The sequence below is a fragment of the Pseudoflavonifractor intestinihominis genome (genome assembly GCF_040096055.1).
GTDB lineage: Bacteria > Bacillota > Clostridia > Oscillospirales > Oscillospiraceae > Pseudoflavonifractor > Pseudoflavonifractor intestinihominis.
In genome coordinates this window covers 1-51,276 of the sequence record NZ_JBBMFK010000029.1, presented here as the reverse complement: position 1 = coordinate 51,276, position 51,276 = coordinate 1, and the positions used below count along the sequence as shown (strand labels likewise).

Sequence of the window (51,276 nt, the reverse complement as noted above, 5' to 3'; positions counted from 1 at the left end):
CAGGAAGGCGAAGTTGACGCAGCCGTCGGGGATGACGTCGGGCCGGTCGCCCTTGGCCCGGGGCATGAAGCCGGGAGAGCTCTCCCGGCGCCCGCCGTCTGCCTTTTTCAGGTTTCCGAAAATTTCTCCTTGACTTTCCCATAATGGGAACCTTTATGATTTCCAAATGCGGGGTTCTCCCGCTGAGTCGAAATCAACCGGAAGGAGAAAAGTCATGCAGGCGGAAACAAATCCTCTGGGATATGCGCCGGTGGGAAAACTGCTGGGGACCTTTGCCGTACCCAGCATCATTTCCATGGTGGTCAGTACCCTGTATAACATTGTAGATCAAATTTTTATCGGCCGGGGCGTGGGCTATCTGGGAAACGGCGCTACCAACGTCATACTGCCCCTGACGGTCATTGCGTTGGCTCTGGGACTCATGATCGGCGACGGCGCCACGGCCTATTTCAGCCTCTGCCTGGGACAGGGGGAAAAAGAGAATGCCGCACGGGGCGTGGGGAATGCCATTACCTTGACGGCTGCGGTTGGCGTTCTTTTGACCGTATTGTCTCTGATTTTCCTGAAGCCCCTGTGTGTCCTGTTCGGCGCCACCGACGCCATTATGCAGTATTCCCTGGAATACGGCTTCATCATTGTATTGGGCTTCCCCTTTTATATGTTCAGTATGGGCTTCAATTCCATCCTGCGCGCCGACGGAAGCCCGGTCTTTGCCATGATCGCCACGTTGAGCGGGGCGATTTTAAATACGATTCTGGATCCCATCTTTATCTTTGTATTCCAAATGGGTGTTACAGGCGCCGCCATCGCAACGGTTCTGGGACAGGTGGTTTCCTGCGGGATCACGCTGGTGTATCTGAGAAGATTCCGCTCCATCACCCTGAAAAAGGATTGCTTCAAGCCCCGGCGGGGCCTGTGCAAGAGGATGTGCAGCCTTGGCATCTCCAGTTTCTGCATGCAGCTGGCAGCCACCATTGTGATTACAGTGATGAACAATGTGCTGGTCAAATACGGCGCCGCCTCCCAATATGGTTCCGAGATCCCCATGACGACCCTGGGCATCACCATGAAGGTCAATCAGATCATTACGGGCATCGTCATCGGCATTGCCGTGGGCTCCCAGCCGATCATCGGATACAACTGCGGCGCGGGGAAACTGGATCGCGCCAAGAAAACCTATTTCCTGGCTGCGGGCTGTTCGACCCTTGTCATGGCCGTGGGCACGGTGGTGTTTCAGCTTTTTCCGGAACAGATCATCGGGATTTTCGGCTCGGAATCGGCGCTGTATCAGGAGTTTGCGGTGAAGAGCCTGAAGATTTTCCTGCTGCTGATCCTCTTGAATGGCTTTCAGCTCTGTACGGGGATTTTCTTCCAGGCCATGGGAAAATCTGTCCAGGCCACGCTGATTTCTCTTTCCCGACAGGTCATCTTCCTGCTGCCCGCCCTGCTGATTCTGCCGGCCTTTCTCGGCGTGGAGGGGGCTTTGTGGGCCGGTCCGGTGGGGGATGCCTGCGCCTTTGTGCTGGCCCTGGCCTTCAGCCTGGCGGAATTGAGAAGCATCCATCGAAAAGAAACCCTCTGCGCAGCACCGGAATCGCGGGAAAAGCCGGTATCTATACCAACATAGACTTTAAACGGAGGAAATCCTATGGCACATGTATTTGACCCCATTACGATCCGCCATCTGACTCTGTCCAACCGTCTGGTGATGCCGCCCATGGCCACCGCCAAGGCGGACGAAAACGGCTGTGTGACCGATGCGGTGTGCAGCTATTACTGGGAACGGGCAAAGTACAGCAAAATTGGTCTGATTATCACCGAACACAGCTATATCCACCTGCAGGGGAAGGCACATCCCGGCCAGACCTCCCTGGCCTCCGACGACGTGATTCCCAGCCTGCGCCGTCTCACCGACGGCATCCATCGGGAGGGCGTCAGGGTCTTTGCCCAGCTCAGCCACGCGGGAACAGCGGCGCTGTCCGAGATGACCGGGCAGCCCCCCGTGGGGCCCAGCCCGATCTGCCACCCCAAGCAGCAGAAGGAACTGCCCGCGGAGATGACCCGCCAACAGATCCGGCAGGTGACCGAGTGGTTTGCCCGGGCAGCCCTTCGGGCAAAGGAGGCCGGCTTTGACGGCGTGGAACTCCACTCCGCCCACGGCTACCTCCTCAATCAGTTTTTCTCCCCGCTGGCCAATCAGAGAAGCGATGAATATGGCCCGCAGTCGGTGGAAAACCGCACCCGGATTCACCGGGAGGTCATCCAGGCGGCCCGGCAGGCCGTGGGCGGGGACTTTCCCATTGGCCTGCGGCTGGGCGGCTGCGACTATGAGGCCGGAGGCAGCACCGTGGAGGACTGCGTGGAAGCCTGCCGTATCTTTGAGAAGAGCGGCGTGGATCTTCTTCACCTCACCGGCGGCATGAACGGCTTTGTCCGCCCCGGGCACCGGGAACCGGGGTATTTCCGGGACCTGTCGGTTCCCGTGAAACAGGCCGTCCGCGTCCCCGTCCTTCTGACGGGAGGCGTTACGACCCTGGACCAGGCGGAGACCCTGCTGGGCGAGGACTGCGCCGACCTCATCGGAGTGGGCCGGGCAATCTTCAAAAATGCCCACTGGGCTGATGGAACTTGAGCAGGCTGCCGATCAGTGCCTGTACCAATAGTCTTCCACACCAGTATGGATCTGTCCATTTTCTTCGCAGCACGGCGTATGACCGTTTTGCGGCAGGCATCATGGGTTGGCCGGATGGATGCTGATATTCTGTTTTTGTCAGAAAAAATTCCCTTCTGTGTGCCCAAAAGGGGCGGCAGTATTTCTTACTGCCGCCCTTTATCTGCCCGCCAGTAGTTGGGGCAGCCCGGGTGAATTTCATTATAGCCGTCCAGGCTGTGGGGAAGCGTTACCAGCTGCGGCCACACCTCTGCCTGCTGATCTGCCTTGGCCTGCCAAGCGGACGAGGGACGGAACGGATGAAAAGGCAGCGCCGGAGCTGCGGAAGAAGACGGGGCCCCGGCGCTGTGTACTGTACTGGGGGGAGAAAAAACGGATTTTTTTAAAATTACAGTTGACAACAGAGGGGGGACCTGCTATAATAAACAAGTCGTCACGAGACGACAAAAATATGGGGGTATAGCTCAGCTGGGAGAGCGCTTGAATGGCATTCAAGAGGTCAGCGGTTCGATCCCGCTTATCTCCACCAAAAAAGGCCTGAAATCGTAAGATTTCAGGCCTTTTTTATTTGTTTCAGGACAAACAGGGCGGTGTACCGGCTCCTGCCTGTCCCTTTGAACCGGGGGAAGAGGCCGCACTGTTTTCAGCCATTGTCCTCCTGGCAGTCCAAAGCAAGCATCCAGCGACAGCCATGTCAAAACAGAGTATAGGTGGTCAAGAATTCCGCCACCCGTCACCAAATCGTAAGAAGTCTGTGGTATCCTACTGGTAACACCACATAGGAGGGACTTCTATGGCGATTCTGGTTACCAAAGATTTGTGTAAGACATACGGCAGCGGAGACAATGCCGTCCATGCGCTGAATCACGTCTCGCTGACGGTGGAGGAGGGGGAGTTTGTCTCTATTGTCGGCACCTCCGGCAGCGGAAAGTCCACCCTTTTGAATCTGGTGGGCGGGCTGGACAAGCCTACCTCCGGGGAGGTGTGGGTGCGGGGCCACGACCTGGGGAAACTAAATGACGAGCAGCTCACCATCTTTCGCCGGCGAAACATCGGCTTTGTCTTTCAGAACTTCAATCTCATCCCCATGCTCAATGTGTATGAGAACATCACCTTCACCTTGGAGGCGGACGGTCTGCGGCCTGACAAGGAATTTCTGGATGGAATCATCCACGCCTTGGGGCTGGAGGAGAAGCGCCACGCCATGCCCGACCAGCTCTCCGGCGGACAGCGGCAGCGGGTGGCCATCGCCCGTGCCCTGGCCACCAAGCCGGCCCTGATTCTGGCCGACGAGCCCACCGGAAATCTGGACAGCAAAACCGGGCTGGAGGTGGCCCTGCTGCTCCAGAACTCAGTGCGGAAGTTTGGGCAGACCCTCATCATGATCACCCACAACGAGGAACTGGCCCAGCTGGCCGACCGCATCCTCCACATTGAGGACGGACGCATCCTGGGGAAGGAGGGGGACCATGTTCCGCATTCATAACCGCCGTCTCTTCTGGCGCCTGGCCGGACGAAGCATCAGGGCCAACCTGAGCCGCCATCTGCTCACAGCCCTGGCCGTCTTTCTCTCCACCGTCATGCTCTTCTCCATCTTTACCATCGGCGTCAACTACTTCCGCAATTTGCAGACCATGATGGACCGGCTGGACGGTGTGACCGACGCCCTCCTGTACGCCCCGACCCAGGAGCAGTATGAGCAGATTCAGTCTACCCCCGGGGTGGAGGTAGCAGGTATCCGGATATGGATCGGTCAGGAGACGATTCCAGGTGCGCTTGGCTTCGAGATTCCCTTACAGCACTGGTACTACGACGAGGCGGCCTGGGAGCACCAGATCCTCCCCATGCTCTCCGACGTGGTGGGAACCTACCCCCAGGACATGCTGGAGGTCATGATGTCCATTGATACCCTCAAACGGCTGGGCATTGATGAACCGGAGGTGGGTATGACCATCCACCTGACCCGGGATTACCAACTAACCGGCTGGTTTACCGACTACACATCGGAGGACCGGGTGCTCCGCTCGGAGTCCGGAGCTCGGGAGCTCTATCCGGAGTTATGGGGCTGGGAAAGCTGCCAGCTGGGGGTATGCTGGTCTGAGGAAGGAACCTGGGAGACCTTGCAGCAGATTCCACTCACAGACGCGCAGCACTGGGCTTCCACGCCCCAGCGCTCCGTCGTTTCCCTAGAGCAGGTCCTTGGCCTGCTGGGATTTACAGCGCTGCTCATTCTGGTGGGCAGCTGCCTGTTTGTCAGCAACATTCTGTCCCTCTCCGTCCAGCATGATATCCGGTTTTATGGTATGCTGAAGACCCTGGGGACCAGCCCCCGGCAGCTGCGCACCCTGGTGCGGGCAAAGGCCATACTGGCAGCTCTGGCCGGTCTGGTACCCGGCCTGCTGGCGGCGATGCTGCTCTGCCTGGAGGTGGTGCCCCGGGTGCTGGAGACATTGACCAACGACAATATGTCCGCCATGCCCCGGACGGTGAACTTTTACCCCGTTATCTTTTTGGGCACCATTCTGTTTGTGGCGCTGACGGTGGCCCTGAGCAGCTGGAAGCCGGCCCGTCTGGCGGGAAAAATCTCTCCCATGCAGGCCTTGTCCTACACCGGGCTGCCGGGGGGACGCCGTGGCAAGACGGGGCGGAGAACTGGGCTGCGCTCCATGGCCCTGCACAACGTGTTCCGGCAGAAAAAGCAGGCTGTACGAGTCTTTGCCTCTCTCACCCTGGGGGCGGTGCTCATTCTGGCGGTAAACAGTGTGTTCCACCTGGACATGCCGGAGTATGATACAAGCGGTTATGACATTACCATATACAGCTCCTGGCAGACCAACCCGGAGGAGGATTCCATTTTTGCCCAGACCCTTAACCACTCCGCTATGGAGGCCATTACCCAACTGGACGGAATCCAGGAGATAGAGATCACCCGGGAGTCCAGGCTGTATATCCAGAGCGACCCGAAAGTTCTTTGGCCCTATGCCAAGCAGTGGGCACGGCGGGCAAGTAAAGACGATCCGGCTGCCGTGGAAGAGAGAATGGAAGCATATCAGGCCAGCGCGGGCAAATTTGAGGACACACATGCGGTGACACTGGAGCTTTCTGTCCTGGAGGAGTATAATCAGACTGCGGAGCAGCCGGTAGATTTAAACGCCTTTGCCGCTGGAGATACCCTGCTGGTTTACGACAGCAGCAGAGAAATGGTGGACCAGCCGGAGGATCTTTCCGGCATGGTTGGTCAGACTCTGTCCATTCGCGGTCGGGACGGGCAGGTCCAGTCCTTTACCATCGGCGGAGTAGTAAGTGAGAACATTCCCCTGAAAATTGCTCCGGGCGGTACCGACCATGTGCCGGGGGTGCTGGTCAGCCAGGCTGGCATGGATCGGATCAATCCGGATGCAGATATCCAGTATATCTGCATCAACGCCAAGGAGGGCCAGTTGATGACTTTGGATCAGGCCATCCAAGAGATTCTGGCTGTGGCCCCCGGTCACGTGGAGTATGTCAGCGCCGCCCGGGCTCAGGCCGACTACGCCCACAACCAGCAGACCGTAGCACTGGTGGGCAACGGTGTATGTATTCTGATGGTGCTGATGGGGCTTATGAACTATGTGAATGTGATGGCCACCTCGGTGCAGACCCGCCGCCGGGAGTTGGCCATGATGGAGAGCCTGGGCATGACCCGCCGGCAGCTGCGGGCCGTGGTCATGTGGGAGGGGGGCATCTACGCCGTTTTGTCCTCTGTCCTGTTCCTGGCAGGCTGCGGCATCCTGTGGGCCGCCTTTTCCGATACACACATCGATACAGGGGTCCTGGCCTTCTCCTTTGTGTGGCCGCCCAGACTGGTGGTGGGGCTGGTGCTGGCTCTGTTGGTGCTGTGTCCCTGCATTTCCGCTCTGGCCTATTGGGTATCGTCCCGGGAGCCGGTGATTCAGCGCCTGCGGGAGACCGGCTGACCTGTTTTTTAGGAGGTACCTATGGCCCAGCTTTTGTTGGTAGAAGATGATGTTCTGTTGGGGGAGGGGGTGAAGTCCGCCCTGGAGCAGGACGGACATGCCGTGGCGCTGGCCCACAATGCCGCTCAGGCACAGAAGCTTTGGCAGGCCGTCCGCTTTGACCTGTGTCTGCTGGACATCCGTCTGCCCGACGGCAGCGGCCTGGACCTGTGCGCCGGTTTCCGGCAGACACGGGATACCCCCATCATCTTTCTCACCGCCAACGACGCCGACGAGGACGTGGTCCGGGGGTTCCGGATGGGCGGCGACGACTATGTGACCAAGCCCTTTGCTCCCGAGGTGCTGCGCCAGCGGGTGCTGGCTGTGCTGCGTCGGACCAGAGGAACCGCGCAGATTGTCCGCGACCAGGAGCTGGAGATTGACCTGGAACGGCAGACAGTGAGGCGGCAGGGGGAGCCCATCCGTCTCACCGCCACCGAGTGGAAGCTGCTGGAGCGGATGGTCCGCAGCCGTGGCCGGGTGCTCACCCGGACCATGCTGCTGGAACAGATTTGGGATGTGGAGGGCAGCTTTGTGGATGAAAACACCCTCAGCGTCCACATCCGCCGTCTGCGGCAGAAGCTGGAGCCAGACCCCCACAATCCCCGTTATATCGTCACAGTGTTCGGCTTAGGCTACACCTTTGGGGAGATGCTATGAGACGATACCGACTGCGGGCGGCACTCCTGTGGGCCATCCTGGCTCTAAGCGGGCTGGGACTGCTGATTGCCGCCTTTTCTTTGGAGCCGCATTTCATGCCCTGGGCGGTCACCCTGTTCCTAGCGGTCTGTCTGGCCGTGCAGGTACAGCCTGGCCTACATGACCCGCCGCTATGTCCAGGAGCTGGACGCCTATTTCGAGATCGAGGCGGGCGACCTGAACGGCGACGGCCTGGACGACCTGGCGGTGTATGCCGGCCGGTACAAGGATGTGGACGGCCAGCGGTACGCCCTGGTGGACGTGTTCTACGCCACGGGCAGTGGCACCTGGCAGGAGACGCCCTCTCAGGAGATCGCAGTGGACGCGGGCTATGCCGGCAGCTACAGCAAGATCGACTATAACAGCGACAACAACTGGAAAGAGGAGATCGTCAAGCACCCGGTGGTCACCATCGCCATGGGGGACATTGACCGGAATCTGAAGGACGAGCTGGCGGTGGTCTCCTCCGCCCCGGCCAACAACAACGACGCCGACAGCGTGGCCCACTTCAGCCTGCTGGCCTGTGAGGAGGACGGCGGCCTGAGCCCCGTGGGCGGCATGGACAACGTGGCCCTCAACGACGGGGCGGGCAGCGGCATGATTTCCGCCGGCTGCGCCTTCGGCGAGTTTGCCACAATCGACAACGAGTCGGTCTCCGCCACCACCCTGATCATCGGAGGCTGGAGCGCCGGCAGTTCGGTGATCACCAGGAATGAGGCCTCCGCTGGGTACAGCCAGGGCGCCTATTACTACGTCTACTACGACTACACCACCGGGCAGTATATCCAGTCCGGCTACCGCGCCCAGTCTCTGGGGGACCACACCACTTCCATCTCCCAAGTCTTCAATCTGGAGGGGCAGGAGAACGGCGGCAACGGCGTGCGGGTGTACCCCACCCTGGCCCCCATGGCCGTGGCCTGCGGCGACCTGGACGGCGCCAAGGTGCAGAGCGTCAGCGACCAGGTGCTCTTCGGCACCCAGGTCATGGACTTCAGCCTGGAGACCGGCTTCGGCTCGGAGCTCTTCGCCTTTGACTTCTGCATGACCCAGGTGGACGACAACAACAACAAGGACAAGGAACAGCCCTGAATCGGCGACGTGGTGGTGGGCACCGTGGACTCCGACCCCGGCAGCAAGAACTGGCGGGAGATGTTCCTCTTTGTCACCGGCGTCCACCGCAAGAGCGAGATCAACACCAGCGACGACTACTACTATATGGACCTGGGCGCCGTCTGGCGGAATGAGAACGCCAGCGAGGACAACGCCAAGGCGGGCTACCACGTCCTCTTCGAGGGCATCATGGCCAAGTCCAACGCCCGCAACGACCAGTACGGCACTTTCGTGAGCCTGGATCTGCCCGACGTGGGCAACGACTCGGTGATAATGAAGTTTGTGGAGAAGGGCATCGTCTACACCGACCCCGAGGTCTTTGCGGTGCTCCAGGCCAGCCCCTACTTCTCCGACCTGGAGGAGGTCTACGGCTACATCGGCAACGGCGGCACCTCCTACGGGGAGAGCAGCGGCTCCAGCACCACCGGCGGCGCCTCGGTCTCTGCCTCCTTTGGTGCCTATGCCAGCGCCAAAGTGGAGCTCGGCCCCGCCGTGGAATTTGAGCATTCCCTGGTGGCCACGGCCAGCTATGACTACGGCTACTCCTCCGACAAGGAGACCGCTATCTCTTACAACAACCAGGCGGGCAGCGGAGACAAGGTGGTAGTGTGCACCATCCCCAACGTGCTCTATCTCTATGACGTCTATGCGCCCGGCGAGAACGGCACAGGTACCTGGGAGCAGGTGGTCCTGACCACACCCCTCCAGGCGGTGGTCACCATGCTGGATGTGGACGCCTATGATGAGGTGGCCGCCTCCACTGCTGGGCTGGAGCCCATCCGCGGAAGCGCCGAAACCGGTCACGATATCCTTGTGACGCCCAGCGACAACGGCAGTCTGAAGACCGACCCAGCCAACGCCCAGGAAGGCACCAGCGTGACAGTGACGGCGGAGCCGGAAGCGGGATATGAGCTGATCAGCGTGACGGTCACCGACGGTGACGGCCAGTTGGTGGATGTGACGGAGCAGGAGGACGGCAGCTGCATTTTCGTCATGCCGGCCGGCGAAGTCACTGTGGAAGGGTTCTTTGCCCTGATCAACCCCGCCGACTGTCAGCGAAACGAAGCATGTCCCCTGTATGCGTACAAGGATGCGGATGTCAACGCATGGTACCACGATGCCCTCCACTACTGTGTGGACCGGGGCCTGATAAACGGCATGGGCGGCGGCGTGCTCGCCCCTGACGGGACGACCAGCCGGGCCATGCTCGTCACCATGCTCTACCGGCTGGAGGATGAGACCCAGATCACCGGCGACAACGGCTTTGCGGATGTGCCTGCGGACTGTTGGTACAGTCGGGCGGTGGCCTGGGCCGCTGCCAACGGCATCGTCAAAGGCTATGGCGACAAGACCTTCGGGTCGGAGGACGCCGTCACCCGGGAGCAGGTGGTTTCCATCCTGTATCGCTACGCTGCCTATAAAGGGTACGACCTGGACAGCCGGGGCACACTGAACGGATTCCGTGACGGTGACCAGGTATCCGGCTGGGCTGCGGAGGCGATGCTCTGGGCCCTGGCCAAGGGCGTGGTCAACGGCAAAGGCAACGGGATTCTGGACCCCACCGGCGAGGCCGCCCGTGCGGAAATAGCCCAGATCTTCATGAATTGCTTTTAAAAAGTCAGCGGTTTGATCCCGCTGATCTCCACAAAAAGGACTTGAAACTGCGGTTTCAAGTCCTTTTTGGCGCATAAGGGGAAGAGACGTGTTGCATTCACATTGCAGAAAATTGATATGCTTGATATGCAGAAGCGAGAGAGAATCACTGCAGCCTGAGCCCGGGTGGAGGAGCCGCCGGGGGACAGGGTAGAGGAGGCCGTACCCGTGATGAGGCCCTGCTCCGTGACAAATCGAACCCCTTCGTAGTACCACGTGCCATCCTCTATCACAGAGCATCCCTAAGTTTAAGGGAGAGGAGGAAACGGCTAAAGATTTTTAAAATTTATAGTTGACAGCAGCAGGACGACCTGCTATAATAAACAAGTCGTCACGAGACGACAAAATATGGGGGTATAGCTCAGCTGGGAGAGCGCTTGAATGGCATTCAAGAGGTCAGCGGTTCGATCCCGCTTATCTCCACCAAAAAAGACCTGAAATCGTAAGATTTCAGGTCTTTTTTTGCTTGCCCGGTGAGGCGCAGGGCGCGCCCGTTTCCGGACCGGGGAATGCCGGCGGCCCCTGTTCCGACCCATTGCGGCCTGTGGCGGCGCAAGGAGGGAAGGAGACCTTCCGCGGGGGGATCAGCGCTGCTGAAGAAGGACATATTGCAAATCACCCCCTCCGGATATACCGGAGGGGGTGATTGCAATGGGCTGTTGCAGAACGATCAGCCTTCGATGGTCATGTCGCCGAAGTAGTAGACATAGGTGGCGGAGGAGCAGTCCAGCACGTTGCCCACCCGCTTGTTGTACACGCAGTAGGTGGGGCTGTCATACAGAGGCACCCAGGGGCAGGCCTCGTTCAGATCATTCAGCAGGTCGATCATGGCGGCCTCGCGCTCGGCGTCGTCCTGGATGTAGGGGGCGGTCTGGATCTTCTCGATCAGCTCGTCGGAGATGTTGAAGGGATAGCCGGCGTCGGGGTCGAACATGGTCATCATGTCCTCCACGCTCACCATGTTGGTGGCCATGGCGGTGATGCCCATCTGCATGTTGCCGCCGTACAGGTTGTCGAAGAAGACGTTGGAGTCCACGTAGCTGACGGTGGCATTGATGCCGATGGCGGACAGGTCGGACACAACGCACTGGGCCACGGCCTGAGAGTCGGCGTCAAAGACCTGGATCTCATAGGTCTGGCTCAGGTCCACGGTGGTGTTGGCCAGGCACTCCTTGGCCAGGTCCACGTCATAGCCCACAAAGGGGGCCTTGTCGGCGTAGTCGCCCATGACCTTGGGGGAGAAGTAGTTGGTGCTGGGGGTGCCGTTGCCGTTGTTGCAGATCTGGATGATGGTGTCCCGGTTGATGGCGTGGAACACGGCCTGACGGAAGGCATCGTCGCCCATCTGGACCATGACACCCATGGTAGCCCAGCCGTCAAAGGACACGCAGTTCAGGTTCTCGTCCTGCTGGGCCTGGGTGAAGGAGGCCAGACCCATCTGGGCCACCAGGTCCACCTCGCCGGTCTGCAGGGAGATGAGGGCGGTGGAGTCCTCCACGCCGGCACTGACCTCCACGGTCTTGAACTCGGGGGCGCCGTTCCAGTAGTCGTCACGGGCCTTCAGGGTGACCTTCCGGGAGGCGTCCACGCTCTCCAGAGTGTAGGGGCCGGAGCCCACGGGGGCGGTGGAGCTGTAGTCGGCGGAGGTGTCGTAGGTCTCCTCCTCGATGATGTACAGCAGCTCGGCCAGGATGTTCTGCCACTTGCAGTAGCTGTTGACCAGGTGGAGCACGATGGTGTAGTCATCCACCTTCTCCATGCCGGTGGAGATCAGGGTCATGTTGTACCGCAGGGTGGGGTCCTCAAGAACCGTGTTGTAGGAGAACAGCACGTCGTCGGCGGTGAGGGGGTTGCCGTCGCTGAAGGTCACGTCCTGGCGCAGCTTCATGGTCACGTCCAGGCCGTCCACCTCGTAGGTGTCCACCAGCATGGGGATCACGTTGCCGTCGTTGTCAAAGCGGAACAGGCAGTCGAACAGGGCGTGGTACACGGGCTTGTCGCCGTTGCCGTTGACCAGGGGGTTAAAGGTCTCGGAGGCCACCAGGGTCAGGGCGCGCAGGGTGGTGTCCTGCTCGCCGCCGGTGGAGGTCTCGGTGCCGGTGGTGGCGCTGGGGTTCGAGGACTGCTCACCGGTGGAGCTGCTGCAAGCGCTGAGGAGGCCGAAGCACATCACCAGTGCAAGCAAAAGAGATAGGGCTTTCTTCATTTCATCCAACTCACTTTCTCGCTCTTTGGCGTTATTCCCTCTCCCCGGTAGGGGAGCAGGTTACGAATAGGGGGCAGCACTTACTCTGCCAGAAGGGGGTGGTGGCAGGCGCACAGGTGGCCTCCGCCGTAGTCCTTCATCTCCGGCGGGGTCTGACGGCACTCGTCGGTGGCGAAGGGGCAGCGGGTGCAGAACCGGCAGCCTGCGGGGGGATGGATGGGGGAGGGCATCTCCCCCTGGAGCAGCAGCCGGTCCTCCCGGTGGAATTCCGGGTCAGGCTCCGGCGCGGAGTCGATGAGCATTCTGGTGTAGGGGTGCAGGGGGTGGTCATAGGCCTCCTGGGTGGAGCAGATCTCGCACAGCTGGCCCAGGAACATGACGCACACCCGGCTGGAGATATAGCGCACCACCGCCAGGTCGTGGGAGATAAAGAGGTAGGTCAGGCCGTGTTCCTTCTGAAGCTGCTTGAGCAGGTTCAGGATCTGGGCCTGGATGGACACGTCCAAGGCGGACACGGGCTCGTCGCACACGATGAGCTTGGGGGAGGTGGCCAGGGCGCGGGCGATGCCGATGCGCTGGCGCTGGCCGCCGGAGAACTGGTGGGGGTAGCGGAAATAGGTCTCCGGGGCCAGGCCCACCTGGTCCAGCAGCTCCAGCACCCGGGCCTCGCGCTCTTTCTTCCCTATGCCCATGGCCCGCAGGGGCTCGGCGATGATCTCGCCCACCGTGAAGTGGGGGTCCAGGGAGGAGAAGGGGTCCTGGAAAATGATCTGGAGCTCGGAGCGCTTTTTCCGCAGCTGTCCGCCGCTGAGTTTGCCCAGGTCCTCGCCCTCCAGCAGCACCTTTCCATTGGTGGGCTCGATGAGCCGCAGGATCAGCCGGCCCAGGGTGGATTTTCCGCAGCCGGATTCGCCCACCAGGGCCAGGGTCTCGCCGGCATAGACCTCAAAGCTCACGCCGTCCACGGCCTTGACCTTTCCAGCGTTGGTCTTGAAGTACTTGACCAGATTCTCTACTTTCAGCAGTACGTCGCTCATCTCTCCACCTCCCGGAAGCAGCGCACCAGATGGCCGCCGCCGATGTCCCGCAGCTGGGGCGCCGACTGGCGGCAGCGGTCGGTGGCGTAGGGGCAGCGGTCGCAGAACCGGCAGCCCTTGGGCATGTCCCCGAAGCTGGGCACCGTGCCCTCAATGGTGTACAGCTCGTCCTTCATCTCGCCCCGGACCCGGGGGATGGCCTCCATCAGGCCCTGGGTATAGGGGTGGCGGGCGTTGCGGAACAGCTCGGCCTTGTCCGCGTACTCCACGATCTGGCCCGCGTACATCACGTTGACCTCGTCGCAGATGTCGGCCACCACGCCCAGGTTGTGGGTGATCATCAGGATGGACATGTTCCGGCCGTGCTGGAGCTGCTTCATCAGGGCCAGGATCTGGGCCTCCACCGTCACGTCCAGGGCGGTGGTGGGCTCGTCGGCGATGAGGAACTCCGGGTGGAGCACCATGGCCATGGCGATGCAGATGCGCTGGCGCAGGCCGCCGGAGAGCTGGTGGGGATAGGACTTGTAGCGCCGCTCCGGCTCCGGGATACCCACGTCCCGGAAGCTCTGGAGCACCCGCTCGGTGGCCTCCTTCTTGGAGACCTTCTCGTGGAGCAGTATGGCCTCCCGCACCTGCTTGCCCACGGTGATGGACGGGTTCAGGGCGGTCATGGGCTCCTGGAAGATCATGGTGATGTTGTGGCCCCGGATGGAGCGCATCTGTTTTTCACTCAGGGCGGTGATATCCACGGCCCCGTCGGGGAGCGGGCGTTCCGGCGTCAGGGCGCCCTTCTTTTTTGTGTCCGGGCTCTGGCGCAGCCGCTCCAGGTCGGCCGCATTGCCGGGGTAGTACAGGATGGACCCGGACTGGATGCGGATGGGGTGGTCCAGCAGGCGCATGAGGGAGCGGGCGGTCATGGACTTGCCGCAGCCGGACTCTCCCACCAGGCCCACCGTCTTGCCCCGGGGGATGGTCAGATTCACTCCGTCCACCGGCGCCACCAGCTGCCCGTTTTTCAGGGGCAGCACGGTGTGCAGGTTGTTGACTTGGATCAAAATATCGTTGTTCATGGGCGTGTTCCCCTTCTCTTGTCTGTGGTCCGTCTCAGCGGTTCTTGGGGTCCAGGGCATCGGTCAGCCCGTCGCCCAGCAGGTTGAAGCACAGCGTGGTGAGCACAATGGCCAGACCGGGGAAGATGCCCAGGTAGGGGTAGGCCCGCATCTGCTCCATGGCCTCGTTGAGCATGGCGCCCCACTCGGGCGCGGGGGCCTGGATGCCCATGCCCAGGAAGCTCAGGCTGGAGGCGGCCATGATGCAGCTGGACACGCTCATCAGCACGTCCACCAGGATGGGGCCGAAGCAGTTGGGCAGGATGTGGCGCACGATGATGGCGGCGCTGCCGGTGCCGCTGGCCCGGGCGGCCTCCACGTACTCCTGGTGCACCACGTTGAGGACGATGGACCGGATGATCCGGGCGAAGCCGGGCACCGAGGTGACCACCAGGGCGATGATGATGCCCCGCATGCCCTTGCCCAGCACGGCCACCAGGGTGAGCATCAGCAGGATGGAGGGGATGCACACCAGGGAGTCCATCACCCGCATGACCACCACGTCGTACACGCCGCCGAAGTAGGCGCAGGTGGCGCCGATGAGGATGCCCAGCACCATGGAGATGGCGGTGGTGACGATGCCGAAGAACAGGGAGTAGCGGGCGCCGTAGAGCACCCGGATGAACACGTCGCGGCCGAATTTGTCCGTGCCGAACCAGTGCTCGGCGCTGGGCCACTGGAGGATCTGAGAGGTGTTGATGGCGGTGACCTGGGTCTCGTAGTTGAACAGGAAGCCGGAGACGATGGCCACGACGATCATGGCGATAAGTACCACCAGGGCGGCCATGGAGACGGGGTGGCGGACGAAGTTGTGCCACACGTCTGCCGCCGGACGGGTCTGGCCCGCCAGAGTTGCCAGGCGTTCCTGGCGCTTGCGTCTGCGTTTAGTCATGTCTGCGGTCCTCCTCAGCCCATATTATCCCGGATCTTGGGATTGAGCAGTGCGTTGATCAGGTCCATGGCCAGCATGATGAGCATGTAGAGCAGGGAGAGGAACACAGTGGCGCCCAGCACGACCATAGTCTCTTTCTTGTTGATGGCCTCCAGGATGGCGCTGCCGAAGCCGGGCAGGCCGAAGATCTGCTCGGCGATGACCGCGCCGCCCAGCAGGCCGGCAAAGCTCATACCCAGCTGGGTGATGACCGGCAGCATGGCGTTGCGCAGCACGTGGATGAACACGATGCGGGCCGGCCCCGCGCCCTTGGCCCGGGCGGTGCGGACATAGTCCGAGCTCAGGGCCTCCAGCATGGTCATACGCACCATTCTGGCCACGTAGGCGGAGGAGGGGATGGCCAGGGTGGCCACGGGCATGACGTAGTTCTTCCAGGAGCCCAGGCCGAAGGTGGGCAGCCAGCCCAGCTGATAGGAGAACAGCAGCATGAGCAGCAGGCCCAGCCAGAAGCCGGGGATGGACGCCAGGACCAGGGATATGACGGTGGTGCCGGTGTCCGCGATGGTGCCCTTTTTCACCGCCGCCAGCACGCCCAGCGGGATGCCGATCAGGGCGGCGAAGAAGACGGCCAGCAGGGCCAGCTTCAGGGTGGTGGGGAACTTGGGCATCAGCACCTGGGTCACGGACACGCCGTCGGAGTAGCGCTCGCCGAAGTCCCCGTGGAGGATGTTGAGCATGTACTCGCCGTACCGCACCAGCACGGGCCGGTCGTAGCCCACCTCGTGGTTGTAGGCCGCAATATCCTCCGGGCTGGCGGTGATGCCCAGGGCCACGCTGCCCGGGCTGCCGGCGGAGAAGGACATGATGACAAAGGTCACCAGCGTAATGATGATGATGGAAGGGATCATGAAGAGGATCCGCTTCACGGCAAATTTCAGCATGGATCAGGACTCCTTCAGGTGCTCTTCCAGGAACAGCTGCATTTCGGCGATGGTTCTCCAGAACACCTCGCCCTTACCCCGGTCATGACTGCCTTCCGCCAGTACACGCAGCAGGATGGGGTTCTCGCTCTGGTTTTCCGCCTGCATCCTGGCGGCGAATTTCTTGCCGTGGTAAGGCGGAACGTTGTTGTCCAGCTCCCCGGTCTGGATATAGGTGGGGGGATAGTCCGTCTTACGCACGTTGTGGTAGGGGGAGTAGCTCAGCAGGTACTGGAACATCTCCTTGCTCTCCCTGGGATTGCCGTACTCCGTGATGTACATGGGGCCCCGGTCGTCCTCGGCAAAGTGGATCATATCCGTGTGGGGTACCGAGTCGATGACGCAGCCCCACAGGTCGGGCCGCATGGTCACCAGGGCGGACATGAGCAGGCCGCCGTTGGAGCAGCCGGCGATGCCGATCTTCCCGGCACGGGTCCAGCCGTCCCGGATGATCTGCTCGGCAATGCCGATGAAGTCCTCATAGCAGTGGCGCTTGTTCATGGCCATGCCGGCCTCGTGCCACTTGGGGCCGTACTCGTTGCCGCCCCGCAGGTTGCAGTGGACATAGATGCCGCCGTTTTCCACCCACTTGGGTACGATCACCTGGGTGACCATCTCCTGGTAACTGGGGGGCATGGAGATGTTGTAGCCGCCGTAGGCGTACATGAGCACCGGCGCGCAGCCGTCGGGGCGGGCGTCCCGCTTGCGCACGATGTAGTAGGGGATGGGGGTGCCGTCCCCGGTGGAGGGGGCGAAGTGCTGCTCCACCACCTGGTCGGGGTACTCCGCCCGGGAGCCGGCCACCGCGGTGGTCAGGGCCGAGCCGTCAAAGCGCAGGATGCTGGGGGGGATGAGGAAGGACTCGAACCGGAGGAACACGCCGTCCTTGGCCCGGCCCGCCAGGGACAGGGCGCCGAAGGGGCTGGGCAGCGGCACCTCCTGGCCGGTCTTCAGGGACAGCAGGCGGCTGCTCACGTCCTGGCAGGCCAGGATGTACAGCTCCCCGTTGAGGGAAAAACCGTCGTCCAGGATCCGCTGGCTCTCGGGCAGCACCACCTGGGTCTGGCCGGAGCCGGACACCCGGATCACCGCGCCCCGTTCGGCCTCGGACACCGTAATAAAGTAGTGGGCGCCGTCCAGGGAGTCCAGGTACTTCCACTCCACCGGCTTGTCGGTGAGCACGGCGGCGGCGCCGTCGGCGGTGCGGATGGCCACCCAGCGGGCCAGGGCGTAGTCCTGGCACACCGCGGCCATCACATAGGCGCCGTCCTCCGAGGGGTAGACCTGGCCGAAGATGGCGTAGCTGTCGTCCTCGTAGACCACGGTCTCCGCTCCGGCGGCCGGGTCGTAGCGGTAGAACACCGAGTGGCTCTCCTGGGTCTCGGAGTTGGCCTTGGTGGAGGAGTAGTACAGGCAGCCGTCGCCCTTGGACCAGCACAGGCTGAACACGCCGTGGACCTCGTGGAGGAGGATGCGGCTGTCCATGTCGCACAGGGCCACGCTGGGCCGGGCCGCGCCGGGGTGCTGCACCATCAGGGCCATGATGCTCTCGTTGGCGGGGCAGGGGGAGGCGCTGAAGACCTGCAGGCCGTCCAGCGCGTGGACCTGGGGCAGGCCGCCCACGTCCTCCAGCTTTTCGTTGAACACCCGGACCTTGTAGTCGCCGTCCTCCACCACGGAGGACAGGAAGCCGTTCCGCCAGGGGATCAGCTCCCGGGGCAGCACAGGCAGCTTGTCCGCCTTGAGCTGTTCTATTTTCTCATTGAGGGGACGGGAGGAGAAATAGGCGTCGGTAAAGGCGTTTTCCCGGGCCACAAAGTCCAGCACCTGGGGGTCCTTGGCGTTGCGCAGCCAGGCGTAGGGGTCGGGCAGCCGGGTGCCGAACCAGTCCTCCACACGGTCCACGGTGGGGCGGGCGGGATATTGATACTTCATGATGCGCTGCCCTCCCGGTAGACCGTTTCGCCGTCGATGATGACCTGCTCCAGAATGGCGTCGGTGGCCACGGTGGGCATCTTGCTCCAGATCAGGATGTCCGCGTCCTTGCCCACGGTGAGGGAGCCCACCCGGTCCGACACGCCCACGATCTTGGCGGCGTTGCTGGTGACCATGGCCAGGGCCCGGACCGGGTCCATGCCCCGGCGGACGCACTCGCCCATCTCAAAGAGCAGCATGTTCACGGTGGTGACAGGGCCGTCGGTCATGACGGCCACGCTCACGCCCTCGTCGTCCAGGCCCTTGCAGCACTCATAGTCCAGCTTGCCGCCCTCGCCGGGGAACAGGGGCTCGCAGGTGGGCCCGAAGATGACGCCGTGGATGTGGGGGTCGTTGAGCTCCTCCAGAAAGTCGCTGGCGCCCTGGGCGTGGTCCACGGTCACCAGGATGTCGAACTCCTTGGCGATCTCCAGCAGGGTCATCATGTCGTGCATGTAGCTGTGGACCTTCAGGGGGATCTTCTTCTCCAGCACGGGGATGCCGTGCTCCAGGCCCAGGTCGTAGGGGGGCAGCTTGGCGGGGTCGTCCCCGGCGTCGGCCTTCTTCTGCATGTACTCCTTCACATTGCGCAGGTAGGTGCGCATGATGTTGGCGATGGCCATACGGGTCATGGGGGCCTGGTTCCTGGGGGAGTAGCAGCCCTTGGGGTTGATGCCCATGGCCGCCTTCATGGCCACGGGGCGGCGCACCAGCCGGTCCTTGCCGGCGGACTTGTAGGCCACCACCCAGCCGCACACCACGTTGGCCGAGCCGGGCGCCACGCAGGAGGTGGTGATGCCCTGACGGATGACCGTGTCAAAGATCTCGTCCCGGGGGTTGATGCCGTAGTAGGCGTCCAGCTCGGGGGTGAGGGGGTTGGTGATCTCGTTGAGGTCCTCCTGATTGGGGCCGCTCCCCATGATGCCGCCCACGTGGCTGTGGGCGTCCACAAAGCCGGGGGTGACGCACTTGCCGGCGGCGTCGATGACCTGGGCCCCTTCGGTGGACAGGTTGGGCCCGATCTCGGTGATCTTGCCGTTGTCCACCCGCAGGTCCGCCTGGATTACGCCCTGCCCGTCCATGGTATAGAGGGTACCGTTCTGGATTACATACATTTCATTGCATCCCCTTCCTGATAGATGACCTGGCCGGCCTGATAGGTGCGCACGATATGGGCCTGGTAGCTCTCCAGCGGATTGGCGCTCCAGATGACCACATCCGCCCGCAGGCCCTCCCGGAGGGAGCCGGTGATATCGTCCACCCCCATGAGCTTGGCGGGGACGCTGGTGAGCATGGGCAGCACGGCGGCGCTGTCGTGGAGGACCTTCATCATCTCGATGCCGTTCCAGATCATGTCCTCCCGGGCGCCCAGGCTGTTGGTATAGGTGCCGCTGAAGGCCACGGGCACGCCCTGCTTCCACAGCTTGGCGATGCCGTTCCAGTCCAGGGTCATGGCGTCCTTGTCCAGGGGGTTGGAGGCCACCCGGACGATGACGGGGATCTTGTGCTCCACGATCCAGTCCTCCTCACCGGTGAGGCCGAAGCCGTTGAGTAGCACCAGCTTCACCTTGGGGTAGTTCTGGAGGATGTCCCACACCTGCCGGGCGGAGTTGGCGCTGTCGCAGGACACGAACAGGGGCAGCTCGCCGTCCACCACCTGCTTGAGGGCCAGCAGCTTGTCGTCCTTGGGCTTGTCCGCCTCCTCCTTGTACTCGGCGGCCTTGCGCAGCTGGAGGTCGAAGTTGGCGAAGATCCACATGCGGGTCTGGGGCGCCTGGGGACGGGCGCCGTAGGTGCGCTTCAGGCTGGAGGTGACGGAGGCCATCATGCCGCAGCTCCGCTTCAGGCACATCCGGTAGGGGTTGACGCCGTCCACACAGAACATGGCGATGGTGCCGCCGAACAGGTTGTTGTCCGTGGGGCCCACGCCGCAGCAGGTCAGACCGAAGGCGCCCAGCTGCTGGTAGGTGGCGGCCCGGCCGTTGAAGGCGTAGAAGCCGTCCAGTTCCGGCATGATGGGGTTGCTGCGCTCATCGTTGTCGTTGGAGGACGGGCGGATCTCCGTCATGGACCCGTTCACGCCCCAGATGGAGATGGGCTGCACAAAACCGGGCATGACCTCCATACCGGCGGCGTCAAACACCTCTTCTCCGGGCAGCGGCGCAAGGTCGGCGCCGATGGAGCGGATCATCCCGTCCTCCATGCGCAGATCCTGGTGAGCCACGTTGCCAAGGCCATCGTGGATGCGGCCATTTTTGATCAGCATAGTGTTCCCCTTCCTTTACTGTAATTTACTGTCTCGCGTTAGCACTTAGGTGTATTAGCACTTAGGTGTATTAGCGTGCAAAAGTGATAGGGTATAAAAACCCCTTGGTTGATTGAATGGTTCTATTTTGATGTAAACACGTTTACAACGCAAGAGCAGATTCGACAAAATGTGGTGCAAAATTTTTTCCATTGTGTTATAATCCGCCTGTGTCTATCATTGAAAAAAGGATGATCATTCCTATGAACCCAAAACCAGCCTTTCGCCGCCTGCCTGCGGAGAAGCAGCAGGACTTGCTCAATACCGCCATGGAGCTCTATGCCACCTACCCCTACGAGCAGGTGACAGCACGGCTGCTGTGCACCAATATGGGGATCAATCCCGCCACATTTTACCGCTACTTCGACTCCAAAGACAGCCTGATGCTCTATCTGGTGGACGTCATCCAGCAGCGGTATCTGGCCTACCACATGGACCAGCTGGAGCGCCTGGGGGACCATGAGAGCAGCTATTTTCCTCCGTTTTCCCTGGAGCAGCCGGACTATTGCACGGACCTGGAGAACCGGTTCCTGATCGCCTGCAACAAATTCCCCATGGAGGTGATCCACGACATCATGTTCCGTCTGTCCTCCGGCAATGAGACCTATTACCGGGCCGTTTTGGAGCGGGAGCGGGCGGCGGGCAGACTGCGGGAGGACGTGGACATCGATCTGATCGCCTATATGTACGCCACCACCGGCTATAACCTGATGGCCTATTGCATGAAGCACGGATTGAACCAGCAGGAGTACGTGGACCGGAAGCTCTACTTTTTCTATGACTTCTTTTATCACGGCATTTTGACCGGGGAGGGCGGGAAGGAGCAGTAGCGTCTGTCCCGGCACAGGAAAACGCCGCCCATCAGCCGGGCGGCGTTTTTCGTCCATAAGCTCCTATTGGCTGGTCAGCTCCAGTACGGCCCGGATGCTGCCGTCCACGCAGTTGTACCAGAAATAGCCGTCGTGCCGCTGACCGTCCCCGCCGGTGAAGGCGTAGTAGATCAGCATGGACTGGCTGTCCAGCCCCCATTGGAGGAACTGAAAGTCGATGTCCGGCTGGCCGTCCTCCTCCGTCCAGCCGTACTGGTTCAGGTGGCTGTTCTGCGCCATGGCCGAGGCCAGATAGGCGGGCAGGTTGCGCTCCGAGCTGTACTCCAGCCAGGCCAGGGCCAGATAGGTCTTGCCGCCGTAGTCCAGGGCCAGGACGTATTTGGAGCTGTCCGGCGCCCACCAGAGCCCCTGAAAGGCGTGGTCCCCGTAGGTGATGCGTGTCTCGCCGCCGCTGTCGTGGCGGACGATGAGAGACGTGGCATCCGTCAGCCCAAAGCCGCCGGAGACCAGGTCCTTGCTGTACACCGTGACCGCCTCGCTCCCGTCGGGAGAGGTGCTTCTGGCCACCACGAAGAGCACCCCGCTGCGCCACAGGGCAGTCCCGCCCAGCAGCAGCACCAGGGCCACGGCCGCAGCGGCCAGCAGCCACCGGCGGCGGGTGAGCCTGACCCGGCGGCGCACCTGCTGGATGGAGTAGTGGAGCACGTCCCTGGTGCGGGCCTCCTCCTGACTGCCCTCCGCCCGGACCGTCCGCTCTCCGGCCATCAGGTCCAGCACGGAGCAGCCCAGCGCCTCCGCCAGGGGCTCCAGCAGGGAGATCTCCGGCGCGCACAGACCCCGCTCCCACTTGGACACGGCCCGGTCCGTGATATGGAGCTTGTCCGCCAGCTCCCTCTGGGTCATGTCCTTCTCCTTGCGCAGTTGCCTGATCAACTGCCCGGTTTTCATGTTGTCCATCGCTGCACCTCCTGTATGCCGGCAGCTATATTATAGGGGATAAGCGGGAGAAAAGCACCAAACCATCGGTTGAGTTTTGCATTTTGGCCCAGGGGGGGGAGGGGGCTTTGGGCAAAATCCACGTTGCGCCCGGCGGAAAATTCGTTTACAATACTGTCTGCTGAACCGCCCGGCGGTTTATCGGCGCGGCCCCTGCCGCGGCCTGAAATCCAGACTGGAAGTGGAGAACACCATGAACGAAAAAGAAATTGCGGAGATCCGCCGCCGTTTTCGCCCCGATAAGACCAGCATCACCCATGTGCGGGGCTGCTATGTCAACGAGCTGGGAGAGATCGTGGCCCAGTTCAACCAATCCCTGGCCCTGATGAGCCAGGAGGAGAGCGAGAAATTCCTAGGCATCCTCAAGCGCACCCTGTCGGGCACCCTGGGGAAGAACCTGATGGACATCGAATTTGCCACCCGCCAGGTGGCGGAAGGGGAGGAGCACAAGCTGCTCATGGCCCTGCGGGACTCGGGCCTGAAGGACGAGGAGGCGGTGCAGGCCTTCTTCCAGAAGGTCATCGGCGCACTGACCATAGAGGGCAACTACCTGATCCTCCTGGCCCACGACGCCTACGACGTGCCCTACCGGGCCAAGGACGGCGAGACGGTGGAGGACGGCTCCGACCAGGTCTACTCCTATGTGCTGTGCAGCGTCTGCCCGGTGAAGCAGACCAAGCCCGCCCTGAGCTACTATGTCCGGGAGAACGAGTTCCACAACCGGGCGGCCGACTGGCTGGTGTCCGCCCCCGAGCTGGGGTTCCTGTTCCCCGCCTTTGACGACCGCAGCACCAACCTCTACAACGCCCTCTACTACAACAAGGACGTCAAGGAGAACCACAAGGACTTTGTGGATGCCGTGTTCCACAGCGAGATCCCCATGCCCGCCGCCGCCCAGAAGGAGACCTTCCAGTCCATCCTGGGGGAGGCCCTGGCCGAGGACTGCCGCTTCGATGTGGTCCAGGCCGTGCAGGAGCAGCTGTGCGACCTCATCGAGGAGCACAAGGCCAGCCACGAGGAGGAGCCCCTGGTGGTGTCCAAGGGCACGGTGAAGAGCGTGCTCCGGTCCTGCGGCGTGGCCGACTCCCACGTGGAGGCCTTTGACGCCAAGTACGACAGCGAGTTCGGCGGCGACACCCAGCTCAGCCCCCGCAACCTGGTGGACACCCGCCAGATGGAGGTGCGCACCCCCGATGTGATCATCAAGGTGGCGCCCGGCCGGGGGGACCTGCTGGAGACCCGCATCATCGACGGGAAGAAGTACATCCTCATCCGGGCTGACGAGGGCGTGGAGGTCAACGGCGTGGGCGTCCACATCGACTGACACGGCCTGAAACCTGTAAGGTAAAACTACATTACATATCCTGCAATAAAAAGCGTATATTCCAAAACAAAGCCGCTCCGCACTGTGAAGGAAAAACCTTTACAGTGCGGAGCGGCATTTTATCGGGATACGGCGCCCTTACACCTGCTCCAGGAAGCGGAGGAAGGCGGCGCGGCCCTCGTCGGTGCGCTTGTACACGCCGGCGTGCTCCAGGACAGTGGCAAAGACCTTGCCGGTCTCCTGCTCCACCACGTCCAGGGCGTTGTCGGCGGTGATGTTGTAGTTGCCCCTGAAGCCCTCGGCCCAGTCGGCGTGCTTGGCGGTGCGCTCGTCGGCGCGCAGGTCGGCGCCGGACACCAGCGCGTCGGCCACGGCGGTCAGCTCCTCCTTCAGGCGGGCGGGGAGCACGGCCAGGCCCATGACCTCGATGAGGCCGATGTTCTCCTTCTTGATGTGGTGGAGCTCGGCGTGGGGGTGGTACACGCCCAGGGGGTGTTCCTCAGTGGTGATGTTGTTGCGCAGCACCAGGTCCAGCTCGTAGCGGCCGTCCCGCATGCGGGCGATGGGGGTGATGGTGTTGTGGGGCACGCCCTCGGTCTGGGCGAAGATGAAGGCGGCCTCGTCGGTGTAGCCCCGCCAGGAGGTCAGGATGCGGTCGGCCAGCTCCACCAGCCGCTCCGGGTTGCCGCAGGAGATGCGGATGACCGACATGGGCCACTTGACGATGCCGGCGTGGACGTCGGCAAAGCCGGGGAAGGAGAAGGCATGCTCAATGGGGGCCTTGGCCATGGCGAAGGTGTAGTGGCCGCCCTGGAAGTGGTCGTGGGCCAGGATGGAGCCGCCCACGATGGGCAGGTCGGCGTTGGAGCCCACGAAGTAGTGGGGGAACTGGCCCACAAAGTCCAGCAGCTTGGCGAAGCAGGCCCGGTCGATCTTCATGGGGGTGTGCTCCGAGTTGAGGCAGATGCAGTGCTCGTTGTAGTAGACGTAGGGGGAGTACTGGAGGAACCAGGGGGAGCCGTTGATGGTGATGGGCACGATGCGGTGGTTCTCCCGGGCGGGGTGGTTGACCCGGCCGGCGTAGCCCTCGTTCTCGGCGCACAGCTGGCAGCGGGGATAGGCGGAGGCGGGCAGGTTGCGGGCGGCGGCGATGGCCTTGGGGTCCTTCTCCGGCTTGGAGAGGTTGATGGTGATGTCCAGGTCGCCGTACTCGGTGGGGGTGACCCACTTCATGTCCTTGGCGATCCGGTCCCGGCGGATGTAGTTGGTGTCCTGGCTGAACTGGTAGTACCAGTCGGTGGCCTTCTGGGGGCTCTGGGCGTACAGGGCCTTGAACTTCTCCACCACCTGGGCGGGACGGGGGGTGAGGCGGCCCATGAGCATGGTGTCGAACAGGTCCCGGTAGACCACCGAGTCCTCGGGCAGCACGCCCCGGGCGTGGGCGTCGTCCATCAGCTCGCCCAGCACGGCGGCCAGGTCGATGTCCCCGGACACAGGGGTCTCGGGGGCGGTGTAGCTGTCCAGCTTGAGGGCCTCCAGCAGGGTGTTCACGGCCCAGTTCCGCTCGCAGGGCTCGATCAGGCCGGTGCGCTCAGCGTAGGCCACCAGGCTTGCAATGGCGGTGTCAATCATGTCTATCAACCTCTCATTTCTTTTGTACGCCCGTCAGGTGTTGTAGCCGTTGGGATGGGCCCTGTGCCAGGCCCAGGCGGTGGAGATGATGGTCTCCAGGTTGTCGTACCGGGGCTTCCAGCCCAGGACGGTCTTGGCCTTCTCGGAGGAGGCCACCAGCTGGGCCGGGTCGCCGGCCCGGCGGGGGGAGACCACCGCGGGGATGGGGTGGCCGGTCACCTTTCGGGCGCACTCGATGACCTCTTTCACCGTGAAGCCCACGCCGTTGCCCAGGTTGAACACGTTGCTCTCCCCGCCCTGGAGCAGGTAGTCCAGGGCCAGGATGTGGGCCTGGGCCAGGTCGGTGACGTGGATGTAGTCCCGGACGCAGGTGCCGTCCCGGGTGGGGTAGTCGTCGCCGAACACGCTCACCGCCTCCCGCTGGCCGTTGGGCACCTGGAGGATGATGGGCACCAGGTGGGTCTCCGGGTTGTGGGCCTCGCCGATGACGCCGGAGGGGTGGGCGCCGCAGGCGTTGAAGTACCGCAGGGCCACGTACCGCAGGCCGTGGGCCCGGGACACCCAGCTCATCATGTGCTCCATGGCCAGCTTGGTCTCGCCGTAGCAGTTGGTGGGCTGAGTCTTGTCGCCCTCCAGGATGGGCACCTGCTCGGGCTCGCCGTAGGTGGCGGCGGTGGAGGAGAAGACGATCTTGTCCACCCCGTGGGCCACCATGGAGGAGAGCAGCACCATGGTGCCGCCCAGGTTGTTGTCGTAGTACTTGAGGGGGTCGGTCATGCTCTCGCCCACCTGGGAGGAGGCGGCGAAGTGGATGACGCCGTCGATGTGCTCCTTCTCGAACAGGGCGTCCATGGCGGCGCGGTCCCGGATATCGGCCTGATAGAACCGGGCCTTGGGGTGGACCGCCGCCCGGAAGCCGGTCTGAAGGTTGTCGGCCACGACCACGTCCCGGCCCGCGTCGATGAGCTCATATACCGTGTGGGAGCCGATGTACCCGGCTCCGCCCAATACCAGAATCGCCATGGGAATTACCTCCTGAAGATGGATTGGGGGCGGTTCAGCCCGCCACCAGGCAGCCGCCCTCGGGGCGGATGGACAGCATGTGGCACATGTCCTTGCCCAGCAGCCGCTCCATGGCGGAGAGGAAGTCGGGCAGCTTGTCGTTGGGCACGAAGGCCTGGACGGTGCCGGCGAAGCCGCCGCCGTGGACCCGGACGGCGCCGGTGCCCTGGAGCACCTCCTCGGCGGCCCACAGCACCATGGGGATGGCCTGCTGCCTGGGGTCGGAGGGGGCGAAGGTATTCTGGAGGTACAGGCTGGAGGACAGCCCGGAGGCACGCACCAGGGCCAGGAAGGCGGCGAAGTCGCCCTTCTCCAGGGCCTGGGCCTCCTGGATGGCCCGGCGGTTCTCGGCGAAGAAGTGGATGGCCCGCAGCACCGCACGGTCGCCCAGGGCCTTGCGCAGGTCGGGGATGGTGGCCCGGAAGGTGGTCTCGTCCACGTCACGCAGCACTTCCTTGCCGAAGCAGGCGGCCACCGACTTCATCTCGTTGGTGATGGCGGCGTAGGCGTCGGTCAGGTCGGCGTGGTCGGCGCCCGAGTTGATGATGCACAGGGTGTGGCCGGTGGCGGGGAAGTCGAAGTCCACCTTGCGCACCACGGGGGCGGAGGGGTCTTTGAAGTCGATGGACACCACGCCGCCCACGGCGGAGGCGGTCTCGTCCATCAGGCCGCAGGGCTTGCCGAAGAATACGTTCTCGGCGAACTGGCCGATCTGGGCCACCTGGACGGGGGTAAAGACCTGGTTGCAGAAGAGGACGTTGAAGATGGTGCCCACCAGCACCTCGTAGGCGGCGGAGGAGGACAGGCCGGACCCGGCGGGCACGGAGGAGCAGACGTAGGCGTCAAACCCGGCGGGGGACTGGCCCAGCTGAGCCATCCGGGCGGCCACGCCCCGCACCAGGGAGGCGGAGGTCTCCTTCTCGCCCTCCGCGGGGGAGAGGTCGGACAGGTCCACCGTCAGCACCTGGTAGCCCTCCGAGTGGATGCGCACCTGGGCGGTGCCGTTGGGGGCGGCCACGGCCAGCATGTCCATGTTCACGCTGGCGGCCAGCACGCAGCCGTGCTGGTGGTCGGTGTGGTTGCCGCCCAGCTCGGTGCGGCCGGGGCTGCTGAACAGGGCCACCTGGACCTCGTCCCCGGCGGAGAAGAGGGCCTGGTACCGCTTCACGGCCTCAATGGCCCGGGCGCGGACAGCCTCCAGGGCCTCGCCACCATCGCAGCAGTACAGACGGTTGAGCCGCTCGTCCCAGTCGCCGGCGGAGAGCTGATGGATCAGAGTTTTACAGGAAAGCATAGGATCACTCCCAGTCAGATTATGGTGGTTCCGTTTCGTGCCTCTAGTATATTTAATTTTTACTAAAAATTCAACCGCAATCTTTATCCTGGACAGAAGTTCAGCGTTCCCCACAAAAACGGGCGGTTTGATTGTGCAGAAAAGCGAAGAAGGGGGCGGTTTTTACCGCCGGGCAGGGGGTGCGGTGCTCTCCCGGACGGACAGGGTGGGGGGGACCACCACTTTCTGGGGCAGGGTGCGCACCGGGCGGCCGGCCACGGCGGAGGTCCGCTCGCCCAGCAGGCCCACGGCGGTGCGGGCCATCTCGTCGGCGTGGGTGGACACCGAGGTGAGGGGCGGGGTCATGAGCTGGGACAGGGGGGTGTCGTTGAAGGACACCAGGGACACGTCCCCGGGCACGGACAGCCCTCTGGCCTCAAGAGCCCGGCTGGCGCCCATGGCGTTCTCCTCGTTGGCGGCCAGGAAGGCGGTGGGCGGATGGGGGCAGCGGTCCAGGAAGGCGGACATTGCCGCCGCCGTGGCCCGGCTGTCCATGGGCGCCTCCACCAGCAGGGCCGGGTCCAGCAGGCCCCGCTCCTCCATCATGGACACAAAGCAGCTCCGCCGCACCTCGGGGGCAGGCTCCTTGCAGTCGCCCAGCTTCTCCGCCGGGCCGATGAAGCCGATGCGGGTGTGGCCCAGGGAGAGGAGATGGTCCAGGGCCAGGCGGATGCCCAGGGCGTAGTTGAGCACCACCGAGTCGAACCGGGCCTCGTCGGGGGAGGAGTCCAGGAACACCAGGTTGGGGCTGACGGCGGCCAGGGCCGCCTGCTGTTCCCGGGTGAAGATGCCGATGGCCACGATGCCGTCCGGGGCGGCGCCCTCCGGCGGGGCGAAGCCCTCGTCTCCCCGCCGCTCCAGGGGGAGGAAGGCGTACTTGCGCTCTGCACAGGCCTGCTCCACAAAGTTGCGCAGATAGAGATAGTAGGGGTCGTCCAGCTGCTGCTCCGGCGTGAGCATCTCCGCCACCCCCACCCGCAGCAGCATCTTGGGCGACCGGCCCCGGCGGCTGCGGGTGGCGGCGTAGTCCAGACGTCCGGCCTCCTCCAGCACCCGCTTCCTGGCCTCGTCGCTCACCGTCAGCGACGGGTCCCCCGTCAGAATGCGGGAGATGGTGGCCGGAGAGTAGCCCGTGCGGTCCGAGAGCTCTTTCAGGGTTGCCATAGCGGTCCTCCTTTTTTTAGTAAAAAAATTGTACCACAGTTTGCCCAAAGGCACAAGCGAAAAAGGAGGCAAAAACAGTTTTTTGCCTGGGCAATGTAAAAGTATTGTAAAGTCTATTGACGCTGGATTTTACAATTTGATATACTACTCCCGTATCCTTTGTCGAGATCATACAGAGAGGGTTATGCACATGATGGCCGACGCCTCATTCTGGCGCCCGTCACAGCTGCCGGACGGACAAAATATGAAGAAGAGAGTATGACCTGCGTTCCGGGCGTTCCGGAAGGCGGGCTGTACTCTTTTTATTTTTGTCCGGCCGGCGGGAGAGAATAATGTGTGTGTAAGGAGTAAGGAGAAAGAGAATGAAAATCACCGACATATTGAGTCTGCTGGGCGGTCTGGCCCTGTTCCTCCACGGAATGCAGATGATGAGCTCCGGCCTGGAGGCTGCCGCGGGCAACCGCATGAAGAGCATCCTGGAAAAGCTCACCTCCAACCGTCTGCTGGGCGTGCTGGTGGGCGCGGTCATCACCGCCGTGATCCAGTCCTCCTCGGCCACCACCGTCATGGTGGTGGGCTTCGTCAACTCGGGCATGATGACCCTGCGGCAGGCCGTGTGGATCATCATGGGCGCCAACATCGGCACCACCATCACCGGCCAGCTCATCGCCCTGGACGCGGGCGCCCTGGCCCCCATGTTCGCCTTCATCGGCATCGCCCTGATGGTCTTTTTGAAGAACCCCAAGGTCCACCACATCGGCGCCATCCTGGCCGGCCTGGGCATCCTCTTCATCGGTATGGACATGATGAGCGCCGCCATGGAGCCCCTGCGTGACTCCCAGGCCTTCATCAACCTGGTCTCCACCTTCTCCAACCCCCTGGTGGGCATCCTCACCGGCACCATCTTCACCGCCATCATCCAGTCCTCCTCCGCGTCGGTGGGTATCCTCCAGGCCCTGGCCATGAGCGGCGTGGTCAGCCTGCCCACCGCCGTGTACGTCCTCTTCGGCCAGAACATCGGCACCTGTATCACCGCCGTGCTGGCCTCCATCGGCACCAGCCGTAACGCCAAGCGCACCACCATCATCCACCTGTCCTTTAATATCATCGGCACCATAATCTTCACGCTGGTCTGTATGTTCAGCCCCCTGACTCGTATTGTCCAGAGCTTCACGCCGGACAACGCCGCCGCCCAGATCGCCAACATGCACACCATCTTCAACGTGGTCACCACCCTGCTGCTCCTGCCCGTGGGCGGCCACCTGGTCCAGCTGGCCATGCACATCCTGCCCGACCGCAAGGAGGAGAAGGAGGAGGGTATGCACCTGCAGTACCTCACCCCCATCTCCGTGGACAAGGACCGGTCCATCGCCATCGGTACCTCCGCCATCTACCTCAACCAGATCCGGGAGGAGCTCCAGCGCATGCTGGGCAAGGCCCGCAGCAACATCGACCTGGCCTTCCGGGCCGTGCTGGAGGTCAAGCCCGAACTGCTGTCCCAGGCCGAGTCCACCGAGACCTATATCGACTACCTGAACAAGGAAATCTCCCAGTATATCTCCAAGGTCATCGCCCACGAGACCAACGAGACCGACTCTGCCGCCGTGTCCGCCTACTTCAAGATCACCGGCAACATCGAGCGCATCGGCGACCACGCCATCAATATCTGCGAGTACAGCACCATGATGGATCAGAAGGGCATCCAGTTCTCCGAGGGTGCCAAGGACGAGCTGCGTGAGATGCGGGACGTGTGCCTGGCCGCGCTGGACACCCTGGCCGCCGACGCCGACGTGTCCGAGGGCTGGCTCAGCTCCATGGAGAAGCTGGAGCAGCGCATCGACGACATGACCGCCGAGTTCCGCCAGAGCCAGCTGGACCGCATGAAGCAGGGCTCCTGCTCCGACGAGGCCTGCATCCTCTTCTCCGAGCTGCTCACCGACTTTGAGCGTATCGGCGACCACGCCCTGAACATCGCCCAGGAGCGCATGGCGGCCGCCCCCGCCCGGTAACACACAAAAAACAGACCGGCCCGGTCCTGATGAACTGCACCCCATTTGTTAGACAGTTTGGGGTCACTTCAATTCAGGACCGGGCCGGATTTTTTGCCCGGATGGGGCTGGTCTGCCGTTACCTGGGCGGATGGCATTTGGAGCAGGGGGTGTAGCCGCTGGCCTTGGCGTCCTCCAGGGACATAGGGATCTGGCTCCGGCTGAGGTATTGGCAGCCGGCGGCGTGGTATTTCTCCCCGGTCTTGGTGACGTAGACAATGACCTCCACCGGGTCCTCAACTGCCGCAGCGGCTGGGGCTTCTGAGACCGGAGCTGTGCTGGGGGAGGGCTCCGGCGTTGTGACAGCCGGACTGGGGGAGATGTAGGGCTGGACCTCGGACGGGTCGGTCTCGCTGGGCGGCGGGCTGGGGGAGGCGCTGGGCTGGACCTGGAGCGGGTCGGTTTCGCTGGGCGGCAGGCTGGGGGAGACGCTGGACTGGACCTGGCTGGGCGCCGGCAGACTGGGGGACGTACTGGGGGAGTTGTCCGGCGTACCTGCGGTGCAGGAGCAGAGCAGCAGCACCAGAGCGGCAAGCAGGGGGAGCAGACGCCTTTTGATGGAATCCATAGAAAAAACCTCCTTTTTCGCTGCCTCTAGTATAGTGAAGGCCAGAGGCGAAAAAAGGCGAAAAAGAAGGGACACAGGGAGATATGGAAAGATAAAGGAGAAGATTCATGCAAGTCCAAAAGCGAAAGCCGAAAGGGGTTAATCACGCCATGATGCTAACTACGCATTCGGATTTTACCCGCTTCTAGGCCGCTTTTTTGAGAGCATTCTGAGTTTCTAGGTCCAGAAGCTTTACAAAGAAAAAACCCGAAGTCTTTGAAATCAAAGACTTCGGGTTTTTGGCGCAGAAGGAGGGATTTGAACCCTCGCACGGTTTTACCCGCCTACTCCCTTAGCAGGGGAGCCCCTTCGGCCACTTGGGTACTTCTGCGTATCGGCCGGGATGCGCATATGCATCGCACGACTCGCTGCCGGCTTTCGGGAAGAAAAGTGGCGGAGAGAGTGGGATTCGAACCCACGGCTCTTGCGAGTCACCGGTTTTCAAGACCGGCTCCTTAAACCACTCGGACATCTCTCCACGCCCGGGTTCAAGTCAGATGCAACGGTTAGAATAATATCATATCCAAGATAGCTTGTCAACCGAAAAATAAAAATTTCTGAAAAAAGTCCGAGTGGTGAGTGGGAGCGGAGGAAGGGCGGCGGGAAGCAGAGGGCAAAAAAGACCATGGTCCGCGAAATAAGTTTGAAAAAGCAGAAAATGGACTTGCCAAGCGCACCTATAAAGGGTAGAATATAACGGTTAACGAAAAATGGAACGGACTGACGGGGGTTTGGCATGAATCGTAGTCTGGAACGCATCCTGCCCAGGGTGCAGAAGCCCGCCCGGTACACGGGGGGAGAATACAACGCAGTGGTCAAGGACCGGCGGAAGGTGGAGGTGCGGTATGCCCTCTGCTTCCCGGACACCTATGAGATCGGCATGTCCAATCTGGGCGTGCGCATTCTCTACGGCGTGATGAACAACCTGCCCTGGTGCTGGTGCGAGCGGGTGTTCGCCCCCTGGGGGGACATGGAGGAGGAGATGCGCTCCGAGGGCCTGCCCCTCTACGGCCTGGAGAGCGGCGACTCCATCGCGGACTTTGATATGATCGGCTTCTCGCTGGGCTACGAGATGGCCTACACCAACGTGCTCAATATGCTGGACCTGGCGGGTCTGCCCGTGCGGGCGGAGGAGCGGCGGGAGCTGTCTCCTATCATTGTGGCGGGGGGCACCTGCGCCTTCAACCCGGAGCCGCTGGCCCCCTTTGTGGACATCTTCTCCCTGGGCGAAGGGGAGGACGTGTCGGTGGAGCTGCTGGAGCTGTACCGCAAGGCCAAGAGCGAGGGCTGGGAGAAGGAGGAGTTCCTTCTGGCCGCGGCCAAGATTCCCGGTCTGTACGTGCCCTCTCTCTATGATATCTCCTACCACGAGGACGGCACCGTGGCGGCCATCACGCCCCGGGAGGGCGCGCCCGCGGTGGTGACCAAGCGGATCGTCCAGGACTTCAACAAGTCCTACTTCCCGGTGAAGACCATTGTGCCCTCCACCGAGATCACCCAGGACAAGGTGACCCTGGAGGTGTTCCGGGGCTGCATCCGGGGCTGCCGGTTCTGTCAGGCGGGGTACGCCTACCGGCCGGTCCGGTCCCGTGATCCGGAGCTGCTGGTGAAGTACGGCATCGAGGCCTGCAAGGACTCGGGCTACCAGGAGATGACCCTGTCGTCCCTGTCCACCAGCGACTACCGCCACCTGCTCAAGCTGTGCGACGGGCTGCTGGAGTGGTGCGAGCCGGAGAAGGTGAGCCTGGCGCTGCCCTCCCTGCGGGCGGACAACTTCTCCATGAACCTGATGCACCGCCTTCAGCACGGCAAGAAGTCGGGTCTGACCTTTGCGCCCGAGGCGGGCACCCAGCGCCTGCGGGACGCCATCAACAAGAACGTCACCGAGGAGGACATCCTCCAGTCCTGCCGTACGGCTTTTTCCGGCGGCTGGTCGTCGGTGAAGCTGTACTTCATGCTGGGCCTGCCCACTGAGACCGACGAGGACGTGCTGGGCATTGCCGATCTGGCGGAGAAGGTGTACCAGGCCTGGCGTGAGACCACGCCGGAGCCCCGCCGTGGCGTGCGGATCACGGTGTCCACCTCCTTCTTTGTGCCCAAGCCCCACACCGCCTTCCAGTGGGAGGGGCAGATCTCCATGGAGGAGTACCAGCGGCGGGTGAAGCTGCTGCGGGACAATATGCGGGGCCGTTCCATCAGCTACAACTGGCACGACCCAGACACCAGCGTGCTGGAGGCGGTGTTTGCCCGTGGCGACCGCCGTGTGGCCGACGTGATCGAGGAGGCCTGGCGGAACGGGGCCAAGTTTGACTCCTGGAGCGAGTATTTTGACTTCCAGCACTGGCAGGACGCCTTTGCCTCCTGCGGCCTGTCCATGGACTTCTATGCCGCCCGGCAGCGGGACAAGGACGAGATCCTGCCCTGGGACATGATCTCTACCGGCGTGCGCAAGCCCTTCCTGTGGCGGGAGCGGGAGCAGTGCTACCAGAACAAGATCACCCCCGACTGCCGGAAGCAGTGCACCGGCTGCGGGGCGGACAAGCTCTATCCGGGAGGTGAGTGCGATGCGGAATAGTAACCGGCTGCGCTTTACCAAGGCGGGGCGGGCCAAGTACATCTCCCATCTGGACCTGATGCGCACCTTCCAGCGGGCGTTTCTCCGGGCGGGGATCGAGATCACCCACACCGAGGGCTTCAACCCCCACGCCTTTGTGTCCATTCCGCTGCCGCTGTCGGTGGGCTTTTCCAGCCAGTGCGAGGTGCTGGAGTTCGAGCTGCGGGGCGGCGCGGAGCTGAGCGAGGTGCCCGGGCGGATGAACGCGGTGCTGCCCGAGGGGATCACGGTGCAGAAGTGCTACGAGGCGGTCCAGCCCGTGAAGGCCCTGACCTACGTCAACTATATTGTCACCCTGGAGTATGAGAACGGCGCGCCCTTCGGGGCGGAGACCGCCATCCGGGACCTGCTGAGCCGGGAGAGCCTGGTGGTGGTCAAGAAGTCCAAGAAGGCCAAGAGCGGCCAGGTGGAGGTGGACCTGATCCCCCTCATCGCCAAGTTCACGGTGGAGGGGCGGCGGGACACCATCGCCCTGGACCTGATCATCCGGGCCCAGAACCCGGGCCTGAATCCGGAGCTGATCGTGTCGGCTATCCGGGAGCACTGTCCCGAGGCGTCCCCGGACTATGTGGCCTTCCACCGGAAGGACGTGCTGGACGCCCAGTTCCAGCCCTGGGAATAACCATAATAATAAAAAAGAGGTCTCCGCCATGTGCGGAGACCTCTTTTTTCATGGTTGCATGTTTGAGAAGTTTTATCCTCTGCGGTAGGTTCTGGTGATGTCGGCCAGCTTGCCCGCCACATCGGGGTTGAGGGCGGCGGAGCGGACCCGCCAGGTCCAGTTGTGGGGGCCGGCGGTGCCGGGGGTGTTCATGCGGGCGTCGGCGCCCAGGCCCAGCAGGTCCTGGAGGGGCGCCATGGCCAGGCGGCTCATGGTGCTCCACGCGCCGCACACGGCGCCCCAGCCGTAGCCCTCGTCCTCCCGGAGGCGGAGGTATTTGATGGCGTAGTCCCGCTCGCCGGGGGAGGCCTCCTGGAAGAGCCACTGGACAAAGGTGGGGGTGTCGTGGGTACCGGTGTACACCACCGAGTCGGGCTGGCAGTTGTGGGGCAGGTAGGCGCTCTCGCCGTTGGGGTCAAAGGCGTAGACCAGCACCTTCATGCCGGGCAGTCCGCTCTTGGCGATGAACTCCAGCACGTCCTCCTCCAGGGCGCCCAGGTCCTCGGCGATGATGTTCAGGCTGGGCACCTCGTCCTGGAAGCGCTGGAGCAGCTCCATGCCCGGGCCGGGCTCCCAGTGGCCGTAGGTGGCCACCGTGTCCCCTGCGGGGATGGACCAGTAGTTGTAAAAGGCCCGGAAGTGGTCGATGCGCACCACGTCGTACAGCTCGGCGGCCCAGGCCATCCGCTCCACCCACCAGTCGAAGACCTCCTTCCGGTGGCCCTTCCAGTCGTAGAGGGGGTTGCCCCAGTGCTGGCCGGTGGCGGAGAAGGCGTCGGGGGGCACGCCGGCCACGGCGGCGGGATGACCCTTTTCGTCCAGCTGGAACAGCTCGGGCCTGGCCCAGAAGTCGGCGCCGTCCTCGGAGACGTAGATGGGCAGGTCGCCGATGATGGACACGTTCTTCTCGTTGGCGTACCGCTTGAGGGCGTGCCACTGGCGGAAGAAGACGGTCTGGAGGAAGATGTGGAAGTTGACGTCGTCCTCCTCCGGCTCGGGGGTGGGGGAGGGCCACTCGGCGGGGGGCAGGTCCAGCTCCTCCCGCAGGGCGGAGAAGCGGGCGTAATCCTCTGCCCAGTGGGCGAAGGTGAGGAAGGCCTTCATCCTGGGGGCCCAGAGTTCCTTGCCCCGCTCCCAGGCCTTGCGCAGCAGGGGGATGCGGGTGCGGCGGAGGAAGCCGTAGTCCACCCGGTCGGGGTTGTCGTGGCGGGCGGAGTCCAGCTCCTCACGGGTGAGGAGCCCCTCATCGGCCAGCTCCTCCAGGTCCAGGAAGAAGGGGTTGCCCGCAAAGGAGGAGGGGGACATATAGGGGGAGTCGCCGCCCCCCGGTGGGACCAGGGGAAGGATCTGCCAGTAGTGCTGATTGGCCGAGGCCAGAAAGTCGATAAAGCCGCGGGCCTCCTTCCCCATGGTGCCGATGCCGTAGGGGCCCGGCAGGGAGAAGACAGGGAGGAGGATTCCGCTGGAGCGTCCGTCCATTCGCATTCCATCCTTTCCGGCGGAGTAGGGACCGGCAGGGCCCCGGCGCCCGGTAATCATCGCATACGCATATTATTATAATGCCTGCGGGACAAAACCACAAGACTGGAAACCCGCGGCAGCGGGAAAAGAGGCGGCAGCGGGCAAAAACAACTTGCGGCGGCAGCGGCTGTAGCGTACAATCAGAGTGATATACGGCCAAAAGGTGGGGACGTGGAATGAAAATACTTCTGCTGGGCGGATTTCCCGGTTCCGGCAAGACCGCGGTGCTCAACCGGGTGATCCGGGCCATCGCCCGGTTGGAGGGGACCTCGGCGGTCATAGAGGGCGAGATAGGCCCCATGGAGGCGGACAGCGCCCCTGGGGGAGAGGGGCGGATCGCGGTGGAGCCCCTCTTCCGGGGCTGTGCCTGCTGCAAGCTCTCCGGGGATCCGGTTCAGGCCGTGGGACGCATCGCGGACGAGGTCAACCCGGACTGGCTGGTGGCGGAGATGACCGGCCTGGCGATGATGGACGGCGTGTGCGCCGCCTTCCGCAGGGGCGGCCGCCCGGATATACCGGTCCACCCTGTGTGCGTGGTGGATGCCGCCCGGTTCGGCGTGCTCAGCGGAGTGGTGGGGCCTGTGCTGGAGGGCCAGCTCAGGGGCGCGGAGCTGGTGCTGGTCAACAAGGCGGACGTGGTGCGGCCCACCGGGGAGCAGCTGGATCTGATCGCCCGCTGGGCGGACGGCGCCCGGGTGCGGACGGTCAGCGCCGGGAAAACGGAGGACACGGTCCTCTGGCAGATCATTCTGGAAGGGATAGGTGAAGCGCAGTGAACGGCCATGTCCATGAGGAGGACCACAGCCGCGGCCCCGTGTGCGGGAGCGGTGACCCCGGCGGCCCGGCCCGCCGCCTGCTGGACGGCGCGCTGGAGTGCGGGGGGAAGTGGACGGTCCGTCTGCCGGAGCCGGCGACCGCCGGAGAGGTGGCCGGCCGGGTGGCGGTGGGGCTGGCGGCGGTGGCGCAGCGTCTGGCGGTGGACGGCGTGGTGGCCGGTCATGTGACGGCCCAGATCAGGTGCGGCGCGGGCTCGGCCGCCCTGTCGGTCACCCGGCTGGGCACGGTGGACGGCGCCTGCGGCGTGGGCTGGCAGCCGGACGGACTGGTGCGGAGATACGACGTGGCGGTGAAGGTGGTCTCCTTGCTGAATACCCGCGCCGTGACCCAGGCCGTCCTGGACGGCCTGTTCGGCGGGGAAGGGGAGGGAAAGGCATGAGCATTCGGATGATCGCGGTAGATCTGGACGGCACGCTGCTGGCCCGGGACGGGGCCACGGTGCCGGAGGAGAACATCCGCGCCCTGCGCCGGGCGGCGGAGAAGGGTGCGGAGATCGTGCTGGCCAGCGGCCGGTCCCTGGTGATGATGGAGGACGCGGCGGCGCAGCTGGGCTGCGTGGGCTACGCGGTGTCCTCCCAGGGCGCGGCGGTGACCGACCTGCGCACCGGGCGGCGGCTGGCGGAGCGGGGGCTCACGCCGGAGCAGCGGCGGGCCGTCATAGCGGTGCTGGCGCCCTATGACCCGCTGATCGAGGTGTACTGTGACAACCGGATCTACGTGGAGCGGGGGGAGCTGGAGCGCCGTCCGCCGGTGTCCGACTTTGATCTTCTCCGCTTCCGGTATGACGACCGGGTGGACAGTCTGGAGGGGGCTTTGGGGGAGCGGACGGTGGAGAAGGTGGACGTGGATTTCCTCCCGGACGCGGCTGCGCTGGAGGACGTGCAGGTGAAGCTGGAGGCCATGGGCGGGCTCTATGTCGTCACCTACCCCGTCCATCTCCACATAGAGGTGAGCCACGCCGGGGCCGCCAAGCGCTTTGGACTTGAGGCGCTGTGCGCCCATCTGGGCATCGGGGCCGAAGAGGTGCTGGCCCTGGGGGACAGCAACAACGACCTGGATATGTTCGCCTGGGCGGGCTGCTCGGTGGCCATGGGCAACGGCTCGGCCCTGGCCCGGCAGGCGGCGGACATGGTGACCGCCTCCAACGACCAGGGGGGCGTGGCCAAGGCGGTGGAGGCCCTGATGGACCGGATCGGGACGGAATAGGGCATAAAACAGCGCCCTGTGCAGAACATGCACAGGGCGCTGTCTGTTGTCCGGAGACAGGGGGGATCAGGGTTCTTCCACGCTGGCCTCGCCGGTCAGGTTTTTGTAGAGCCGGACCAGGAACTGGTAGAACAGGGCCTTTTCCTCCTCGGAGAAGCCGGAGAGCTCCATCTCCTCCAGCTGGCGGCGCAGCTCCATGGAGGCCTCGTGGCGGGCGTACCCGCTGGGGGTGAGGGAGATGGCGGTGGCCCGCTTGTTGCCCGCCACAGCCTTCCGGGTGATGAGGCCGTCAGCCTCCATCTTGTCCAGCAGGCGGGAGATGGTGGCGGGCTCGATGTCGCACATGGCGGCCAGGTCCTTCTGCATGCAGCCGTCGTGGCGGGTGAGAAAGCCGAGGATCTTGGGCTGGCCCACCGACAGGCCCAGCTCGGCGATCATGGGGCGGAAGACGTTGTTCTGGGCGTGGTAGGTTTTCAGCAGCGCGATACTGAAGGGGACATCCATAGAGACAGCATTCCTTTACAAACGGAAGGCTCCGGGAGGGAGCCTGACAGATGGTTCCTATGCCAACTGTTAGCAATACAATTGTAGCAGATGTGAAAAGAATGTCAATTTCTTTTTCCCACAAATCCGTTCTGCCCCAACGGCTCCGCCATGTACACTCTCCCCGCGCAGGGGTTCCGGCGCGGGGAGAGCGGCCGGACTCAGCCCTTTGCGCCCGCCTCCACGGCGGAGCGGATGGCGGTGAACACCTGGTCCTGGCCGTCGCACATGACCAGCAGGATGGTGCCGTCCTCCAGGGTCTCCAGCCGGGCGTTGGCGGCGATGTCGTACTGGTCGGCCAGGTACTGCTCAAAGCTCTGCTTCTGCCGGTCCACAAAGTCCCGCAGGGCCTCCTTCACCGTCTCGTCCTTGCCCTCGGCGGGGTAGACGGCGGCCACGCCGTAGGCCCGCACGTTCATGGCGGAGGCGGAGATGGCGTAGGCGCTCATGTCCCCGGCGGACAGGCCCATCAGCTCCAGCAGGAGGGGGGCCATGTCGTCGGCGTCCGAGGTGATGATGGGGTAGGCGTCGTTCTCATCCTGGCTCCGGGCGTCCTGGATGGCGGAGCGGTAGAGCTCGGTCCGCTCCTGGGCGGTGAGCTGGGACTCCGGCTTTGCGGAGCAGCCGGTGAGCAGCAGGATGGGGAGAAGGATGAGAGAAAAGAACCGTTTCATGTCAAAAACTCCTGTCTTGTTGTGTTTGGGTCTGGGGCGGATGGCGGGGCACGGCGGGGACGGGCTGTTCCGGCGTGACGGTGAGACTGTCGCCGTCCCCGTCCACCACCGCCCGGCCGCCCCGGGCCAGGGCTCCGGAGAGGAGCAGCTCGGCGGCCGGGTCCTCCACCTGGGCGCGGATGGTGCGGCGGAGGGGGCGGGCGCCGTAGTCGGGCTCAAAGCCCTTTTCGGCGAGCAGGTCCAGGGCCCGGTCGGTGACCCGCAGGGACACGCCCAGGCGCTCCATCCGCCCCGCCACGTCGCGGAGCATCCGCCCGGCGATGGCGCGGATCTCCTGCCGGGTCAGCTGGCGGAACACGATGGTCTCGTCCACCCGGTTGAGGAACTCCGGCCGGAACACCCGCTTCAGGTCCTCCAGTACAGCGCCCCGCAGCTCCTCGGGCGAGCGGGTCTCCCCGGCGCTGGCGGCGCGGAAGCCCAGACGGCCCCCGCGGCCTGTGATCCGGGCCGCGCCCACGTTGCTGGTCATGACCACCACCGTGTTGCGGAAGTCGGTTTTCCGGCCCTGGGCGTCGGTGAGCACGCCGTCCTCCATGATCTGGAGCAGGATGCCCCAGATGTCCTGGTGGGCCTTCTCGATCTCGTCGAAGAGCACCAGGGAGTAGGGGCGGCGGCGGACCTTCTCGGTGAGCTGGCCGCCCTCCTCGTGGCCCACGTAGCCCGGCGGCGCGCCCACCAGCCGGGACACGGTGTGCCGCTCCATATACTCGGACATGTCGAACCGGAGCAGGGCGTCGGCGCTGCCGAAGAGGGCGGCGGCCAGGGCCTTGCACAGCTCGGTCTTGCCCACGCCGGTGGGGCCCAGGAAGAGGAACACGCCGGTGGGTCTGCCCGGCTCCTTCAGGCCCACCCGGCCCCGCCGCACCGCCTTGGCCACCGCCTTCACGGCCTCGTCCTGGCCCACCACCTGCCGGTGGAGCTCCTCCTCCAGGCCCATGAGCCGCTGGGATTCCTCCCGGGTCAGGGTGGTGACGGGCACCCCGGTCCACTCGGCCACCACCGCGGCCACGTCCTCGGGGGACACGGAGCCGGTCTGCTGTCCGGCCCGGAGGGCGGCCTTTTTCAGCTCCAGCTCCCGGCGGAAGTCGGCCTCCGCGTCCCGGATCATGGCGGCCTTCTCAAAGTTCTGGTTGCGGATGGCCTCCTCCTTCTCCCGGCAGGCCTGTTCGGCCCGCTCCTCCAGCTGGCGCAGGGCGGGGGGCGTGGCCAGCCGCTCCATGCGCACCCGAGAGGCGGCCTCGTCGATGAGGTCGATGGCCTTGTCGGGCAGGCGGCGGTCGCCGATATACCGGGCGGACAGGGCCACCGCCGCCTCGATGGCCTGGTCGCTGATGGTCAGCTTGTGGTGGGCCTCGTACCGGTCCCGGACGCCCCGGAGGATGGCGGCGGCGGTCTGGAGGTCGGGCTCGGCCACGGTCACCGGCTGGAACCGGCGCTCCAGGGCGGCGTCCTTCTCGATATATTTCCGGTACTCGTCCACGGTGGTGGCGCCGATGACCTGGAGCTCGCCCCGGCCCAGGGCGGGCTTGATGATGTTGGCCGCGTCGATGGCCCCCTCCGCCGACCCGGCGCCCACGATGGTGTGGAGCTCGTCGATGAAGAGGATAATGTTGCCCGCCCGGCGCACTTCGGCGAGGATGTTCTTCACCCGCTCTTCAAACTCACCCCGGTACTTGGTGCCCGCCACCATGGAGGACAGGTCCAGGGAGAGCAGCCGCTTGCGGCGCAGCTCGTCGGGCACGTCTCCGGCGGCGATGCGCAGGGCCAGGCCCTCAGCGATGGCGGTCTTGCCCACGCCGGGCTCGCCGATGAGGGCGGGGTTGTTCTTGGTGCGCCGGGAGAGGATCTGGATGACCCGGCGGATCTCCCTGTCCCGGCCCACCACCGGGTCCAGCAGGTGGCCGGCGGCCAGGCGGGTCAGGTCTTTGGAGAACTGGTCGGCCAGCTTGGTGTCCCGGCCGCCCTCGGCAAAGTCCCGCTCCGACCGGGGGCGGCCCGGGCCGCGGTAGAAGGAGGCGCCGTCGCCTCCCAGGGCGGCCATCACGTCGCCGTACAGCCTGCGGGCGTCCACGCCGCTGTCGGCGATGACCCGGGCGGCCACCCCGTCTCCCTCCTGGAGGATGCCCAGCAGCAGGTGCTCGGTGCCCACGTAGGAGCAGCCCAGCCGGGCGGACTGGGCCAGGGCCAGCTCGATGATCTTCTTGCACCTGGGGGTGAGCCCCTGGGAGGGCTGGCCCCCCGGCGCGCCCACCCCCACCATGCCGGCGATGGCGGCGCGGATGGTCTCGGAGGAGAGGCCGGCGGTGCGCAGCACCCGGGCGGCCATGCCCTGTTCCTCCCGGGCCAGGCCCAGCAGCAGGTGCTCGCTGCCCACGTAGCCGTGGCCCAGCTCGGCGGCGCAGGTCTGGGCCAGCATCAGGGCGGTCTGGGCCCGCTGGGTGAATCTGGTTCCGCTCACGGCCTCACGCCCTTCCGCCGCCGGTTGGGGGCTGGGCCGCCTTGTCTGCCTGTTTTTTCTCACAGTGTGTATGCTCCTTTGCGTTGGTGCGGTTTTGGTGCCTGGCGCTGACAGGCGCGCCCTCCAGGTCGGGGGCCAGACTGCCCGCCGTCTCCATGCGAAAGATAGAATCAGGTATTTTTTTCATAATAATACATCACCTGCCGCTGTGCGGCTCCCTATATTTTTTCCGCCTACAGGGAAATATACCCGACTTCCGCACAATTTAGCATTGCAATTTGGAAAACTTGTGGTACAATGATATCACACTTGAATTGGAGGTGTTTCCAATGGCCTATGTTATCGGTAATGACTGCGTGAGCTGCGGTTCCTGCGAGGGCAACTGCCCCGTGTCCGCTATCTCCCAGGGTGACGAGCACTATGTCATCGACGCTGATGCCTGCATCGACTGCGGTACCTGCGCTGAGACCTGCCCCGTGGGTGCCATCTCCCAGGGCTGATGTACTCTGATGAAAAACAGCGGCGCCGGACAACGGCGCCGCTGTTTTTTTCTCTCAACCAGGAATAGGAAGCCGGAACAGGGAATACCGGCAGAAAACAGGAGGTATGTATGAAGGAACTGAAGGGGAGAGAACTGCTGCTGGTGGGGTTCACCCTGTTTTCCATGTTTTTTGGGGCGGGGAACCTGATTTTTCCCCCCTTTACCGGCGCGCAGGCCGGGACCAGCACCTGGATCGCCTTTGTGGGGCTGGCGGTGTCGGCGGTGGGCTTTCCCATTCTGGGCGTGGTGGCGGTGGCCCGCTCCGGGGGGCTGGACAAGCTGGCGGGCCGGGTGAGCCCCTGGTTCGCGGCGGTGTTCACCTTTCTGATCTACCTGTCCATCGGCCCCTGCCTGGCCATCCCCAGGACGGCCAGCACCTCCTTTGAGATGGCGGTCACCCCCTTCCTGGGGGAGAGCGCGCCTGCCGGGCTGCTGCAGCTGATCTACTCGGTGCTGTTCTTTGCCGCGGCCCTGGCCCTGGCCTTACAGCCCGAGCGGCTCACCGACCGGCTGGGCAAGATTCTCTGTCCCATCCTCATCGCCCTGATCGTGGTGCTCTTTGTGGGGTGCCTGGTCAAGCCGGTGGGGGGCTACGCCGCCCCCAGCGGCAGCTATACCGGCAACGCGGCCATTCAGGGCTTTGTGGACGGCTACCAGACCATGGACACCATCGCCGCCCTCAACTTCGGCATCATCATCGCCCTGAACATCAGGGCCCGGGGTGTGGAGCGCGAGAAGAGCGTGGTGCGCACCACCATCCGGGCGGGGTGGATCGCCGGGGCCATGCTGCTGGCGATTTACGCCATGCTGGCCCACATCGGGGCCATGGCGGGCGGCGTCTTCCCGGGCGCGGCCAACGGTGCGGAGATTCTCACCAAGATGGTGCCCGCCGTGTTCGGCCCCTGGGGCAGCGCCATTCTGGCGGCGGTGTTTGTCATCGCCTGCTTCAACACCTGCGTGGGCCTCATCAGCTGCTGCAGCGAGTACTTCTGCGGGCTGTTTCCCAAGATCTCCTACCGGTGGTGGGCGGTGTTTTTCGCCGTGGTGAGCATGGCGGTGTCCAACGCGGGGCTGAACATGATCCTCAAGGTGTCGGTGCCGGTGCTCAACGCCATCTACCCGGTGGCCATTGTGCTCATCCTCCTGTCCTTCTGCCAGCGGTGGCTGGAGGGCCTGCGGTACGTGTACCCCGCGGCTATCCTCTTTACCGGCGTGGCCAGCGTGCTCTCCGCTCTGCGGGGGGCGGCCCTGCTGCCCGCTGGGGTGGCCGGACTGCTGGCCAAAGCGCCTCTGGCGTCCATGGGGCTGGGCTGGGTGGTGCCCGCGGTGGTGGGCGCCGCCGTCGGTATTCTCCTGTCCCTGGCGACGGGCGGACGCCGGACCCGGCTTGAATAAACAAAAGAAAACGCCGCCCTCCGTATTCAATGCGGAGGGCGGCGTTTTGCTGTTGAGACTTAAAACTGTTCCAGCAGGAACCGGCCGATGCTCTCCATGGCCAGATTGGCCTTGCGGGTGGGGAACATCTGGAACACGTGCCACATCTCGTTCCACACCTCCAGGCGGCAGGGCACCTGGGCGGCGGTCATCCGGTCCCGGAGGCGGATGGAGTCGGAGAGGAGCAGCTCGTTGCTGCCCGCCTGGATCAGGGTGGGGGGGAAGCCGGAGAAGTCCCCGAACAGGGGGGAGAGGAGGGGGTCGGCCAGGTCGTGGCCCCGGGCGTAGGCGGTGCGGACGGCCTTGATGTAGGCCAGGCTGATGGTGGGGTCCAGGGCGGCCCGCTCGGTGTAGGACCGGCCGCTGGCAGTCATGTCGGTCCAGGGGGACATGAGGATGAGGCGGGCGGGCAGCCTGCGGCCCATGGCTTTGAGCCGGTGGCAGAGCACCAGGGCCATGTTGCCCCCGGCGGAGTCGCCGGCCACCACGATGTCCCGGGCGCCGTAGCCCTGGTACATCAGGTAGTCCCAGGCCTTCATGGCGTCGTCGGCGGCGGCGGGGAAGGGGTGCTCGGGGGCCAGGCGGTACTCAAAGGCCAGCACCTCCCAGCCGGTGACGGTGGCCAGCTTGGCGGCCAGGGGGCGGGAGTAGCCCAGATTGCCGCTGGTGTAGCCGCCGCCGTGGCAGTAGAGCACGGCCCGCCGCCGGTCGTGGCCCCGTTCGGGCCGGACCCAGGCGGCGTTCATGCCCTCCAGGGTGAAGGACTCCCACTTCATGCCCAGCATAGGGGCGGCCAGGCGGCCCAGCAGCTCCTGGGCGGCCCGCTGCCGCTCCAGGTCCTCCGGGGCCATGGACTCGGGGGAGGTGGCGGAGTGGATGGCCTTGAGGGCCCGCATCATGGGGGCCAGCCGCCGGTCCTGGGGGGTGTCCCTGCGGTCCAGGGGGCAGATGAGCTTCATCCGGCGTTTTTCAGGTGTGTGTTCCATGGGGACCTCCTTGGGAAAATGGGCAATGAAACGGGGAGAAATGCCCGGAAATACAGGATGGGGTAACATTAAACATAGATTATATCATACTATGCCGGACGGGAAAAGAAAAGAGGCAGAATTTGCGGCCGGCGGGCGGGTTGTAGTTTTGCTCCGTCCATGCTACAATATGGACGCCGAAACGGTCCTGGGGACCGGGAGAAGAGGGAGAGAAGATGGCCAGACACAAGAAGGAAAAGCCGGACTGGTATCCGCTGGACAACGCGGGCGTGCTCTATGCCTCCATCCAGAAGGAGAAGTACTCGGCCATCTACCGGTTCTCGGCGGTGATGACGGAGGAAGTGGACCCGGCCGCCCTCCAGCGGGCGGTGGACCAGGTGATGCCCCGTTTTCCCGGCTTCCGGGTGCGGATTAAGCAGGGGCTGTTCTGGTACTACCTGGAGCCCAACGACGCCCCGGGGCCCTTTGTCCGGCCGGACATCGCCAACCCCTGCCAGCCGGTGCGGTTCAAGGAGGACAACGGCTGGCTGGTGCGGTTCTACTACTACCGGCGGCGCATCTCTCTGGAGGTGTTCCACGCCCTGTCGGACGGCAGCGGCGCGCTGACCTTTTTCCGCACGCTGCTGGCGGTGTACCTGCGGGAGACGGGGGTGGATATCCCCGAGGGCGGCGGGGTTCTGGACATCCATGAGCCCCCGGCCAGAGAGGAGATGGAGGACGCCTATTCCCGCTACGCGGGGAACAGGGTGCTCCGGGGCGGCTGGCAGAAGACGGCCTACCCCAACACCAGTGAAGCGGAACCCTTTTACACCCTGAACGTGACCATGGGCTTCATGCCGGTGGACAGGCTCAAGGCGGTGGCCAAGAGCCACAACGCGTCCATCACGGAGTATCTGGCGGCGGTGCTGATGGAGGCCATCATGGAGAACCAGGCGGCGGAGAAGCCCCACCGGCCCCGGCCGGTGTCCCTGGCCATCCCCATCAACCTGCGGGGCTGGTTTCCGTCCAAGACCCTGCGGAATTTCATCCTCACGGTGCGGCCCTGCATCGACCCCTCCCTGGGGGAGTACACCTTTCAGGAGATCGTGGACCGGGTGCACCACTTCATGCGCCTGAACATCAACCGGCAGGAGATGCGGGCGGTGTTCACCGGCAATGTGCGCTTCACCACCAACCGGTTTCTCCAGCTGATCCCCGTGGTGCTGAAGAACCCGGTCATGTCCCTGTCCTACCGTCTGGTGGCGGCCCGGCCCTACTCGGCCACCTACACCAACCCGGGCCAGTTCAAGGTGCCCCCCGAGATGGCGCCCCACATCCAGCGGATGGAGGTCATCCTGGGCCAGGCCACCCGGCCGTCGCCCCACTGCGCGTCCATCAGCTACGGCAACGTGATGGAGGTGACCTTTGCGGGCACGGGGGTGTCCAGCGAGACGGAGCGGCGGTTTTTCACCCACCTGGTGAAGGAAGGGATTCCCGTGCGGGTGGAGAGCAACCGAACAAACTGACGGCCGGAGGGCCGCCTCAGAGGTGAAAGGATATGTCATACTGCGTCAACTGCGGCGTGGAGCTGGACGACACGGCCCAGTCCTGTCCGCTGTGCCACACGCCGGTGCTCAACCCCAACCAGCCGGTGGACATGTGGGGCCCCAAGCCCTTTCCCACGGAGAAGGGGGAGGTGCCGCCGGTGGCCCGAGGGGAGCTGGCCCTGCTCATCAGCGCCATGCTGCTGTCGGTGGCGGTGTGCTGCGGCGTGCTGAACCTGTTTTTGCGGGCGGAGCGGGCCTGGTCGCTGTACGTCATCGGCGCGGCGGTGATGCTGTGGCTGTGGTTCGTGCCGCCGCTGCTGCTGCGGCGGATGCCGGTGTGTGTGCGGCTGGTGTTTGACGTCCTGGCCGTGGCCCTGTACGTGTTCCTCATCTCCCTGGACCTGGGGGGCGGGAACTGGTACTGGCACCTGGCGCTGCCCATCATTCTGCTGGGGGGCGCCATCGTGCTGTGCCTGGGGCTGATCTTCCGGGGCGGCAAGCGGTCCATCCTCACCACCACCACCCTGATCATCGGGGCCATCGGGCTGTTCCTGCTGGGGGTGGAGCTGTTTGTGGACCGATTCCTCACCGGCGCCTGGCAGCCGGGCTGGTCGCTGATCGTGGTGACGGTGTGCGTGGCCCTGGTGATCCCCCTGGTGATCGTCCGGCGTGTGCCCTCCCTGCGGGAGGAGGTCCGGCGCCGGTTCCATATGTAAAGCAAAAACGCCTGCCGGCATTGTGCCGGCAGGCGTTTTGACATCTTATAGCTCCCCGCTCTGGCCGTGTGGACCCATTTAAAACCTGCACGAAATGGCAGGTGGGTTGCCTCCATGATGTTTCTCCGCTTCCAACTTCCGACCTCGGGAGTCGGGAGGCCTGCGATCCGCACCATGAGTGGGGCATCCCGTTTTAGAAATGTGGGTTTAAATAAAGCCCATCACGCACCGAGCAGGGAGGGAAAAGGAAGACCTTACTGGTCCTCCTCCTCGTCCGCAAACAGCTGCTCCATAAACTGCTGGTAGACCATCTCCAGCTCCTCATCGCTGTCCAGGGTGGAGAGCTGCTCCTCGCCGTCCACCTCCACCACCTTCATGATGATGAGGCCGTACTCCTCGTCCAGGTCCACCTCTTCCACGTCCTTGCCGTCCTCGACGGCGGGGAAGAAGGCCATGTAGGTCTGGCCGTTGTACTCCAGGGTGTCCAGATGCTCCAGCTCAAACTCGTTGCCGTCCTCATCCGTGACGGTGATAAAATCCGGGCCGTACTCTTCGCTCATAGTGTGCACCGTTTCCTTTCCGATGTTACACTGGTATTGTAACCTGAATGCAGAAAAAAAGCAAGAGAGGGACGAGCCAAATTTTATCCTCTGTTTACACCGGAGGCGAAATGTAAATCATTAGGGTGGACAAGAGGGGCATTTGTGTTTATAATAAGGGCTGTTGAATAAACCGTTTTGCGGTTTATTTGTGCGGCAGATGCCGCGTAATCCTTCGAAAACGGATAAAATAAGCCGCTTTTGGGGGATTCAGCGCGGGCTGGCGGGTGCAGCCATCGGCGCGTGGAGACAGAGAACAGAGGACCGATTGATAGAGCACCATAGCTTACGGAGGTGTTATTTTGGCCAATACCAACGAGACCCGGAGCGGCAGTCCGGGTCAGACCCCGGCGCCCCGGCGCAGAAAACGCAGAAGAAAGGGCAGTACGGTGGGCCATGTCTTTGCCACCATCGGCAAGGTTCTGGGCACGCTTGTACTGGTCGGTATCACCACCTGTGCCTTCCTGGCCTGCTTTGCGGCGATCTATATCCAGCAGGTGATCATACCCCAGACAGACCTGAATCTGGGCGACTTCATTGTAGACATGTCTCTCTCCAGCACCATGTATTACAACGACAGCAGCGGAACCCTTCAGGAGCTGCGCACCATCTACGGCTCGGACGGCAACCGGGTCTGGGTGGAGTATGAGGACATCCCCCAGAACCTGATCAACGCCACCATCGCCATCGAGGACCACCGCTTCCGTGAGCACCACGGCGTGGACTGGATCCGCACGGCCAAGGGCGTGCTGACCATGTTCACCGGCGGGGACGTCCAGGGCGGCTCCACCATCACCCAGCAGCTCATCAAGAACCTGACCACCGATAAGGAGGTCACGGTGCAGCGGAAGATTTTGGAGATTTTCCGCGCTCTGGAGTTTGAGAAGAAGTACTCCAAAGACCAGATCCTGGAGGCCTACCTCAACTATATCTACCTGGGCGAGCGCTGCAACGGCGTGTACACCGCGGCCTACACCTACTTCGGCAAGGACGTGTCCCAGCTGTCCCTGGCCGAGTGCGCCAGCCTCATCAGCATCACCAACAACCCCTCCATGTACAACCCCTACCTCAACAAGGAGAACAACACCAAGCGTGCCAATCTGGTCATCAGCCGGATGCTGGAGCTGGAGATGATCTCCCAGGCCGAGTACGACCAGGCCAAGGCCGAGCTGGACGCGGGACTGAACTTTGTCCGGGGCGAGGACGAGGAGCGGGACGAGACCGCCTATACCTGGTATGAGGACCAGGTGATCGCGGACGTGGTGGCCGACCTGATGGAGAAGTACGACTACTCCGAGACCACCGCGCTGAACATGATCTACTACGGCGGCCTGACCATCGAGACCTGCCTGGACATGGACATCCAGAACATTGTGGACTCGGTGTATGAGAACATGGACAACCTGCCCTACATCTCCTCCTCCGGCCAGCAGCTCCAGTCCGCCATCGTCATCGTGGACCCGGACGGCAACATCGTGGCCCTGTCCGGCGGCATGGGAGAGAAGGAGGGCAGCCGTATCTGGAGCCGGGCTACCGACAGCAAGCGGGCCCCCGGTTCCTCCTTCAAGCCTCTGTCGGTGTACGCCCCCGCCATCGACATGGGCCTCATCACGCCGGGCACGGTCTTTGACGACAGCCCCTACCAGCTGGAGAACGGCAGCCCCTACCCCAGCAACTCCTATGGCAGATACCTGGGCCGCATGACGGTCCGGGACGCCATCAAGATCTCCTCCAACACCGTGGCCATCAAGACCCTGGCTCTGCTGACCCCCCAGGCGTCCTTTGACTTCCTGACCACCAAGCTGGGCTTCACCAACAGCGACTCCGGCCTGGTGTACCAGAAGGAGGTGGGCGGCCAGGTCAAGACAGACGTGGCCCTGGCGCCCCTGTCCATGGGCGGCCTGACCAACGGCGTGTCGGTCCGGGAGATGGCCACCGCCTACTCCGTGTTCCCCCGGGGCGGCACCTACCTGGAGAGCCGCACCTACTACCGGGTGCTGGACTCCAAGGGCAACGTGCTGCTGGATACCAATGAGGACCGGGTGCCCGTCACCGCTGTGAAGGACACCACCGCCTGGTATATCAACTCCATGCTCAAGGACGTGGTGAGCTACGACCGGGTGAGCGGCAACATCGCCACCGGCTACGAGGCCGTTCTGGAGAACATGACCGTGGCCGGCAAGACCGGTTCCACCAACTCCAACCGGGACCGCTGGTTCGTGGGCTACACGCCCTACTACACCGCCGCGGTCTGGTGCGGCTACGACCAGCAGGAGCGCATCACCTCCAACGGCAACCCCTCCGCCCAGATGTGGACCAAGGTCATGAGCCAGATCCACGCCGGCCTGGAGAACAAGGACTTCCCCCAGCCCGACGGCCTGACCGAGGTGACCATCTGCACCGAGAGCGGCATGATCGCCACCGACGCCTGCGCCATGGACCCCCGTGGCCTCCAGACCGTAAAGGAGTATTACTTTGCGGGCGACGCGCCCACGGAGTACTGCACCGTCCACAACACTACCCCCTTCCCCGAGGGCGGTCTGGTGACCATCTGCCTGGACGACCCCTTCCTGGACAGCAACGGCAACCCCACCGGCATGTACCACATCGCCGGGGACAACTGCCCCGAGTCCAGCAAGTCCACCGTGTCGGTGCTGGACTTTGTCCGGGAGCGGGTGGGCAGCAATTACAGCATCGCCGACGACATCTTCACCAAGGACTATCTGCTCCAGGCGGGGCAGGGGGCCTACTGCACCGTCCACAACGAGGTGCTGCCCTATGACCCGGCCACCTTCAACATCGACGACAAGACCACCTGGCCCACCCAGGCCCAGTGGCCCGGCTTCGACCCGGAGGACGAGAGTACCTGGCCCTTTGTGGAGAACACCGAGCCGGAGGCGTACGACCCTGAGACCTTTGACTTCCTCAACCCTGAGACCTGGCCCACCCAGGAGCAGTGGCCCGGCTTTGACATCGAGGACAGCAGCACCTGGCCCACGCCGGGGGGCACGCCGCCGGGAACCGACCCCTGGGAGCCCACGGAGCCCGGGGAGACCACTCCGCCGGAGGGCGGCGAGGGCGGCGAAGTGACGCCCACACCCACGCCCAGCCCCAGCCCCAGCGAGACGCCGTCGGAGGAGCCCTATATCCCGGCGGCCTGAGGTAAGCGCGCAGTCATACAAAGAAGCCCCCCGGTTGGGACAGGTGGTCATAAGAAAGTGATTTGAAAGAATTACGATTATGGCATCTGTCAGGCAGGATTGGGCAACGGAG

At 63.7% G+C, this 51,276-nt stretch carries 43 protein-coding genes, 4 tRNA genes and 1 other RNA gene; 22 read left to right on the top strand and 26 right to left on the bottom strand.

Going from position 1 to position 51,276, the window contains the following annotated elements; genetic code table 11:
* Positions 1-66, bottom strand: a 66-nt coding sequence (locus WMO64_RS17125; RefSeq protein ID WP_353963972.1) for an oleate hydratase, incomplete at its 3' end; no start/stop codon positions are given.
* Positions 67-214: 148 nt separating this feature from the next.
* Between WMO64_RS17125 and WMO64_RS14495 the strand changes: the two genes are divergently transcribed.
* The 8 genes from WMO64_RS14495 to WMO64_RS14460 all read left to right on the top strand — a co-directional run bounded on the left by WMO64_RS14495 (position 215) and on the right by WMO64_RS14460 (position 10,089).
* Entirely contained in the window at positions 215-1,627 is a 1,413-nt protein-coding gene (locus WMO64_RS14495) for an MATE family efflux transporter (RefSeq protein WP_349232421.1), read from the top strand.
* A gap of 21 nt (positions 1,628-1,648) precedes the next feature.
* Positions 1,649-2,632 (top strand): NADH:flavin oxidoreductase, encoded by a 984-nt coding sequence (locus WMO64_RS14490; RefSeq protein WP_349232420.1) that lies wholly within the window; start codon positions 1,649-1,651, stop codon positions 2,630-2,632.
* A 492-nt stretch (positions 2,633-3,124) separates the two neighbouring features.
* Positions 3,125-3,200, top strand: a tRNA-Ala gene (locus WMO64_RS14485).
* Between the two features lie 264 nt (positions 3,201-3,464).
* Positions 3,465-4,157 carry an ABC transporter ATP-binding protein gene (locus WMO64_RS14480; protein ID WP_349232419.1) on the top strand — a complete coding sequence of 231 codons (693 nt, stop codon included), beginning with the start codon at positions 3,465-3,467 and terminating at the stop codon, positions 4,155-4,157.
* Positions 4,141-6,627 carry an ABC transporter permease gene (locus tag WMO64_RS14475; RefSeq protein ID WP_349232418.1) on the top strand — a complete coding sequence of 829 codons (2,487 nt, stop codon included), beginning with the start codon at positions 4,141-4,143 and terminating at the stop codon, positions 6,625-6,627. Before WMO64_RS14480 ends, WMO64_RS14475 begins: the two co-directional genes overlap by 17 nt.
* Positions 6,628-6,648: 21 nt before the next feature.
* Positions 6,649-7,326: a response regulator transcription factor gene (locus tag WMO64_RS14470; protein WP_349232417.1), complete on the top strand. Its 678-nt coding sequence runs from the start codon at positions 6,649-6,651 to the stop codon at positions 7,324-7,326.
* A 159-nt stretch (positions 7,327-7,485) separates the two neighbouring features.
* A complete protein-coding gene (locus WMO64_RS14465) occupies positions 7,486-8,454 on the top strand; it encodes an FG-GAP repeat protein (protein ID WP_349232416.1) in 969 nt (322 codons plus the stop codon).
* Between the two features lie 24 nt (positions 8,455-8,478).
* Complete coding sequence (locus WMO64_RS14460; RefSeq protein WP_349232415.1) at positions 8,479-10,089, top strand: S-layer homology domain-containing protein; 1,611 nt, start codon at positions 8,479-8,481, stop codon at positions 10,087-10,089.
* Here the strand turns inward: WMO64_RS14460 and WMO64_RS14455 are convergent.
* The gene (locus tag WMO64_RS14455) at positions 10,086-10,361 is read right to left on the bottom strand and encodes an S-layer homology domain-containing protein (RefSeq protein WP_349232414.1); all 276 of its coding nucleotides are present in this window, start codon (positions 10,359-10,361) and stop codon (positions 10,086-10,088) included. The genes WMO64_RS14460 and WMO64_RS14455 overlap by 4 nt on opposite strands.
* 117 nt (positions 10,362-10,478) lie before the next feature.
* Between WMO64_RS14455 and WMO64_RS14450 the strand changes: the two genes are divergently transcribed.
* Positions 10,479-10,554: transfer RNA gene (locus tag WMO64_RS14450), tRNA-Ala, on the top strand.
* A gap of 244 nt (positions 10,555-10,798) precedes the next feature.
* Here WMO64_RS14450 and WMO64_RS14445 read toward each other — a convergent pair.
* From WMO64_RS14445 to WMO64_RS14410, 8 genes are all read right to left on the bottom strand, one after another.
* Positions 10,799-12,334, bottom strand: coding sequence for an ABC transporter substrate-binding protein (locus WMO64_RS14445; protein WP_294521152.1), 1,536 nt, complete (start codon positions 12,332-12,334; stop codon positions 10,799-10,801).
* 80 nt (positions 12,335-12,414) lie between these two features.
* Positions 12,415-13,371 carry an ABC transporter ATP-binding protein gene (locus WMO64_RS14440; protein ID WP_294521156.1) on the bottom strand — a complete coding sequence of 319 codons (957 nt, stop codon included), beginning with the start codon at positions 13,369-13,371 and terminating at the stop codon, positions 12,415-12,417.
* Complete coding sequence (locus tag WMO64_RS14435) at positions 13,368-14,441, bottom strand: ABC transporter ATP-binding protein (protein ID WP_349232413.1); 1,074 nt, start codon at positions 14,439-14,441, stop codon at positions 13,368-13,370. Before WMO64_RS14435 ends, WMO64_RS14440 begins: the two co-directional genes overlap by 4 nt.
* A gap of 34 nt (positions 14,442-14,475) precedes the next feature.
* Positions 14,476-15,372 carry an ABC transporter permease gene (locus WMO64_RS14430; RefSeq protein WP_294521165.1) on the bottom strand — a complete coding sequence of 299 codons (897 nt, stop codon included), beginning with the start codon at positions 15,370-15,372 and terminating at the stop codon, positions 14,476-14,478.
* Positions 15,373-15,386: 14 nt separating this feature from the next.
* The gene (locus WMO64_RS14425) at positions 15,387-16,313 is read right to left on the bottom strand and encodes an ABC transporter permease (protein ID WP_349232412.1); all 927 of its coding nucleotides are present in this window, start codon (positions 16,311-16,313) and stop codon (positions 15,387-15,389) included.
* Between the two features lie 3 nt (positions 16,314-16,316).
* Positions 16,317-18,287, bottom strand: coding sequence for a prolyl oligopeptidase family serine peptidase (locus tag WMO64_RS14420; RefSeq protein WP_349232411.1), 1,971 nt, complete (start codon positions 18,285-18,287; stop codon positions 16,317-16,319).
* On the bottom strand, positions 18,284-19,441 hold the full coding sequence (locus WMO64_RS14415; RefSeq protein ID WP_294521173.1) for an amidohydrolase family protein: 1,158 nt from the start codon (positions 19,439-19,441) through the stop codon (positions 18,284-18,286). Before WMO64_RS14415 ends, WMO64_RS14420 begins: the two co-directional genes overlap by 4 nt.
* Complete coding sequence (locus tag WMO64_RS14410) at positions 19,432-20,592, bottom strand: amidohydrolase family protein (protein ID WP_349232410.1); 1,161 nt, start codon at positions 20,590-20,592, stop codon at positions 19,432-19,434. Before WMO64_RS14410 ends, WMO64_RS14415 begins: the two co-directional genes overlap by 10 nt.
* A gap of 242 nt (positions 20,593-20,834) precedes the next feature.
* On the opposite strand from WMO64_RS14410, the gene WMO64_RS14405 reads away from it, so the two are divergent.
* Positions 20,835-21,461 carry a TetR/AcrR family transcriptional regulator gene (locus tag WMO64_RS14405; RefSeq protein WP_294521179.1) on the top strand — a complete coding sequence of 209 codons (627 nt, stop codon included), beginning with the start codon at positions 20,835-20,837 and terminating at the stop codon, positions 21,459-21,461.
* Between the two features lie 63 nt (positions 21,462-21,524).
* On the opposite strand, the gene WMO64_RS14400 is transcribed toward WMO64_RS14405, so the two are convergent.
* Positions 21,525-22,418, bottom strand: coding sequence for a helix-turn-helix domain-containing protein (locus WMO64_RS14400; RefSeq protein WP_294521182.1), 894 nt, complete (start codon positions 22,416-22,418; stop codon positions 21,525-21,527).
* 232 nt (positions 22,419-22,650) lie between these two features.
* On the opposite strand from WMO64_RS14400, the gene WMO64_RS14395 reads away from it, so the two are divergent.
* Positions 22,651-23,781, top strand: coding sequence for a DUF4317 domain-containing protein (locus WMO64_RS14395; protein ID WP_294521186.1), 1,131 nt, complete (start codon positions 22,651-22,653; stop codon positions 23,779-23,781).
* A gap of 138 nt (positions 23,782-23,919) precedes the next feature.
* Here WMO64_RS14395 and galT read toward each other — a convergent pair whose 3' ends face one another.
* From galT to WMO64_RS14375, 4 genes are all read right to left on the bottom strand, one after another.
* Positions 23,920-25,413 (bottom strand): UDP-glucose--hexose-1-phosphate uridylyltransferase, encoded by a 1,494-nt coding sequence (gene galT, locus WMO64_RS14390; RefSeq protein WP_349232409.1) that lies wholly within the window; start codon positions 25,411-25,413, stop codon positions 23,920-23,922.
* Positions 25,414-25,446: 33 nt separating this feature from the next.
* Entirely contained in the window at positions 25,447-26,436 is a 990-nt protein-coding gene (gene galE, locus WMO64_RS14385) for a UDP-glucose 4-epimerase GalE (RefSeq protein WP_294521192.1), read from the bottom strand.
* A 34-nt stretch (positions 26,437-26,470) separates the two neighbouring features.
* Entirely contained in the window at positions 26,471-27,769 is a 1,299-nt protein-coding gene (locus tag WMO64_RS14380) for a galactokinase (protein ID WP_294521214.1), read from the bottom strand.
* Between the two features lie 162 nt (positions 27,770-27,931).
* Positions 27,932-28,972: a LacI family DNA-binding transcriptional regulator gene (locus tag WMO64_RS14375; RefSeq protein ID WP_349232408.1), complete on the bottom strand. Its 1,041-nt coding sequence runs from the start codon at positions 28,970-28,972 to the stop codon at positions 27,932-27,934.
* Positions 28,973-29,334: 362 nt separating this feature from the next.
* On the opposite strand from WMO64_RS14375, the gene WMO64_RS14370 reads away from it, so the two are divergent.
* The gene (locus WMO64_RS14370; RefSeq protein ID WP_294521220.1) at positions 29,335-30,981 is read left to right on the top strand and encodes a Na/Pi cotransporter family protein; all 1,647 of its coding nucleotides are present in this window, start codon (positions 29,335-29,337) and stop codon (positions 30,979-30,981) included.
* Between the two features lie 118 nt (positions 30,982-31,099).
* On the opposite strand, the gene WMO64_RS14365 is transcribed toward WMO64_RS14370, so the two are convergent.
* From WMO64_RS14365 to WMO64_RS14355, 3 genes are all read right to left on the bottom strand, one after another.
* Positions 31,100-31,588 (bottom strand): hypothetical protein, encoded by a 489-nt coding sequence (locus WMO64_RS14365; RefSeq protein ID WP_349232407.1) that lies wholly within the window; start codon positions 31,586-31,588, stop codon positions 31,100-31,102.
* A gap of 279 nt (positions 31,589-31,867) precedes the next feature.
* Positions 31,868-31,958: transfer RNA gene (locus WMO64_RS14360), tRNA-Ser, on the bottom strand.
* 60 nt (positions 31,959-32,018) lie between these two features.
* Positions 32,019-32,105: transfer RNA gene (locus WMO64_RS14355), tRNA-Ser, on the bottom strand.
* 258 nt (positions 32,106-32,363) lie between these two features.
* Here WMO64_RS14355 and WMO64_RS14350 point away from each other — a divergent pair.
* On the top strand, positions 32,364-34,202 hold the full coding sequence (locus WMO64_RS14350; RefSeq protein WP_349232406.1) for a TIGR03960 family B12-binding radical SAM protein: 1,839 nt from the start codon (positions 32,364-32,366) through the stop codon (positions 34,200-34,202).
* Entirely contained in the window at positions 34,192-34,863 is a 672-nt protein-coding gene (locus WMO64_RS14345) for a TIGR03936 family radical SAM-associated protein (protein ID WP_349232405.1), read from the top strand. Before WMO64_RS14350 ends, WMO64_RS14345 begins: the two co-directional genes overlap by 11 nt.
* A gap of 72 nt (positions 34,864-34,935) precedes the next feature.
* On the opposite strand, the gene malQ is transcribed toward WMO64_RS14345, so the two are convergent.
* On the bottom strand, positions 34,936-36,381 hold the full coding sequence (gene malQ / locus WMO64_RS14340; RefSeq protein ID WP_349232404.1) for a 4-alpha-glucanotransferase: 1,446 nt from the start codon (positions 36,379-36,381) through the stop codon (positions 34,936-34,938).
* 218 nt (positions 36,382-36,599) lie between these two features.
* On the opposite strand from malQ, the gene WMO64_RS14335 reads away from it, so the two are divergent.
* From WMO64_RS14335 to WMO64_RS14325, 3 genes are read left to right on the top strand one after another with little or no spacing between them, the layout of a single operon-like run.
* Positions 36,600-37,199 (top strand): GTP-binding protein, encoded by a 600-nt coding sequence (locus tag WMO64_RS14335; RefSeq protein ID WP_294522167.1) that lies wholly within the window; start codon positions 36,600-36,602, stop codon positions 37,197-37,199.
* Positions 37,196-37,639 carry a hypothetical protein gene (locus WMO64_RS14330; protein WP_294522168.1) on the top strand — a complete coding sequence of 148 codons (444 nt, stop codon included), beginning with the start codon at positions 37,196-37,198 and terminating at the stop codon, positions 37,637-37,639. Before WMO64_RS14335 ends, WMO64_RS14330 begins: the two co-directional genes overlap by 4 nt.
* A complete protein-coding gene (locus tag WMO64_RS14325) occupies positions 37,636-38,466 on the top strand; it encodes a Cof-type HAD-IIB family hydrolase (RefSeq protein ID WP_294522171.1) in 831 nt (276 codons plus the stop codon). The genes WMO64_RS14330 and WMO64_RS14325 overlap by 4 nt, the downstream gene beginning before the upstream one ends.
* Before the next feature lie 66 nt (positions 38,467-38,532).
* Here WMO64_RS14325 and WMO64_RS14320 read toward each other — a convergent pair whose 3' ends face one another.
* The 4 genes from WMO64_RS14320 to WMO64_RS14305 form a co-directional block, all read right to left on the bottom strand.
* Positions 38,533-38,970, bottom strand: a complete 438-nt coding sequence (locus WMO64_RS14320; protein WP_294522173.1) for a MarR family winged helix-turn-helix transcriptional regulator — start codon at positions 38,968-38,970, stop codon at positions 38,533-38,535.
* Positions 38,971-39,170: 200 nt separating this feature from the next.
* Positions 39,171-39,683 carry a DUF4358 domain-containing protein gene (locus WMO64_RS14315; protein ID WP_349232403.1) on the bottom strand — a complete coding sequence of 171 codons (513 nt, stop codon included), beginning with the start codon at positions 39,681-39,683 and terminating at the stop codon, positions 39,171-39,173.
* A gap of 1 nt (position 39,684) precedes the next feature.
* Positions 39,685-42,201 carry an ATP-dependent Clp protease ATP-binding subunit gene (locus WMO64_RS14310; RefSeq protein ID WP_349232402.1) on the bottom strand — a complete coding sequence of 839 codons (2,517 nt, stop codon included), beginning with the start codon at positions 42,199-42,201 and terminating at the stop codon, positions 39,685-39,687.
* Positions 42,202-42,205: 4 nt separating this feature from the next.
* Positions 42,206-42,388 carry a hypothetical protein gene (locus WMO64_RS14305; protein ID WP_349232401.1) on the bottom strand — a complete coding sequence of 61 codons (183 nt, stop codon included), beginning with the start codon at positions 42,386-42,388 and terminating at the stop codon, positions 42,206-42,208.
* 142 nt (positions 42,389-42,530) lie between these two features.
* Between WMO64_RS14305 and fdxA the strand changes: the two genes are divergently transcribed.
* Together fdxA and brnQ are read left to right on the top strand one after the other, a co-directional pair.
* Complete coding sequence (gene fdxA, locus WMO64_RS14300) at positions 42,531-42,701, top strand: 4Fe-4S ferredoxin (RefSeq protein ID WP_294522184.1); 171 nt, start codon at positions 42,531-42,533, stop codon at positions 42,699-42,701.
* A gap of 110 nt (positions 42,702-42,811) precedes the next feature.
* The gene (gene brnQ, locus WMO64_RS14295; protein WP_349232400.1) at positions 42,812-44,137 is read left to right on the top strand and encodes a branched-chain amino acid transport system II carrier protein; all 1,326 of its coding nucleotides are present in this window, start codon (positions 42,812-42,814) and stop codon (positions 44,135-44,137) included.
* A gap of 59 nt (positions 44,138-44,196) precedes the next feature.
* Here the strand turns inward: brnQ and WMO64_RS14290 are convergent, their stop codons facing one another.
* Positions 44,197-45,162 (bottom strand): alpha/beta hydrolase, encoded by a 966-nt coding sequence (locus WMO64_RS14290; protein ID WP_349232399.1) that lies wholly within the window; start codon positions 45,160-45,162, stop codon positions 44,197-44,199.
* A gap of 215 nt (positions 45,163-45,377) precedes the next feature.
* Between WMO64_RS14290 and WMO64_RS14285 the strand changes: the two genes are divergently transcribed.
* Together WMO64_RS14285 and WMO64_RS14280 are read left to right on the top strand one after the other, a co-directional pair.
* Positions 45,378-46,667, top strand: a complete 1,290-nt coding sequence (locus WMO64_RS14285; RefSeq protein WP_349232398.1) for a condensation domain-containing protein — start codon at positions 45,378-45,380, stop codon at positions 46,665-46,667.
* Positions 46,668-46,699: 32 nt separating this feature from the next.
* Positions 46,700-47,404: a DUF6320 domain-containing protein gene (locus tag WMO64_RS14280; RefSeq protein ID WP_294522195.1), complete on the top strand. Its 705-nt coding sequence runs from the start codon at positions 46,700-46,702 to the stop codon at positions 47,402-47,404.
* A 48-nt stretch (positions 47,405-47,452) separates the two neighbouring features.
* On the opposite strand, the gene ssrS is transcribed toward WMO64_RS14280, so the two are convergent.
* Positions 47,453-47,646, bottom strand: a non-coding RNA gene (gene ssrS, locus WMO64_RS14275) — 6S RNA.
* Between the two features lie 12 nt (positions 47,647-47,658).
* Positions 47,659-47,964, bottom strand: coding sequence for a DUF1292 domain-containing protein (locus tag WMO64_RS14270; protein ID WP_294522197.1), 306 nt, complete (start codon positions 47,962-47,964; stop codon positions 47,659-47,661).
* 341 nt (positions 47,965-48,305) lie between these two features.
* On the opposite strand from WMO64_RS14270, the gene WMO64_RS14265 reads away from it, so the two are divergent.
* Entirely contained in the window at positions 48,306-51,164 is a 2,859-nt protein-coding gene (locus WMO64_RS14265) for a transglycosylase domain-containing protein (protein WP_294522199.1), read from the top strand.
* Positions 51,165-51,276 lie beyond the last annotated feature (112 nt).

Bases quoted from the DNA above. Each gene is read 5' to 3' on its own strand.
- brnQ (WP_349232400.1), top strand. From the start codon at position 42,812: ATGAAGGAACTGAAGGGGAGAGAACTGCTGCTGGTGGGGTTCACCCTG.
- WMO64_RS14325 (WP_294522171.1), top strand. From the start codon at position 37,636: ATGAGCATTCGGATGATCGCGGTAGATCTGGACGGCACGCTGCTGGCC.
- WMO64_RS14435 (WP_349232413.1), bottom strand. From the start codon at position 14,441: ATGAACAACGATATTTTGATCCAAGTCAACAACCTGCACACCGTGCTG.
- WMO64_RS14405 (WP_294521179.1), top strand. From the start codon at position 20,835: ATGAACCCAAAACCAGCCTTTCGCCGCCTGCCTGCGGAGAAGCAGCAG.
- WMO64_RS14380 (WP_294521214.1), bottom strand. From the start codon at position 27,769: ATGCTTTCCTGTAAAACTCTGATCCATCAGCTCTCCGCCGGCGACTGG.
- fdxA (WP_294522184.1), top strand. From the start codon at position 42,531: ATGGCCTATGTTATCGGTAATGACTGCGTGAGCTGCGGTTCCTGCGAG.
- WMO64_RS14495 (WP_349232421.1), top strand. From the start codon at position 215: ATGCAGGCGGAAACAAATCCTCTGGGATATGCGCCGGTGGGAAAACTG.
- WMO64_RS14420 (WP_349232411.1), bottom strand. From the start codon at position 18,287: ATGAAGTATCAATATCCCGCCCGCCCCACCGTGGACCGTGTGGAGGAC.
- WMO64_RS14365 (WP_349232407.1), bottom strand. From the start codon at position 31,588: ATGGATTCCATCAAAAGGCGTCTGCTCCCCCTGCTTGCCGCTCTGGTG.
- WMO64_RS14480 (WP_349232419.1), top strand. From the start codon at position 3,465: ATGGCGATTCTGGTTACCAAAGATTTGTGTAAGACATACGGCAGCGGA.
- WMO64_RS14410 (WP_349232410.1), bottom strand. From the start codon at position 20,592: ATGCTGATCAAAAATGGCCGCATCCACGATGGCCTTGGCAACGTGGCT.
- WMO64_RS14445 (WP_294521152.1), bottom strand. From the start codon at position 12,334: ATGAAGAAAGCCCTATCTCTTTTGCTTGCACTGGTGATGTGCTTCGGC.
- WMO64_RS14270 (WP_294522197.1), bottom strand. From the start codon at position 47,964: ATGAGCGAAGAGTACGGCCCGGATTTTATCACCGTCACGGATGAGGAC.
- WMO64_RS14335 (WP_294522167.1), top strand. From the start codon at position 36,600: ATGAAAATACTTCTGCTGGGCGGATTTCCCGGTTCCGGCAAGACCGCG.
- WMO64_RS14465 (WP_349232416.1), top strand. From the start codon at position 7,486: ATGACCCGCCGCTATGTCCAGGAGCTGGACGCCTATTTCGAGATCGAG.
- WMO64_RS14475 (WP_349232418.1), top strand. From the start codon at position 4,141: ATGTTCCGCATTCATAACCGCCGTCTCTTCTGGCGCCTGGCCGGACGA.
- WMO64_RS14350 (WP_349232406.1), top strand. From the start codon at position 32,364: ATGAATCGTAGTCTGGAACGCATCCTGCCCAGGGTGCAGAAGCCCGCC.
- WMO64_RS14345 (WP_349232405.1), top strand. From the start codon at position 34,192: ATGCGGAATAGTAACCGGCTGCGCTTTACCAAGGCGGGGCGGGCCAAG.
- galT (WP_349232409.1), bottom strand. From the start codon at position 25,413: ATGATTGACACCGCCATTGCAAGCCTGGTGGCCTACGCTGAGCGCACC.
- WMO64_RS14375 (WP_349232408.1), bottom strand. From the start codon at position 28,972: ATGGCAACCCTGAAAGAGCTCTCGGACCGCACGGGCTACTCTCCGGCC.
- WMO64_RS14440 (WP_294521156.1), bottom strand. From the start codon at position 13,371: ATGAGCGACGTACTGCTGAAAGTAGAGAATCTGGTCAAGTACTTCAAG.
- galE (WP_294521192.1), bottom strand. From the start codon at position 26,436: ATGGCGATTCTGGTATTGGGCGGAGCCGGGTACATCGGCTCCCACACG.
- malQ (WP_349232404.1), bottom strand. From the start codon at position 36,381: ATGGACGGACGCTCCAGCGGAATCCTCCTCCCTGTCTTCTCCCTGCCG.
- WMO64_RS14305 (WP_349232401.1), bottom strand. From the start codon at position 42,388: ATGAAAAAAATACCTGATTCTATCTTTCGCATGGAGACGGCGGGCAGT.
- WMO64_RS14415 (WP_294521173.1), bottom strand. From the start codon at position 19,441: ATGTATGTAATCCAGAACGGTACCCTCTATACCATGGACGGGCAGGGC.
- WMO64_RS14315 (WP_349232403.1), bottom strand. From the start codon at position 39,683: ATGAAACGGTTCTTTTCTCTCATCCTTCTCCCCATCCTGCTGCTCACC.
- WMO64_RS14470 (WP_349232417.1), top strand. From the start codon at position 6,649: ATGGCCCAGCTTTTGTTGGTAGAAGATGATGTTCTGTTGGGGGAGGGG.
- WMO64_RS14285 (WP_349232398.1), top strand. From the start codon at position 45,378: ATGGCCAGACACAAGAAGGAAAAGCCGGACTGGTATCCGCTGGACAAC.
- WMO64_RS14290 (WP_349232399.1), bottom strand. From the start codon at position 45,162: ATGGAACACACACCTGAAAAACGCCGGATGAAGCTCATCTGCCCCCTG.
- WMO64_RS14280 (WP_294522195.1), top strand. From the start codon at position 46,700: ATGTCATACTGCGTCAACTGCGGCGTGGAGCTGGACGACACGGCCCAG.
- WMO64_RS14490 (WP_349232420.1), top strand. From the start codon at position 1,649: ATGGCACATGTATTTGACCCCATTACGATCCGCCATCTGACTCTGTCC.
- WMO64_RS14400 (WP_294521182.1), bottom strand. From the start codon at position 22,418: ATGGACAACATGAAAACCGGGCAGTTGATCAGGCAACTGCGCAAGGAG.
- WMO64_RS14430 (WP_294521165.1), bottom strand. From the start codon at position 15,372: ATGACTAAACGCAGACGCAAGCGCCAGGAACGCCTGGCAACTCTGGCG.
- WMO64_RS14370 (WP_294521220.1), top strand. From the start codon at position 29,335: ATGAAAATCACCGACATATTGAGTCTGCTGGGCGGTCTGGCCCTGTTC.
- WMO64_RS14395 (WP_294521186.1), top strand. From the start codon at position 22,651: ATGAACGAAAAAGAAATTGCGGAGATCCGCCGCCGTTTTCGCCCCGAT.
- WMO64_RS14320 (WP_294522173.1), bottom strand. From the start codon at position 38,970: ATGGATGTCCCCTTCAGTATCGCGCTGCTGAAAACCTACCACGCCCAG.
- WMO64_RS14425 (WP_349232412.1), bottom strand. From the start codon at position 16,313: ATGCTGAAATTTGCCGTGAAGCGGATCCTCTTCATGATCCCTTCCATC.